Annotated in this window: 52 protein-coding genes and 1 pseudogene (1 of these 53 running past the window's edge); 32 read left to right on the top strand and 21 right to left on the bottom strand. The window is 36.6% G+C overall.

The features are described from left to right. Both HMPREF3129_RS05435 and HMPREF3129_RS05430 read left to right on the top strand, forming a co-directional pair. On the top strand, positions 1-20 hold the 3' portion of the coding sequence (locus HMPREF3129_RS05435; protein WP_012367925.1) for a TetR/AcrR family transcriptional regulator. The gene continues 577 nt to the left of window position 1, outside the view; 20 of the gene's 597 nt are visible here — the last part of the coding sequence; its start codon lies off the left edge, out of view; it ends in the stop codon at positions 18-20. Positions 21-453: 433 nt separating this feature from the next. Further along, positions 454-1,458, top strand: a complete 1,005-nt coding sequence (locus tag HMPREF3129_RS05430; protein WP_036918316.1) for a hypothetical protein — start codon at positions 454-456, stop codon at positions 1,456-1,458. A 133-nt stretch (positions 1,459-1,591) separates the two neighbouring features. Here the strand turns inward: HMPREF3129_RS05430 and HMPREF3129_RS05425 are convergent, their stop codons facing one another. Next, positions 1,592-3,190: an ABC-F family ATPase gene (locus HMPREF3129_RS05425; RefSeq protein WP_036918317.1), complete on the bottom strand. Its 1,599-nt coding sequence runs from the start codon at positions 3,188-3,190 to the stop codon at positions 1,592-1,594. A 251-nt stretch (positions 3,191-3,441) separates the two neighbouring features. Here HMPREF3129_RS05425 and HMPREF3129_RS05420 point away from each other — a divergent pair, with 251 nt between their 5' ends. Further along, the gene (locus HMPREF3129_RS05420; RefSeq protein ID WP_004251194.1) at positions 3,442-3,897 is read left to right on the top strand and encodes a YaiI/YqxD family protein; all 456 of its coding nucleotides are present in this window, start codon (positions 3,442-3,444) and stop codon (positions 3,895-3,897) included. 56 nt (positions 3,898-3,953) lie between these two features. Next, positions 3,954-5,354: an amidohydrolase gene (locus tag HMPREF3129_RS05415; protein ID WP_036918318.1), complete on the top strand. Its 1,401-nt coding sequence runs from the start codon at positions 3,954-3,956 to the stop codon at positions 5,352-5,354. A gap of 76 nt (positions 5,355-5,430) precedes the next feature. Here HMPREF3129_RS05415 and yidZ read toward each other — a convergent pair whose 3' ends face one another. The 3 genes from yidZ to HMPREF3129_RS05400 form a co-directional block, all read right to left on the bottom strand. Beyond that, on the bottom strand, positions 5,431-6,402 hold the full coding sequence (yidZ, locus tag HMPREF3129_RS05410) for an HTH-type transcriptional regulator YidZ (RefSeq protein ID WP_070486882.1): 972 nt from the start codon (positions 6,400-6,402) through the stop codon (positions 5,431-5,433). Beyond that, a complete protein-coding gene (locus HMPREF3129_RS05405; protein ID WP_020945656.1) occupies positions 6,395-7,579 on the bottom strand; it encodes an MFS transporter in 1,185 nt (394 codons plus the stop codon). The genes yidZ and HMPREF3129_RS05405 overlap by 8 nt, the downstream gene beginning before the upstream one ends. Positions 7,580-7,704: 125 nt before the next feature. After that, on the bottom strand, positions 7,705-8,496 hold the full coding sequence (locus tag HMPREF3129_RS05400; protein ID WP_036918319.1) for a helix-turn-helix transcriptional regulator: 792 nt from the start codon (positions 8,494-8,496) through the stop codon (positions 7,705-7,707). 92 nt (positions 8,497-8,588) lie between these two features. On the opposite strand from HMPREF3129_RS05400, the gene HMPREF3129_RS05395 reads away from it, so the two are divergent. Further along, positions 8,589-9,995: an MFS transporter gene (locus HMPREF3129_RS05395; RefSeq protein ID WP_004248074.1), complete on the top strand. Its 1,407-nt coding sequence runs from the start codon at positions 8,589-8,591 to the stop codon at positions 9,993-9,995. A gap of 201 nt (positions 9,996-10,196) precedes the next feature. Here HMPREF3129_RS05395 and mnmH read toward each other — a convergent pair whose 3' ends face one another. Continuing rightward, entirely contained in the window at positions 10,197-11,285 is a 1,089-nt protein-coding gene (gene mnmH / locus HMPREF3129_RS05390; protein ID WP_036918321.1) for a tRNA 2-selenouridine(34) synthase MnmH, read from the bottom strand. A gap of 303 nt (positions 11,286-11,588) precedes the next feature. On the opposite strand from mnmH, the gene HMPREF3129_RS05385 reads away from it, so the two are divergent. From HMPREF3129_RS05385 to HMPREF3129_RS05345, 9 genes are all read left to right on the top strand, one after another. Next, the gene (locus tag HMPREF3129_RS05385) at positions 11,589-11,870 is read left to right on the top strand and encodes a YtcA family lipoprotein (RefSeq protein ID WP_004242955.1); all 282 of its coding nucleotides are present in this window, start codon (positions 11,589-11,591) and stop codon (positions 11,868-11,870) included. Positions 11,871-11,873: 3 nt separating this feature from the next. After that, positions 11,874-12,914: a multidrug transporter subunit MdtN gene (gene mdtN / locus HMPREF3129_RS05380; RefSeq protein WP_070486879.1), complete on the top strand. Its 1,041-nt coding sequence runs from the start codon at positions 11,874-11,876 to the stop codon at positions 12,912-12,914. Next, on the top strand, positions 12,901-14,757 hold the full coding sequence (locus tag HMPREF3129_RS05375) for an FUSC family protein (protein WP_036918323.1): 1,857 nt from the start codon (positions 12,901-12,903) through the stop codon (positions 14,755-14,757). Before mdtN ends, HMPREF3129_RS05375 begins: the two co-directional genes overlap by 14 nt. Next, the gene (locus tag HMPREF3129_RS05370) at positions 14,754-16,229 is read left to right on the top strand and encodes a TolC family protein (RefSeq protein ID WP_036918325.1); all 1,476 of its coding nucleotides are present in this window, start codon (positions 14,754-14,756) and stop codon (positions 16,227-16,229) included. Before HMPREF3129_RS05375 ends, HMPREF3129_RS05370 begins: the two co-directional genes overlap by 4 nt. Positions 16,230-16,286: 57 nt before the next feature. Beyond that, on the top strand, positions 16,287-16,685 hold the full coding sequence (locus HMPREF3129_RS05365; RefSeq protein ID WP_036918327.1) for a DUF6122 family protein: 399 nt from the start codon (positions 16,287-16,289) through the stop codon (positions 16,683-16,685). A 91-nt stretch (positions 16,686-16,776) separates the two neighbouring features. Then, positions 16,777-18,129: a molecular chaperone gene (gene yegD, locus HMPREF3129_RS05360; protein WP_036918329.1), complete on the top strand. Its 1,353-nt coding sequence runs from the start codon at positions 16,777-16,779 to the stop codon at positions 18,127-18,129. Positions 18,130-18,266: 137 nt separating this feature from the next. Continuing rightward, positions 18,267-19,292, top strand: coding sequence for a threonine aldolase family protein (locus tag HMPREF3129_RS05355; RefSeq protein ID WP_017827709.1), 1,026 nt, complete (start codon positions 18,267-18,269; stop codon positions 19,290-19,292). Between the two features lie 172 nt (positions 19,293-19,464). Next, positions 19,465-19,728, top strand: a complete 264-nt coding sequence (locus tag HMPREF3129_RS05350; RefSeq protein WP_004242966.1) for a YjbD family protein — start codon at positions 19,465-19,467, stop codon at positions 19,726-19,728. Between the two features lie 359 nt (positions 19,729-20,087). After that, on the top strand, positions 20,088-20,687 hold the full coding sequence (locus HMPREF3129_RS05345) for a LysE family translocator (protein ID WP_036918333.1): 600 nt from the start codon (positions 20,088-20,090) through the stop codon (positions 20,685-20,687). Positions 20,688-20,748: 61 nt separating this feature from the next. Here HMPREF3129_RS05345 and xylB read toward each other — a convergent pair whose 3' ends face one another. From xylB to HMPREF3129_RS05325, 4 genes are all read right to left on the bottom strand, one after another. Further along, positions 20,749-22,203 (bottom strand): xylulokinase, encoded by a 1,455-nt coding sequence (gene xylB / locus HMPREF3129_RS05340; RefSeq protein WP_070486877.1) that lies wholly within the window; start codon positions 22,201-22,203, stop codon positions 20,749-20,751. 78 nt (positions 22,204-22,281) lie between these two features. Further along, on the bottom strand, positions 22,282-23,598 hold the full coding sequence (gene xylA / locus HMPREF3129_RS05335) for a xylose isomerase (RefSeq protein WP_012367934.1): 1,317 nt from the start codon (positions 23,596-23,598) through the stop codon (positions 22,282-22,284). A gap of 10 nt (positions 23,599-23,608) precedes the next feature. Further along, positions 23,609-25,084 carry a Na+/H+ antiporter NhaC gene (gene nhaC / locus HMPREF3129_RS05330; RefSeq protein WP_036918335.1) on the bottom strand — a complete coding sequence of 492 codons (1,476 nt, stop codon included), beginning with the start codon at positions 25,082-25,084 and terminating at the stop codon, positions 23,609-23,611. Positions 25,085-25,090: 6 nt separating this feature from the next. Next, positions 25,091-26,260 (bottom strand): MalY/PatB family protein, encoded by a 1,170-nt coding sequence (locus tag HMPREF3129_RS05325; protein ID WP_036918340.1) that lies wholly within the window; start codon positions 26,258-26,260, stop codon positions 25,091-25,093. A gap of 188 nt (positions 26,261-26,448) precedes the next feature. Between HMPREF3129_RS05325 and HMPREF3129_RS05320 the strand changes: the two genes are divergently transcribed. Then, positions 26,449-27,618, top strand: a complete 1,170-nt coding sequence (locus HMPREF3129_RS05320; RefSeq protein WP_017628106.1) for a XylR family transcriptional regulator — start codon at positions 26,449-26,451, stop codon at positions 27,616-27,618. Positions 27,619-27,630: 12 nt separating this feature from the next. On the opposite strand, the gene HMPREF3129_RS05315 is transcribed toward HMPREF3129_RS05320, so the two are convergent. Together HMPREF3129_RS05315 and HMPREF3129_RS05310 are read right to left on the bottom strand one after the other, a co-directional pair. Beyond that, complete coding sequence (locus tag HMPREF3129_RS05315; RefSeq protein ID WP_004242975.1) at positions 27,631-27,915, bottom strand: VF530 family protein; 285 nt, start codon at positions 27,913-27,915, stop codon at positions 27,631-27,633. A 104-nt stretch (positions 27,916-28,019) separates the two neighbouring features. Continuing rightward, positions 28,020-29,087, bottom strand: a complete 1,068-nt coding sequence (locus HMPREF3129_RS05310; protein ID WP_036918342.1) for an alpha/beta hydrolase family protein — start codon at positions 29,085-29,087, stop codon at positions 28,020-28,022. A gap of 235 nt (positions 29,088-29,322) precedes the next feature. Between HMPREF3129_RS05310 and HMPREF3129_RS05305 the strand changes: the two genes are divergently transcribed. The 3 genes and pseudogenes from HMPREF3129_RS05305 to HMPREF3129_RS05295 form a co-directional block, all read left to right on the top strand. Further along, entirely contained in the window at positions 29,323-29,637 is a 315-nt protein-coding gene (locus tag HMPREF3129_RS05305; RefSeq protein WP_036918345.1) for an antibiotic biosynthesis monooxygenase family protein, read from the top strand. A gap of 33 nt (positions 29,638-29,670) precedes the next feature. Next, positions 29,671-30,372 carry an ArsR family transcriptional regulator gene (locus HMPREF3129_RS05300; protein WP_036918348.1) on the top strand — a complete coding sequence of 234 codons (702 nt, stop codon included), beginning with the start codon at positions 29,671-29,673 and terminating at the stop codon, positions 30,370-30,372. A gap of 746 nt (positions 30,373-31,118) precedes the next feature. After that, positions 31,119-31,433: pseudogene (locus HMPREF3129_RS05295) on the top strand (oxidoreductase); the annotation flags it as partial. Positions 31,434-31,597: 164 nt separating this feature from the next. On the opposite strand, the gene HMPREF3129_RS05290 reads toward HMPREF3129_RS05295, so the two are convergent. Next, complete coding sequence (locus tag HMPREF3129_RS05290; protein WP_004248088.1) at positions 31,598-32,059, bottom strand: GNAT family N-acetyltransferase; 462 nt, start codon at positions 32,057-32,059, stop codon at positions 31,598-31,600. A 484-nt stretch (positions 32,060-32,543) separates the two neighbouring features. Next, positions 32,544-33,125 (bottom strand): hypothetical protein, encoded by a 582-nt coding sequence (locus tag HMPREF3129_RS05285; protein WP_070486875.1) that lies wholly within the window; start codon positions 33,123-33,125, stop codon positions 32,544-32,546. Between the two features lie 764 nt (positions 33,126-33,889). On the opposite strand from HMPREF3129_RS05285, the gene HMPREF3129_RS05280 reads away from it, so the two are divergent. Next, the gene (locus tag HMPREF3129_RS05280) at positions 33,890-35,017 is read left to right on the top strand and encodes a hypothetical protein (protein WP_036918353.1); all 1,128 of its coding nucleotides are present in this window, start codon (positions 33,890-33,892) and stop codon (positions 35,015-35,017) included. A 134-nt stretch (positions 35,018-35,151) separates the two neighbouring features. On the opposite strand, the gene HMPREF3129_RS05275 is transcribed toward HMPREF3129_RS05280, so the two are convergent. Beyond that, positions 35,152-35,661, bottom strand: a complete 510-nt coding sequence (locus HMPREF3129_RS05275) for a GNAT family N-acetyltransferase (protein ID WP_036918355.1) — start codon at positions 35,659-35,661, stop codon at positions 35,152-35,154. A 154-nt stretch (positions 35,662-35,815) separates the two neighbouring features. Here HMPREF3129_RS05275 and HMPREF3129_RS05270 point away from each other — a divergent pair, with 154 nt between their 5' ends. From HMPREF3129_RS05270 to HMPREF3129_RS05245, 5 genes are all read left to right on the top strand, one after another. Then, positions 35,816-36,307 carry a hypothetical protein gene (locus HMPREF3129_RS05270; RefSeq protein ID WP_036918356.1) on the top strand — a complete coding sequence of 164 codons (492 nt, stop codon included), beginning with the start codon at positions 35,816-35,818 and terminating at the stop codon, positions 36,305-36,307. A gap of 270 nt (positions 36,308-36,577) precedes the next feature. Next, positions 36,578-36,799 carry an osmotically-inducible lipoprotein OsmB gene (osmB, locus tag HMPREF3129_RS05265; RefSeq protein WP_004248092.1) on the top strand — a complete coding sequence of 74 codons (222 nt, stop codon included), beginning with the start codon at positions 36,578-36,580 and terminating at the stop codon, positions 36,797-36,799. 541 nt (positions 36,800-37,340) lie between these two features. Beyond that, on the top strand, positions 37,341-38,090 hold the full coding sequence (gene ydfG / locus HMPREF3129_RS05255) for a bifunctional NADP-dependent 3-hydroxy acid dehydrogenase/3-hydroxypropionate dehydrogenase YdfG (protein WP_004242991.1): 750 nt from the start codon (positions 37,341-37,343) through the stop codon (positions 38,088-38,090). A 97-nt stretch (positions 38,091-38,187) separates the two neighbouring features. After that, positions 38,188-38,544: a DUF1283 family protein gene (locus HMPREF3129_RS05250; RefSeq protein ID WP_004242992.1), complete on the top strand. Its 357-nt coding sequence runs from the start codon at positions 38,188-38,190 to the stop codon at positions 38,542-38,544. 49 nt (positions 38,545-38,593) lie between these two features. Next, positions 38,594-38,830: a DUF1161 domain-containing protein gene (locus HMPREF3129_RS05245; RefSeq protein ID WP_004242993.1), complete on the top strand. Its 237-nt coding sequence runs from the start codon at positions 38,594-38,596 to the stop codon at positions 38,828-38,830. Positions 38,831-39,062: 232 nt separating this feature from the next. Here the strand turns inward: HMPREF3129_RS05245 and bioD are convergent, their stop codons facing one another. The 3 genes from bioD to HMPREF3129_RS05230 all read right to left on the bottom strand — a co-directional run bounded on the left by bioD (position 39,063) and on the right by HMPREF3129_RS05230 (position 42,185). Continuing rightward, positions 39,063-39,734, bottom strand: coding sequence for a dethiobiotin synthase (gene bioD / locus HMPREF3129_RS05240; RefSeq protein ID WP_004242994.1), 672 nt, complete (start codon positions 39,732-39,734; stop codon positions 39,063-39,065). 195 nt (positions 39,735-39,929) lie between these two features. After that, positions 39,930-41,141, bottom strand: a complete 1,212-nt coding sequence (mlc, locus tag HMPREF3129_RS05235; RefSeq protein WP_036918361.1) for a sugar metabolism global transcriptional regulator Mlc — start codon at positions 41,139-41,141, stop codon at positions 39,930-39,932. Positions 41,142-41,270: 129 nt separating this feature from the next. Beyond that, positions 41,271-42,185 carry a LysR family transcriptional regulator gene (locus HMPREF3129_RS05230; RefSeq protein ID WP_070486872.1) on the bottom strand — a complete coding sequence of 305 codons (915 nt, stop codon included), beginning with the start codon at positions 42,183-42,185 and terminating at the stop codon, positions 41,271-41,273. A 138-nt stretch (positions 42,186-42,323) separates the two neighbouring features. Between HMPREF3129_RS05230 and HMPREF3129_RS05225 the strand changes: the two genes are divergently transcribed. Both HMPREF3129_RS05225 and tus read left to right on the top strand, forming a co-directional pair. Beyond that, positions 42,324-43,589: an MFS transporter gene (locus HMPREF3129_RS05225; protein ID WP_036918362.1), complete on the top strand. Its 1,266-nt coding sequence runs from the start codon at positions 42,324-42,326 to the stop codon at positions 43,587-43,589. A 472-nt stretch (positions 43,590-44,061) separates the two neighbouring features. Beyond that, positions 44,062-44,991, top strand: coding sequence for a DNA replication terminus site-binding protein (tus, locus tag HMPREF3129_RS05220; protein ID WP_036918364.1), 930 nt, complete (start codon positions 44,062-44,064; stop codon positions 44,989-44,991). A 74-nt stretch (positions 44,992-45,065) separates the two neighbouring features. On the opposite strand, the gene fumC is transcribed toward tus, so the two are convergent. Continuing rightward, complete coding sequence (fumC, locus tag HMPREF3129_RS05215; RefSeq protein ID WP_004243002.1) at positions 45,066-46,463, bottom strand: class II fumarate hydratase; 1,398 nt, start codon at positions 46,461-46,463, stop codon at positions 45,066-45,068. A gap of 574 nt (positions 46,464-47,037) precedes the next feature. Between fumC and HMPREF3129_RS05210 the strand changes: the two genes are divergently transcribed. Continuing rightward, on the top strand, positions 47,038-48,711 hold the full coding sequence (locus tag HMPREF3129_RS05210) for a YdgA family protein (RefSeq protein ID WP_023843567.1): 1,674 nt from the start codon (positions 47,038-47,040) through the stop codon (positions 48,709-48,711). Between the two features lie 87 nt (positions 48,712-48,798). Here HMPREF3129_RS05210 and HMPREF3129_RS05205 read toward each other — a convergent pair whose 3' ends face one another. Continuing rightward, the gene (locus HMPREF3129_RS05205; protein ID WP_070486870.1) at positions 48,799-49,758 is read right to left on the bottom strand and encodes a hypothetical protein; all 960 of its coding nucleotides are present in this window, start codon (positions 49,756-49,758) and stop codon (positions 48,799-48,801) included. A 559-nt stretch (positions 49,759-50,317) separates the two neighbouring features. Between HMPREF3129_RS05205 and add the strand changes: the two genes are divergently transcribed. After that, positions 50,318-51,319 (top strand): adenosine deaminase, encoded by a 1,002-nt coding sequence (gene add / locus HMPREF3129_RS05200; protein ID WP_004248098.1) that lies wholly within the window; start codon positions 50,318-50,320, stop codon positions 51,317-51,319. 68 nt (positions 51,320-51,387) lie between these two features. Here add and HMPREF3129_RS05195 read toward each other — a convergent pair whose 3' ends face one another. Both HMPREF3129_RS05195 and HMPREF3129_RS05190 read right to left on the bottom strand, forming a co-directional pair. Continuing rightward, complete coding sequence (locus tag HMPREF3129_RS05195; protein WP_004243014.1) at positions 51,388-52,374, bottom strand: bile acid:sodium symporter family protein; 987 nt, start codon at positions 52,372-52,374, stop codon at positions 51,388-51,390. Positions 52,375-52,396: 22 nt separating this feature from the next. Further along, positions 52,397-53,440 carry an oxidoreductase gene (locus HMPREF3129_RS05190; RefSeq protein WP_036918365.1) on the bottom strand — a complete coding sequence of 348 codons (1,044 nt, stop codon included), beginning with the start codon at positions 53,438-53,440 and terminating at the stop codon, positions 52,397-52,399. Positions 53,441-53,572: 132 nt separating this feature from the next. Between HMPREF3129_RS05190 and HMPREF3129_RS05185 the strand changes: the two genes are divergently transcribed. The 4 genes from HMPREF3129_RS05185 to rsxC form a co-directional block, all read left to right on the top strand. After that, the gene (locus HMPREF3129_RS05185) at positions 53,573-54,040 is read left to right on the top strand and encodes a DUF2569 family protein (RefSeq protein WP_012367953.1); all 468 of its coding nucleotides are present in this window, start codon (positions 53,573-53,575) and stop codon (positions 54,038-54,040) included. Between the two features lie 93 nt (positions 54,041-54,133). Further along, a complete protein-coding gene (gene rsxA / locus HMPREF3129_RS05180; RefSeq protein ID WP_004243017.1) occupies positions 54,134-54,715 on the top strand; it encodes an electron transport complex subunit RsxA in 582 nt (193 codons plus the stop codon). Next, positions 54,715-55,341, top strand: a complete 627-nt coding sequence (gene rsxB, locus HMPREF3129_RS05175) for an electron transport complex subunit RsxB (RefSeq protein ID WP_004243020.1) — start codon at positions 54,715-54,717, stop codon at positions 55,339-55,341. The genes rsxA and rsxB overlap by 1 nt, the downstream gene beginning before the upstream one ends. Further along, on the top strand, positions 55,334-57,671 hold a 2,338-nt coding region (gene rsxC / locus HMPREF3129_RS05170; RefSeq protein WP_070486867.1), incomplete at its 3' end, for an electron transport complex subunit RsxC. The genes rsxB and rsxC, both read left to right, overlap by 8 nt.

The following is a 57,671-nucleotide window of genomic DNA, read 5'->3' as shown; positions in this document are numbered from 1 at the left end:
TTACACAATTATTAAGTTAACCAGACTATTAAATAATGAATATTCGGGTTGTTGATATAAAATAAGCGTGACACTGTCACAAAAAAGAAAATTGGGCGCGATTAACAACCGAAATCATTTGTGGTGTTTCTAATATTGTTGCATCACTTTTATACGGTTGTCTGTTTCTTAGCAACATAACCATAAGGTAGGACTTCAAAAGAGCAACATGATAATTTCATCAAAAATGAAAGGGGATTATGATTGACTCGTGGTTGGTAACATACAACAACAGAATGTTAAATTTCAAACAAAAAAACATGTATTAATCTTTATATATTTAAATACCACATGAAATTAATATTACCTATATTTTTAATATAATGATGTAATTAAAAGATAAAATAAAATATTTTCCCAATATAAATAAAGAGAAGCATTTCAATTAATATGTAATTATCATTAAGGTGTTATATGAGTAAATTAACAATTGGTGGAGTAAATATATCAACTTCGCAAATAAACAAATTATCACACGCATCTAAAGCTAGAGATGCAATGTCTATTTGGGAAAAAATAAAAGATTGGTTTAATCATGGTCAAAAAGAACATGTGCTTAAATTACTTTATCATACCTATTTCAATCCTAAAAATTCAATATTTGATAAGGTTGATTGCTTTGCAGAATTATATTCTATGACAGGGGCGCAATATAAAGATAATTTTCATTTATATTTAAAAGATGGTTATGATTTAAAAATGAAATTTGTTATAAAAAACGTTTATAATGGTGAGGTATTATTAGATAATTTAATTAAAGACATGATGGATCGGATACATAATAAAAACCCAAGCATAGAAAAAGACATAGGAAATATAAGAAGTTATATAAGAAGAAGACTACATGAAATTCCTAATTATGTTAATTATGATATTAATCAATACAATTTCTATTTATCCCAAATAAAAAATGACTTACTACCAAATAATTATTTTAACGTAGAGCGTTATTTGGATGGTGTAACAGATTTTGTTCGTTTATATAATATAAATAATTATAGAATTAGTGTAGACGATAAAATTGAAGATCGTTGTAAATTACAAAAACTTATGAATATAATACAGCATATCGATATAGAATATAGAAAAAATATTCAAATAAAACTTTTGATGAATACTGTTTCTTTAAATATAAAAGATAAAAATTCAAAAGAGTTTTTGAATTTAATTAAAATCAAATTATTGTCATTCTGCAATCCTCATGTAGATATAGTAGAAGGATTTATAGAACATGGAATGGAAACTTTATTTAAAGATGAAAACAAAAAAGAAAAAGCCTGTGGATCATTAAGGAAAGCTATTATTGATTATAACTATCCATTTATTAGAACACTTGAATTCAATATTACTGATGAGACTATAAATAATATTTATATAAATAATATAGTACCAAGTGAATATATCTCCTTCCGCCAATAACAAACGCCCATAATTACAATGAATTAAGTGACAATAGCTACAGCTATAACTCTATCTTTAAATAAAATAAAGGCTTGGAACGTAAAATAACACCAAGCCTTTTATTTTTTATATTAATAAATAAGGGGGGGTACTAACCATCAATCCCTTTCTTAGCCAAGAACTCATCATAAGTGCCTTGGAAATTAGTCACTTTTTCAGGCGTAATTTCAATAATGCGGTTAGCCAATGAGCTGACAAACTCACGATCGTGAGAAACAAAAATTAACGTCCCTTGATAGAGTTCTAACGCCATATTCAGTGACTCAATAGATTCCATATCTAAGTGGTTGGTAGGTTCATCCATAATCAGAACGTTTGGTTTTTGCATCATTAATTTACCAAACAGCATTCTGCCTTTTTCACCACCAGATAATACTTTGACTGATTTTTTAATATCATCTTGTGAGAAAAGAAGGCGACCCAATACACTACGCACCGACTGTTCATCATCTTCTGGCTTCATCCATAAACTCATCCAATCGAAAACGGTCATATCAACTTCAAAATCAGTGGCATGATCTTGTGCATAATAACCTATAGTGGCATTTTCAGACCATTTAACGCGTCCATTATCAGGCGTTAATTCACCCACTAATGTTTTGATCATGGTTGATTTACCCACACCATTGGTGCCTAAAATCGCCACTTTTTCGCCCACTTCCAGCATCATATTTACGTCTTTAAATAAAGGCGTATTTGCTTCATAACCTTTAGCAATATTCTCTACTTCTAACGCATTACGAAATAATTTCTTCTCTTGCTCAAAACGAATAAAGGGATTTTGTCGGCTGGAAGCTTTAACTTCGGTTAATTGAATTTTTTCAATTTGTTTTGCACGCGAAGTGGCTTGACGAGACTTTGATGCATTAGCACTAAAGCGGCTAACAAAGGATTGTAATTCACTAATTTGTGCTTTTTTCTTTGCATTATCAGCGAGTAAACGTTCACGCGCTTGTGTTGCCGCTAACATATACTCATCATAATTACCTGGGTGAACTGTTAATCCACCATAGTCAAGATCGGCCATATGAGTACACACCATATTTAAAAAATGGCGGTCATGGGAAATGATGATCATAGTGCTATTACGTTCATTTAATGTTTGTTCTAGCCAGCGGATCGTATCAATATCTAAGTTATTCGTCGGTTCATCAAGTAATAAGATGTCAGGATCAGCGAATAGGGCTTGTGCAAGGAGCACACGTAGTTTCCATCCTGGCGCCACTTCACTCATTGGGCCATTATGTTGCTCAAGTGGAATACCAACGTTTAATAATAATTCACCGGCACGTGATTCAACGGTGTAACCGTCCATTTCACCGAATTTCACTTCAAGATCGGCAACACGTAAACCCTCTTCTTCACTCATTTCCGGTAAGCTATAAATACGTTCACGCTCTTGTTTAATTTCCCATAACTCAGCGTGCCCCATAATTACCGTATCAAGCACGGTAAACTCTTCATAAGCAAACTGATCTTGTTTTAGCTTACCCAAGCGCTCATTAGGATCAAGGAATACGTTACCGCTAGTAGGCGTGAGATCACCACCGAGAATTTTCATAAAGGTGGATTTACCGCTGCCGTTAGCACCGATTAAACCATAGCGATTACCGCCACCAAACTTAACAGAAATGTTTTCAAACAGTGGCTTCGAACCAAACTGCATAGTGATATTATTACTTATTAACAAGACGAATACTCATGATTAGTGAATGATAAAGATAATGGGGCGGCATTATGCCATAAACTTACCCCATTAAGACAGTAGAGTAAGGTTAGTCGATGACTTATTTTACGATATCATGCACTTTTACGCGTTAATCACTTAACACTTAACTCAAAAAGACTATGTGATTTATCTGCTTTAAATAACGATATGAGTGGGAATGTGTTATTTTAATAGGATTAATTTTCAAAAAGAAACAATCAAAGAGAGTTACTATGCCGATATGGGTTGATGCTGATGCCTGTCCTAAAGTTATTAAAGAGATACTTTATCGGGCAGCAGATAGAGAAAAAGTGGTGATCACTTTTGTGGCAAATCAGCGATTAAGTATACCCGCATCGCCTTATTTGCGCACATTGCAGGTTTCTGCAGGTTTTGATGTGGCTGATAATGAAATTGTACAACGTGCAAACCAAGATGATTTGGTGATCACTGCCGATATTCCTTTAGCGGCTGAAGTGATCGAAAAAGGGGCTATTGCGCTAAATCCTCGAGGTGAACGTTATACAGAGTCAACAATCCGCGAACGATTAAATATTCGTGATTTTATGGATACGATGAGAGCAAGTGGCATTCAAACAGGAGGACCGGCAAGTTTATCACAGCGCGACCGGCAACTTTTTGCTAATGAGTTGGATAAATGGTTACTACAGCAAAAACGTAAAAAATAATAAATTATCAATAAAATAATAAACTTTTGAATATTCTTACCATCCGAGAGGTAGTTATGTCATTTTCTAAATCAATGCTTGCACTCGCTGTTATGGCGGTTTCTTTTACTAGTCACGCAGCCAAACAGGCTGATTTAATGATTGTCGATGGCACAGTGTTAACAATGGACGCACAAAATCAGGTTATCGAACAAGGAACGGTTGTTGTAAAAGAAAATAAAATTATCGCCGTTGGGGGGCCTGAGTTAACACAAGAATACCAAGCCAACAAAGTGTTAGATGTGGATGGTGATATCGTGATGCCAGGATTAATTAATACCCACACACATGCATCAATGACGGTTTTTCGCTCTTTAGCCGATGACGTGCCAGACCGATTACATCGTTATATTTTCCCTTTAGAAAATAAAATGGTGTCTCGCGATATGGTTCGCGTGGGAGCAAACCTCGCCAATGTTGAAATGGTAAAAGGGGGAGTAACTACCTATGTTGATATGTATTATTTTGAAGATGAAGTTGCTAAAACGGTTGATAAGATGGGAAATAGAGCCATCTTAGGTGAATCAGTGATTAATTTTCCGGTGGCTGATGCACAAACCCCTGAAGAAGGCATTCAATATGCTGTCAATTTTATTAATGAATATAAAGATCACCCGCGTATTACTCCTGCCTTTGCACCTCATGCACCTTATACCAATACCACAGAGAACCTGCAAAAAATTGCTAAACTATCGGTAGAGCTTGATGCTCCTGTGATGATCCATTTAGCAGAAACCGATAGAGAGAAAGAAGAAATTGCAAAACGAACCGATGGTAAAAGCCCAGTTCAATATATGGCAGATATTGGCGCTTTAAATAATAAAGTCATTGCCGCTCATGCGATTATGGTTGATGAGCAAGATATTGATTTATTAAAGAAATATGATGTAGGTGTGGCTCATAATATTAGTGCTAATACCAAATCAGCCAAAGGTGTTTCGCCCGTTGTTGCCATGCTAGAAAAAGGTGTTCGTGTTGGTTTAGGGACTGACGGTCCTATGTCGAGCAATACACTCACAACGATGAATGAGTTAAATTTAGTAGGCAAAATTCATAAATTAGAGAATAAAGATCGCGCCGCAATGCCACCATTAACCGTCGTTGAAATGGCAACAATAGGCTCAGCCAAGGCATTACATATGGAAGATAAATTAGGCTCTTTAGAATCGGGAAAACTTGCTGATATTATTGTTGTTGATACTAAAGCACCTAATATGGTGCCTATGTATAGCCCATATGCAGCATTAGTTTATGGTGCGAATGGAAGTAATGTTCGTCATACCATTGTAGATGGTAAAATTTTGATGGAAGATCGTCAGCTGTTAACCGTAGATGAACAAGCGATTATCAGTGAAGCTCAAAATTTTGCGAATAAAGTACGTCAAACCGTTGTTGATAGTGGTGAAGTCGTTAAATAGATTATACTAATATAGCGTTAATAAGTTTATAAAAGGTGATTTGATATCAAATCACCTTTTTTATTATTTTAAACTATCAGATATCGGAGGTTTGTTGGTTAATACTTTTTCTTATTGTATTTCTTAGCCATATAATTTTTGTATTATGGCTATTACGCTTATGCCATAACAAAACAAAAGGTAGATGAAGCTGTTCTAAAAACACAGGGGGGAGAGGGATAGGTAATGTTACAATATCGGGAAAATGTGTTTTTACATAATAACGACAATATCCTGGTGCACAAGTAATTAATTGATGGTCAGGTTGAGATATCATAAAAAGAGATTGCTCAAAAGAAGTATAAGTAATTGCTATCTGACGACTTTTGTTCATTTCTTTTAAGATATTATCCAAAGCCCAATGACTTTGTTTGTCATATTCTGTACTCACCTGAGAAAACGATAAAAAATTATTAAGATCCCACTTCATTTTCATTAACGGATGATTTTTGTGTAGATAAACGAGTGGGATATCATCAAATAATATTTCATAATCAATCACATCAGGAAGTAGCTCTAATAACTCTTTTGAGCGTGAATAGTATTCACGTCCAACAAGCCCAATATCAACTTCTCCATCAATAATATTAGAAAGGGAATTATATTCCCAATTTTTTATCTGAAGTGTGGATTTTGGGTAATGAGATAATATTTGTTGTGGTAAAGAAGGTAACATGACCTGATGTAACGGTGTTTCTAAAACTAAATTAAATTTAAGTCCAACAGGAACTTCTGTATTACGTTTATTGGCTATATGGTGGCTAATATTAATAAAATCAGATAAAGAATCTTCAATACTTAACGATAATGGTGTTGGGATCAACCCTTGTGGACTACGGATAAAAAGAGGATCATCAAACCATATCCTTAATTTGGCTAATGCTTTACTCACAGCAGAAGGAGAAATGGATAACCACTTAGCGGCCAAGGTGACACTGCGCTCCTGTAAAAGAATTTGAAATATGACTAACAAATTCAAATCAATTCTATGTAATGGTTTGCTAGACATTATATTTAACCTTTTTTTGTTCTGTGAACCGAGGAAAGCATAGAAAAAGAGTACCTACAATACAACTGATAAATAAAATAACCACCAACATATTTATTGAGGATACTTCAATCCACCCCATTACCCAAATATAAAGTGAAGAAAAACTTAATTGTGAAATACCCAGCACAGAGCTCGCAACGCCGGCTCGTTGGCTAAAGGGAGAAAGTGCTTGGCTCATAATAATCCCAAATAATAACGCAAATCCTGAGCCGCATAATGCAAAGGTAATAAAAAACCAACGCATGTCACTCTTTTTCCCTATAAAAAGGAAAATAATACCTATTCCAAAACATATAAACCCTACTGATAAAATATGCTTATAGCGGTATTTCATTAATATTTTTGGCATTAAAAAAGAAATGGTCATACTTATCATTGCTAATGATGTCATTAATATTGAATACTCTCCTGTTGAATAATTCATTTGTTGCATCACTACAATAGGGGAAATATTGACATAAGTAAGAATAACGGCCATTCCTAAGCAGGAAATAAGTAAACGACTTAAAAAATAGCGAGTGAAAAAAGAGTCTGTTGTTGGTTTTATTACAGATAGATTTACTTTTTTATTTTTAATTTCTTTTTTATGGTAGGTCTCTTTTATCCCCAAAAAACAAAAGATAAAAACCAATAGGGAATAAGCCCCCATAAGATAGAACATCATTGACCATTCGCAATATAATAAAATAATAAAGCCTAGAACAGGAGCTAATACCGGAATAATGCAAGTAATACCATTTATCATAGAAAGTACTTTAGCACGTTGTTGTTCTGTTAATGTGTCTCTTAATATCGCAAAAGTAACAACGTAACAAAAACCTGAGCCACTACCTTGAAAAAATCGTGAAATCAAGAACTGTTTTTCCGTTATCGAAAGTCCAGCACTTAATGACGCGAAGAAAAAAATCAGAGTACCAAATAAAATAACAGGCTTACGACCTAAATTATCACTGCACCATCCAGCAATTAACATGGATGACACCATTCCCATCAAATAAATTGAAAATGCATGGTGCAATGTCACTTCAGAAGCATTTAAATCGCTAGCAATTGCTGTTAATCCAGTTAAGTATAGATCAACACCAAGAGGATAAATCAATACTAAAAAAAAACTAAAAATAACATATTTAGTCATAAACCACCTCGTTTTAGAAAGTGGCATTCTAGTAACTAAAAAAAATAAAACCTAATGATAAAAGAGCAATCGCTTATTTCCATAATGGAAATAAGCATGCTTTTAGTTTTTATATCCTTTATTTTCTACTTATCTTTAGGGATATACACTAAAATTCGATTATATTTTTCTAAATCAAATGCTAATGAGGTGTATTCATAACGCTCGTTTTTACCAGCAAAATTTAATGTTCTTACTCCATCACAGGGAGGGTAGATCTCATGTTTTTCCCACATATGCTTAAATTCTGGTGATGAACAGTTTAATTTAGCAATTAGCTTACGAATATTTGGATCATTTTTAGCTCTTGCATGGTCACGCCGGAAACTAGCAAGTAATCTATCCGCTGTATGCTCCCAATCATTGATGCGTGTTTTGTATCTAGGATCCATAAATAACAAATAGAGATAATTACGATTTTCAGTACAGTAGTCCGAAAAATGGAAGTATAGATCTGCTTTTTGATTATAAGCTAAAACATCCCAGTGTAGATTTAAAACATAGCAAATATATTCTGGAGGAAAGTCAGCTAAAATTTTTAAAATCGTATCAGGAACTTGGTATTCCACTATGCCGGTTTCTGTCGGCTCTCTCATATGTGATAATAAGTAAAGATGCTGCCTTTCTGCGCTATTTAAGTGTAAAGCTGTCGCTAAATTATCTAGAAATTGACTTGATACTCCAATATCCCGCCCTTGTTCAAGCCATGTATACCAAGTTAATCCGACACCAGAGAGTGCAGCTACTTCCTCTCGGCGTAAACCAGGAGTGCGTCGACGCCCTGTACCAGGTAAACCAACTGACTCAGGTGAAATACTTTGTCTTTTAGTACGTAAAAAATCAGCAAGATCGGGGCGTGTTCTTTTTCTTTCTGTCATAGGCTATTGCTTTTAGTAATAGTATAAATGGTTAAATTGTATCAGGATAAACAACTTATTATAGTCTTATTTTTTCATCATTGAGATAAGAAATGAGCAAACAACAACGTATCGCTTTATTTGTTTTATTATTAGCTGGATTCGTTACTATCTTTGATCTATTTGTCGTTAATGTCGCTATAGTTAATATTGAACAAACACTTAACGCCACACTCACCGAACTCACATTGATTATTGTCGGATACGAATTAGCATTTGGCTTGCTATTAATCACAGGTGGACGATTAGGTGATATTTATGGACGTCGAACACTCTATCGCTTTGGAATGTTTGGCTTTACGTTATCATCTGTATTATGTGCAATTTCTCCAAGTGCTGTTTTACTTGTTATTGCCCGTTGTTTTCAAGGACTAACTGCAGCCTTGTTATTCCCTCAAGTATATTCAAGTATTCGCCTTAATTTTGATAGCTCACAAGCCAAAAAAGTATTCGGCTTACTTGGTATGACGTTAGGTGCTGCCGCTATAGCAGGGCAAGCCTTAGGTGGATTATTAATATCATTAAATATATTTGGGTTAGCGTGGCGTACTATTTTTTTGATAAATCTTTTTATTGGTGTGATCGCATTATTTTTTTCGCGCTATCTTACCCAAAATGAATTATCCGATCATACCAAATTGGATATAGGAGGAGTCATTTTATCTACACTTAGTATATCATTTACGTTATTACCATTGTTGATGCTTCCTATCTGGCACTGGCAATGGTTTAGTTCATTATTTTTTCTTGTTGGAATAAGTCTATTAATACTATTTTTTTGTTATGAAAAAAAATTAAAATACCAAGGGAAGCAACCTCTATTTGATCTGATACTCTTTACTAATCATCAATATGTTATTGGGCTCATTATTGTTGTTTTTGTTTATTCAACATCATCTGCTTTTCCTATGATAATGTCGATATTATTACAAAGTGGGTTTAATCGTACGGTTTTTGATTCTGGCTTAATGTTTGTTCCTGCAAGTATCGGTTTTATACTTTCCTCTTTATTCACACCGAAGTGGATCAAAAATATTGGCGAACATGTTATCTATTGGGGCGCAGTCTGTTATGCCTTCAGCTATATTTTGCTTATTTTAGGCGTCTATTATTTGATTACCCCTAAGAACACTACATTAATTATTCCTTTCTTATTGTTAGTTGGCTTTACACAAGGCATGATTATGACTCCTATGCTGAATTTAGTGTTAGAAAAAGTGAAGCCTGAACTTGTAGGGATTGCTTCCGGATTAACGGCAACATTACAACAAATTGGGGCTGCTATAGGGGTAACATCTGTTTCCATCATTTTGCAATTTAGCCTCACACAGGTTATATCAAGGAATATAATTGAACATTATAAGATAGCGTTTAGTTTTAGTATGTTGTTTAATTTTATAATGGCTATATGTGCGGCTTTTTTCTTGAAAAAAATAACAAACCATAAGAATACGTTATAAAGTTAGTCATCTTGTTATACGTTTTAACAGAACTATTTGGTTATTTTACTGTTTGTGTAAAAGAAGTGAATAGTCGTAGAACTAAGAATATTAATTGTCAGTTAACTCTTTTGATTTAGAGAAAATAGTGCTTTTTTAACAAAAATAATTAACCCCCAATATCTATTGGGGGCTTTATTTTAGTACAGAAAATCTAGGGAGTTAATGGTTAGCAAACCATTGTTCAACTTCTTCATAGCTACCCGTATAGATAATTTTATCTTGTTTTTTACTTAACTGGTAACGATACATAGGATCGTAATATTCTTTTAGTAAAGGCGATAACCATGAAAAATGCACTTCTGTATTCGCACTTATTTTTTGTGCGGCTAAAGCATTATCAAGTAATTGAGTTAACTCCGCGGCTCTTTGAGCACCTAATCGACGTCGAATAGCATACAATCCATGATGCAAATAATCACTGTATTCTTGCCAACCTTTTTCTTCACCATACGCTTCAATAAAGTCATGAGTCATACGATCAAAATATTCTTCTTTGAGTCTTGCCATACGCCGCTCAAATGGATCATCCACCACAACCAAATGGGCTGTTGCCATTTGTATACGCAAACTTTCCGGTAAACCATTAGCACCTATAGCACGGCCTTCGTCTTCGAGTACCCAGCGCGAATGATAAGGGGATTTTTTTAACATATCGACAGCAAGGTAGTTTTCGAAAGTCGCTTGAGCAAACTGAGCCTCAATAGTGCGACCAAATGAGGAGCCTCGATGATGAGCGAATCCTTCTAAATCAATTCCCTCTGGTAAAGAGCGTACTAAGGTTGTTTTACCATTACCTGTACAACCACCAATTAAGATAATAGGGCGTTGTACTAGCTCATTGGTCATTTCGATCGTCGCTTGTCTTAACGCTTTATATCCACCTTCAATTAAAGGATAATCGATGCCTATTTCAGCTAACCATTTTTGAACAATGTGTGAACGCATACCGCCACGAGCACAGCAAATAAATCCGGAAGGAAAACGCTCGCAAGCCTCGCGCCAAGCAGCAACACGATGTGCTTTTATCTCGCCTTTAACTAATTGATGCCCCAACTCTACCGCTTTTTGAGAGCCATGTTGTTTGTAGCAAGTCCCTACAGCCGCACGCTCTTCATTATTCATTAAAGGTAGATTTATTGCGTTGGGCATCGCTCCTTGATTGAATTCTATTGGCGCACGAACATCAATAATCGGTGTTTCATTGGCAAGGAGTTGGCGTATATTTTGAGCAGAAAGCGTTGATTCCATAATAAAAACTATAATATCTAAACAGGCAGAAAGATTGTCTACTATACTCTTAAAATTACCTAATAGCACACACAGAGCATGTTTTTGTGAGTAATAAAATCAAACTCTATTTAACCAGCACTGCGGCATTATTTTGAAAAGTGTATTTAAAATAAAGAAAATTGAATTGATCATAAATAATTCAACTACAATAACCTTATGCTATTTTTAGCAAAATAATATAAGTCACTTTATTACAACTAAAAATATTATAGTATTGATAGCTATGAATGGATTTAATCATAAAATGATAGGTGCATTACCTTGAACTTAATAAAAAAACATCATCGAATTATCAGCTTAACTGTGATGACTGTATTGTTGACGGGCTGTTCACAAGGGCATTCTCCTTTTATTCCTATGCTAGGTGCTTATTTTCCCTATTGGATGTTATGTACATTTATTGGCCTATTAGGTGCTTTTTGTCTACGGGTTTTACTTATCTACTGGGGAATTGATGATAAATTGCCAGTACCTTTGTTATTTTATTTTGCGATTATGTTATCAATTTCTTTAACTATCTCCTTACTTTATTTTACTTATTAAACTATGGATAAAAAAATTAAAAAAAGCCTAGCACGCGTGATCACCATTATTGTTTTTTTGATAACGCTCATTTTATTATGGCAAAGTATTCATATATCGGCATTAAATCCTCTTAGTGAAGATGCCATCATTGATGCAAATAAAATTAATATCTCAGCCTCGGTGCCTGGACGCATTGCTGCTGTTTATGTCAAAGAAAATAGTAAAGTCAAAAAAGGCGATTTACTGTTTACACTTGATCCCACAATGTACGCACTCAGGGTAGAGCAAGCAAAAGAGCAACTACAGATTGCACAAGCGACATTAAGCAATAAGCAACGTATTATTATTGCGGAAACATCCAATTCAGAAGTGGCACAAGAGCAAATAAAACGTGCGCAGGTCAATTTATCATTAGCCACACAATCATTAAATCGATTAGAACCTTTATTAGCAAAAGGCTTTGTCACAGCACAACAAGTCGATGATGCTCGGACGTTAAAACATGATGCTGAAGTGACATTAAAACAAGCACAGAAACAGAATGAGGCATCTGAAGCACTTATTAATAATACCGATTCAGAAGAAGCATTAGTCAAGTCATTAAAAACATCGCTTGCCATGGCAGAGTGGGAGTTAAGTAATACTGAGGTAAGGGCGCCAAGTAATGGATATATCGCTGAGGTCGTTTTATCTCCCGGTGAATTTATTTTGTCAGGGCAATCTGTTTTTACTTTAATTGACTCTGATACTTGGTTTGCTTCGGCTTATTTTAAAGAGACAGATTTAAATAATATAAAAATTGGTAGCTGTGTGGTGATTTACTCCATGATTGATAATCAACACCCCATTAAAGGTAAAGTTGAAGGAATTAGTCGGGGAGTCATGTCGACCGATCTGATTAATATTCCAAGAGACTTACCTTATGTACCTAAATCATTAAATTGGGTTCGGGTTGAGCAGCGTTTTCCTGTCAAAGTCATTATTACTGAACCACCAGAAGCACTCATGCGCATCGGTGCCACTGCTACTGTAAATATTGTACCTAACGATGATGACTGTTAAATCTTCGCTGATAGCAAAACAAGTCAAACAAGATTTATTACCTTTTGACTATCGATTCGCCACTACGTGGCGCATAGCGTTACTGTGTGCCTTAATGGCCGTGATCGCTATGGTTTATGAAATTCCTGAATCAGCAATCAGCTGTTATTTAATTATCTATTTGATTAAAGCGGATGCGGTACAAAATATATTACTCTCCCTTGGGGTCATTATTTTATGCTCCATTGTGGTTGGTGTGGCGTTAGTACTGTTTAATCTCACTATTCAAAATATTATTTTACGCTTCTTTTTTATGGCTTTTTTCTCAGCCATTTTTATGTATTTAGCTTCAGCAAGTAGTCTTGGTGATATAGGCAATTTAGTTGCTTTGGTGATCGCCTTTTTAATGACGCTAATTGAAGATATCCCATTTGGTGATGCTGCAACCAGAGGATTGCTTTATGCGTTATTAATGGCCGTTTCGCCGATGCTATTGGTGATTGTATTCAATTATTTTTTTGGTATTAGCCCACGGAAATTACTGCTTAATAAAATTTCAACGCGCTTTATGGCAGCCCATGATTTTTTCTTAGGGAAAAAAACTAACCAGATAACGCTGAGTGAAATACTAGGAACACAAGCAGAATGCCAACGTTATTTGATGGTTATGAAAATCCTTTATCTATTAGGTAAAGAAGATATCCAATGGTTAGAAAACATGGTTGATAACTCCTATGCAATATTAGTTATGTCAATAACAATGGATGACAATACCTCAACATCGTTACGTTTTATGTTAGCGAAAAGATGTAAATATATTGCGGACTGTTTTGCCAATCACTCGTTAGATAACATTAAAGATAGTGTGCAACGTTTTCAGCCAATAAAGAGAATCGCTTTATTGGATAAATTTAATACTATTTTGCTAACAAAACGAACCACTAAACCCATTAAAAAAGCCACACCCTTTTTTGTAAGCGATGCATTTAGTAATCCTAATCATAAATACTTTGCTATTAAAACAACTCTTGCCGCTATTTTATGTTATTTGTTTTATGATTATTTTAAATGGCAAGGTATCCATACAGCGATGATCACTTGCTATGTGGTTGCACTTACTTCAGTGGGCGAAACGGTTCATAAACTTACACTAAGAATAATAGGGTGTCTGATTGGCGCATTAATTGGCATGATCTCACTGCTTTATATTATTCCTAATATTTCTGATATTTTTCAGTTGATGGTATTGATCTTCTTCTGTCTTTTACCTGCAGCCTGGGTTGCCGCCGGTAATGAACGTATCTCTTATGCTGGCGTACAAGTAGGGTTAGCCTTTTTGCTAACGACACTACATGGCTTTAAACCGAGTTTTGATATGGATGTGGTTTCCGACCGTATTTTGGGTATTTTATTAGGCAATATTGTTATGTATGTCATTTTTACTCGAGTCTGGCCCGCGAGTATCGTCAATACAATATACAAACAGCTCGCCACGATTTTAGATGACTATACAAAGTTAAGATGCTCTGCCAATAAAAGTGAGTGTTTAGATTTAGTCGCCTCTATTAATGAGACTATTGCACAATCTAAAGATAATATTGATTTACTGCTGTTTGAGAGAAAAGATAAAGAAAGAAACAAAGTATTCACCTTGTTTTTTAAACAGTCATTAAGCAAGATTTCTTACATCAGTCGCCATAGTTATGCTGATAGGTTTATTTTTGATGATAATGGTGAGTATTCCGATACACTGCCTTTATCTCCAGATGATTTTAAGAAAAATGTCTTAACTGAAGAAATAAAGATGTTGCCCATCAATGAAAGAGAACAAGTATTTAAACAGTTAATAAGAGAAAATAAATGATGATAAAATCGGCCATTAATCATAAAAAATATATTCTATCATCGTGGTTAAGTTTATTACTTGTTGGATGTATTGATACTAGCGATTATGGGAAATACTCAGCACAACAACCGATGCCTTATAATAATACAAACTATATGGCAGCCTCTGAGCAATACCTCGCCACACCTCAGCAAGAGCAAACCACTAAAACGAGCTATGGATTGGCCGAACTTATCGATCTTGGTCAGCAAAATAATCCTGAAACACGGATTGCTTGGTTATTAGCGAAAAAATCAGCCACCGATATTGGTATGGTAGAAAGTACTTATTTGCCGATTATTACCGCAACAGCATTGGCAGGCTATCAAAGAGGAAAAGTAGATTTACCCGCCAATCCAATTGTTGATGATATTAAAACATCAAACAGTGCTTTTATTCCAGCGTTAACCTTTAGATGGCTTATTTTTGACTTCGGTAAACGAGGAGCTTTAGCCGATGCCGCTAAACATGCTTCTTTGGCAACAAACCTTAATTTTAATCTGATGCATCAAAAAATAATTCATGATGTTTCTGTTGCCTATTTTAGTTATGGTGCGGCCCTTAAAAAAGTCACTCTTACCCAAGAGGCACTGCAAAGAAGCAACGATATTTTATATGCCATAGAGCAAAAACGTGCGCGGGGATTAGCAACCGTATTAGATGTTGCTTTAGCCAAACAACAAGTTGCCCAAGTAGAATTACAACATGTGTTAGCTAAAGGTCATGAAAAAGATCAATATCAGTTATTACTGTCTGCAATAGGTGTCTCTCCCTTTGAAAAGATAAAAGTGAATTATGATAATGACGCGCGCTTACCTGATGATATTTCCCCATTGACTCACGATGTGATAAAAAAAGCGTTATCACAACGCCCTGATATTTTAGCTCACTATGAATTAGAGCAAGCGGCATTAAAAACGGCACGCTCTGTTGAATCTGACTATTTTCCTAAAGTGTATCTCGCCGGTGCTCTTGCTGGTGGTTCGGGGCATTTTGATGTTCAGGGGTTACCTGAAATTAGCCAACGAACTTCATCGTCGAATATTTTAATTGGCGTGAGTATTCCCTTATATGAAGGGGGCATGCGTCAGTCGCGAATGAGCAATGCTCAATCAGATATCCAATTAGCACAAGAAAATCTGCGCAAAAGCCAAGATACGGCAATCAAAGAGATCTCTCTCAGTGAGAATGCGTTAAGATCGGCCCTTGAAGCAAACAAAGCGGCTAAAAATCTCGTTGATACCGCACAATTAAGTTATACCGCCAGTGTCGATTTTTTTAACAATGGACTAGGTACAGTAACGGAGATTAATACCGCAGAAATTGCACTATTAAATGCGCAACTCTCACATATAGATGCTTATACAGGTTCATTAATTGCCGCAGTAGATTTAGCCTTTGCTTTAGGGGATATTGATCAGGGCTTACCTAATATACACCTTGATAAATAGAGATAATCACCTTATAAAAAGGGCTGCCTATCAAATAATAAAGTAATAGAGACGTTTGTGATCTTTGAAATCGCCAGAACAATAATACATTATGGTTTACATTTTTTAGCGCCAATAGCTCTCGCTTATCTATTTTGGGGTAAAAACTGGCGGCTTGCTGCGCTTCTTATGATGAGTACGATGGCAATAGACATTGACCATTTGTTTGCAACGCCAATCTTTGATCCCAATCGTTGCAGTGTTGGTTTTCATCCATTGCATACTCTATGGGCTGCCATTGTCTATATCGTTTTATGGCTTATTCCTTCTTGGAAATGGAAAGCCATTGCCGTTGGGTGCTTATTTCATCTATTAACCGATTCTGTTGATTGTTATTTAGGTGGTTTAAAACCTGATATGGCTATAACAATAAGCTGTAATAAACTTTATTCGCCAGAAACGCCATTCGAATATTAAAAGACAAAACACCACAATCTGGTAGTAATTACAATAAGCTTGTTGTAGAGTGCTCAGTCTTTTTTTTAACGAAGTCTAGCTGGGAGGCGATATGTTTATTGGCTTTGACTATGGAACATCAAATTGTTCTGTGGCAATGATGAAAGAGGGGAAACCAACGCTATTACCTTTAGAAGGTGAGAATGTTTATATTCCATCTACTCTTTGTGCGCCAACCCGTGAATCTGTTTCCGAACATTTATTTCGCCACTTAAATATTAAACCTACCAACTCTATTGGCGAACAACTATTAAGAAAATCAATCGCGTTTAATCGTGATGAAGATATTGAATTAGTGCCTGAGGATATTGTTTTCGGTCAGGCGGCATTAAGTTTGTATCTAAAAGATCCCCGTGATGTTTATTACGTCAAATCGCCTAAATCTTTTCTTGGTGCCTCAGGCTTACATGAGATACAAATCAGCTTTTTTGAAGATTTAGTGTGCGCCATGATGGCCAATATAAAACAACAAGCGGAAAAAAGCACCCAAGCAACCATTACTGATGCCATGATTGGTAAACCTATTAACTTTAATGGGTTAGGGGGAGAGGCTGCCAATAAGCAAGCCGAGCATATTTTAATTAATGCAGCTAAACGAGCCGGCTTTAAACAGGTTTTATTTGAATTTGAACCGGTAGCCGCAGGTTTAGAATATGAATCCACATTAACCAAAGACCAAACAGTCTTGGTAGTTGATATTGGTGGCGGTACAACGGACTGCTCATTGATTCAAATGGGCCCTAGCTATCGGGGTAAAACCGATCGTGCCAGTACACTATTAGCGCATAGTGGACAACGTGTGGGTGGTAATGATCTTGATATCTACCTAGCTTTTAAACAGCTAATGCCTTTATTTGGCATGACAGGGCTAACTTCATCGGGCATAAAATTACCGTTAAAACAATTTTGGGATCCTATTGCCATCAATAATGTTGAAGCACAAAAAGATTTTTATTCTCAACAAAACTTAGCGGCATTAAATCAACTACGTCGTGATGCCCAAGAGCCAGAAAAGATAAAACGCTTAATTGAAGTCTATAATGAAACACTAGGATATGGCATTGTCCGCAAAGCGGAAGAGGCGAAAATGGCATTATCAGATTGCCATACCTATTTAGCCAGCATCGCGTTATTAAGTGAAACATTAGAAACCAATATCACTCGCCAGCAAATGGTTGAAGCCATTGGATCCCCTAAAGATAAAATGATTGATTTGGTCAATGATGCCGTACAACAAGGGGGCGTGGTACCTGATGTGGTGTTTATGACGGGAGGCTCTGCGCGTTCACCGATTTTATGTCAAGCTATCGAGCAACAGTTACCTAATGTGCCTATTGTAAAAGGTAATGATTTCGGCTCAGTAACCGCAGGGTTAGCCCGTTGGGGTGAAGTTTGTTTTAAATAGGCGGTTTTAAATCGCTCTATTTTTAAATATATTAGACTCAGCATGTGGTGTTTATTTGATAATTTGTCAATTAAAGGCCATATGCTTTTCTTTTATCTATAATAGACAGACCAAACACAACATAAATAGGAGTACACGTGTACCGCTTCCAAAATGATTATAATGAAATTGCACATCCTGCGGTCATGAAGGCAATTACAGATACAGTAGGTCAACGTTATGATGGTTATGGTATGGATACCCTTTGTCATCAAGCTAAAGAATTAATCAAACAGCGAATTAAACAACCCGAAGCGCAGATCCATTTTTTTAATGGTGGCACCATCACTAATTTAACCGCTATTTCTCACTTTTTACGCCCACATCAAGCAGTAATTTCTGTCAGCACCGGGCATATTGCGACTCATGAGACGGGAGCGATTGAGGCAACAGGCCATAAAGTGATCACCACTTTTTCTGCTGATGGTAAATTGACCCCAGATTTATTGAAGCCGATCCTCGCTGAACATAACGATGAACATTGGGTGCAACCTAAACTTGTTTATATAACCAATGCCACTGAAATTGGTACGGTATATCGTAAAGCCGAATTACAAGCGTTACGCGAATTTTGTGATGCACATAATTTATGGTTATATCTTGATGGCGCACGTTTAGCAACAGGGTTGATGTCTGATAACAGCGATCTAACGATTGAAGATATCGCACACTTAACTGATGCTTTCTATATTGGCGGCACGAAAATTGGTGCTATGTCAGCAGAAGCATTAGTGATTTGTCATCCTGCATTAAATTCTGATTTTCGCTTTAGCTTAAAACAAAAGGGCGGATTACAGGCAAAAGGTTGGTTATTAGGGGCACAATTTGCGGCGTTATTTAGCGACGATCTCTACTTTAAATTAGGTAAACATCTCAATGAGATGGCCTCACAATTAGCCGCATTCTTTATTGAGCATGGTTTTGATTTTTTAGCACCACCAGAATCTAACCAAGTGTTTGTCATTTTACCTAATGATATTGCAGAAAAGCTAACGCAGCAGTTTGTTTTTCATCGCATATTACTTGACGATCCACAGCTAAGCTGTTTGCGCCTTTGTACTTCTTGGGCAACAACACAACAAGATATTGATGATTTTAAAGTTAAATTTCTTAAACTTATTTAATCGGTCTATCTGTTAGTTTAATCCTTCACTCACTTTATGATATTACGCGTGTAATAAGCGCGTAATATCTATCTCGATCGCGTTTTACTATCAAAAAAGGCAATTGATTGATTGTGAGTCGTTGAAATGATGTTATATTAAAGACTCCTTTCTCAATACAGGGTGTGATTGTATGAAAAAGCTGACTCTTCAAGAGATGACAGATGCCCAACAGATGCGCGTTAGAACCAGAATCGGTCAAGAGAGAAAGAAATTGGGGCGTGAATTAACTAACGCCGAAATGAATAAAGTGAAAGATGCTATTATTACCGAAATCTCCCTCGAAGTAGAAAAAGCCAGCAAAAAAGCCCTTTCCCAGAAGAAAAAACAGAAATTAGTCTCTAGTGATGAAACCTATAGCTGGTCTGCCCAAAACCATCGTCGCGGGTATCGTTAGCAATAGCTATTATATTAGCCCTAATATATCAATATATTTATTAGGGCTAATAGTTATATTTTCTTGAAAGGTATCAGAATAATATATTTGTAGGGCAGGTTATATCTTCTAGTAATAAGTCACCTTCAATTACCTTATTATATAATATCGTTATTTTAACTTATCATACCGTAGAAAATTCCATATAATAGAATAAAAGCTGAAACTTATCCATATAGATAGACAAATTCCTAAAATAATGAATTTCTCTAGCGTTAAGTATTACCATTCCTATAAAATTAAGCACTAGTTGGTAAATAAAAAAAGAAAAGGCAATTTAATATCTCCTTATTCATTATTTATTGATTAGAATTTTATATATGACTTTCGACATTTTTTTATCATTAGCCATATTTTCATTTGTTACTTCAATTACACCAGGCCCGAATAATATTATGCTTCTAGCATCAGGTATTAACTTTGGCTTAAAGCGTACAATGCCTCATGCTATCGGTGTGTCTCTCGGTTTTTTTGTGATGTTATTGGCTGTGGGGATAGGCATAGGAACACTTATTAAATCATCGCCCATTATTTACAATATATTAAAATATCTCGGAGCACTGTATTTATTGTGGTTAGCTTGGAAAACGGCAATTAGTCATTCTGTTGAGCAAAATAGTAATAGACAAGGCTCACCGTTAACCTTGTTAGAGGCTGCATTATTTCAATGGATTAATCCTAAATCATGGATGATGGCGATTTCAGGGATAACATTATATACCTCACCACAATATCCTTATATTTCAATGTTGTTAGTTGCTATTATTTTCACATTAATTAATTTTCCTTGTGTTGCTATATGGGCCACTTTTGGTCATAGCTTACGAGAGCGATTAAAAAATCCCAAAATATTAAAACTATTTAATTTTATTATGGGTGGTTTATTAGCATTAAGTGCTATTTCTGTATTATTCCAATAAATAGAAAAGGGCAAGTATCATCTCGCCCTTTGTATAATCCTGATGTTAACGCAATATTGTTTTATATTTTCATTGTTTCAATAAGTGTGTAGAGCTTTTTAAAGGCATTATATTTATCTTGATATGCCTTATGTTTTTCTAAATTAGGAACATGACGTGTTTCAAGTTTTGGCTGAGAAAGAATAATTTGTGATAAATGAGCCGGATTTATCGTTAATTGCGCCAGTCTAGCAGCTCCCAGCGCAGGACCAACATCACCACCTTGACGATAATCCAAGGTTTTTCCTGTAATATCAGCTAGTAATTGTCGCCAATATTCACTTCTTGCCCCTCCACCAATTAACGTTATGTTGTCTGCGTGTTGTCCAGCCTTATCCGCCACTTCAATTCCTTGCCTCAACGCAAAACTGACACCTTCTAACACCGCTCGACATAAATCCGCACGCTGATGTTGGTGAGTTAACCCCCAAAATACACCTTTGGCATCCGCATTATTATAAGGTGTCCGTTCACCAGAAAGATAAGGCAAAAAGAGTAGGGAACTATCAGAATGTGCATGCTGTTCTATTTCTTTAAACATTGCACCAACATCACTGATCCCCGTTAATTGGCATACCCAATCTAGACAAGAAGCCGCACTTAATATTACCGACATTAAGTGCCAAGTTTGTGGCAATGCATGGCAAAAACTATGTACTGCATTGTCACTGTTTTGGAGAAACTTTTCACTGACAACAAAATAGACACCGGATGTGCCCAAAGAGAGCATTCCTTGACCCGGTTGATATACTCCTACACCAATTGCACCCGCTGCATTATCACCACCACCCGCTATAATCGGCACTTGTTTCATTTGCCATTTTTTAGCAATTTCTGGCAGTAAGTAACCCGTTATCTGGTTACCCTCAAATAAGGTCGGCATTTGACATCGAGAAAGCCCCGTTGCCGCTAATAATTCATCACTCCAATCGCGTTTTTGCATATCCAACCACAGTGTACCCGCCGCATCCGACATATCACTGGCAAAATTACCACTCATTTTCCAACGTAGAAAATCTTTTGGTAATAGCACATGAGCAATCTGACAAAAGATCTCCGCTTCGTTTTCTGCGACCCATTGCAATTTAGGCGCTGTAAACCCAGGCATAACTAAATTGCCCGTGATTTCTTTAAATTGAGGGTATTGCTTTGCCAGTCGTAAACATTGTTTCACACTGCGGCCGTCGTTCCATAAAATAGCAGGGCGTAATATATTTTGCTGCGCATCAAGTAATACCGCGCCATGCATTTGACCACTGAGACCAATGGCTTGGATCTGTTCCATAGGTTGAGTACGACTCAGTTGTTTTATCGCTTCATCAGTTGCCTGCCACCATGCTTGTGGATCTTGCTCTGACCATTGAGGATGAGGGCGTGAGAGGGTTAAAGGTATAGAATGACTGGCAACGACATCACCTTGCTCATTCATGATGATCGCTTTAACACTTGATGTGCCTAAGTCTAGCCCTAAATACATGACGTTTTACCCCATGATCTTATGTTAATTAAATCAATAAACACAGCGCTACTCTGCTGTGTTTATCTTTTTATACCCTTAACCAAAAATATAACGATTCACTAAACTCTCTAGCATCTCTTGACGCCCGCTTTGTAAGCGGGGCGCTAAGGTATTGCTTTGTGCATATTTTGCCACTTCTTCAAGACTTAATTTGCCTTGTAGGATATTTTGGCCAAGTTCAGCACTCCATCCCGCATAACGTTGAGCAATAAATTTATCAAGTCCACCGTCTTGGATCATTCTTGCTGCAATACGTAATGCCATTGCCATGGTGTCCATTCCGGATATATGCCCATAGAAAAGATCGTATTTATCATTACTTTGACGACGTACTTTGGCATCAAAGTTTAATCCACCAGTCGTAAAACCACCGGATTTGAGAATTTCATACATAACTAATGCATTTTCTTCTACACTATTGGGGAATTGGTCTGTGTCCCAACCTAATTGTGGATCACCTCGGTTAGCATCGACTGAGCCTAAAATACCTAATGCAATAGCTGTGGCGATTTCATGATGGAAACTATGACCCGCTAAAGTTGCATGGTTAGCTTCTATGTTCACTTTAACTTCTTTTTCTAAACCAAATTGTTTTAAGAAACCATAAACTGTCGCAGTATCATAATCATATTGATGCTTAGTTGGCTCTTGTGGCTTCGGCTCGATGAGCAGTGTACCTTGGAATCCAATTTTATGTTTATGCTCAACAACCATCTGCATAAAACGACCAATTTGTTCCCGCTCTTGGCGTAAATCTGTATTTAATAATGTTTCGTAACCTTCGCGGCCTCCCCATAACACATAGTTTTCGCCTCCCAGCGTTTTTGTTGCTTTCATCGCTTCACAAACTTGAGTTGCCGCCCAAGCAAATACTTCTGGATCAGGATTTGTTGCAGCACCAGCTCCGTAACGAGGATGAGTAAAACAATTTGCAGTTCCCCACAATAATTTAACGCCCGTTTCTTGCTGTTTTTGCGCTAATACCTCAGTTATTGCTGCCATATTGGTGATATATTCATTAATGCTATTTCCTTCAGAGATAACATCAACATCATGAAAACAGTAAAAAGGTACATTGAGTTTATGGAAAAATTCAAAAGCAACATCCGCTTTACGCTTTGCTTGTTCTAGTGCTTCTCCCGGTGTCTGCCAAGGTCTATCAAACGTACCAATACCAAACATATCCGAACCATTCCAGCAGAAGTTATGCCAATAGCAGGCAGCAAATCGCAGATGATCTTCCATTCTTTTCCCTAAAATAATTTCATCTGGATTATAGTAGCGAAAAGCGAGAGGGTTATCGCTGGTGGTACCTTCATATTGAATTTGTTCAATTTTATCAAAGTAAGACATGGAACCGTCCTTATTTAGTATCAAGTTGTAATTCTGAATGTGATCCAAGCTCAGCAGTCATTTCTTCCTGCTCTTCTGGTGTTAATTTAGCAATGCCAAAACCGGTGAAACCCCATAACATGGCAAAGAAGATGCCACTCCAGCACAATACAGCCCAAGGTAAATAACTTAGGGTTGCAACACCTAATGTGCCCGCCATATAAGCGCCGGCAGCAGTCCAAGGTAAGATAGGCTCAAAAATAGTGGCGGAATCTTCAACAGTACGAGCAAGGTTTTTAGGGTGTAAACCGCGTTCAATATACGCACCACGTAACATTTCGATAGGAATAAGAATAGAGATTTGTCCATTGCAAGTAACACCAATCATGGTCAGTCCACAGACAATAGTCGCTAAGATCATCGATCCCGTTGAATGCACCATTTTTAGCAGTGCATGAACGATCACTTCTAATGCACCGCTTAAAGATAGAGTTCCCGCAAAGGAGAGTGCGCAGAAACAGATAAGTAGGGTGCTCATCATGGAGTTCATACCACCACGATTTAATAAATTACCTAATAATTCAGGTACTTCTTTACCTTGGATCATGGAGACATTAAAGCCATCAACGGCACTTTTTACGATATCATGTAAGCCAAATCCTTGAATAAGATAAGCATTCAACATCGCAATAGCGGCAGAGGCCAGCATAACTGGAATAGTCGGTTTTTTCGTGACCGAACCATATAAAATGACTAATACAGGAATAAGCAGGATCAAGTTGAAGTGATAAATATTCTCCAATCCATTGGTAATTAAGGTGACTTTTTCAGGCACTCCTTGTCCTGCTAAATCGCCATTCATACCATAAACAGTCATGATAATCGCTGTGAGGATCAAGGAAGGTAATGTGGTATAAAGCAGGTGACAGATATGTTGATAAAGATCTATTCTGGCCGCCATTGCAGCGAGGTTAGTATCCCCTGATAGCGGTGAGAGTTTGTCACCAAAATAAGCACCAGCAACAACGGCACCCGCAGTTGCTGCCAGATTAGCCTCCATACCGACAGCAACGCCCATAAAAGCGACGCCAATAGTGCCCGCCGAGCCCCATGAAGTACCAGTACAAACTGATACTAATGATGTCACTAGCAGTGCTGTAACATATAGCATTTCAGGACTGATCATCTTTAATCCATAGTAGATCATCAGTGGAATGGTTCCTCCCACCATCCATGTCCCGATTAATAAACCAACGCTAATTAAGATCAGCAAAGCCGGCATCGTTTTGGCGATTTTTTGTGAGATAGCCGTTAATATTTCGTCGTAACGATAGCCTAATCGTTTAACTAATAATGCCGCGACGACGGTTGATAACACCATTAGTGGTTCAGGAGGTAAGTCAAAAGCGGCGTAACCTCCGCCTAATAGCACCACCATTGTAAATATAGGAAACAGTGACTCGAGAAGTGTAGGGGTTCTCGGATTATTTATCGTTTGCGTTTTCATTGTAATTTATTCCAAACTGGCGTGAGGTGAGGTACGAATAAGCCGAGTAAAAACGGTTTCTAATATTGAACGAGGTGTAGCAATATTAATGCGGAAAAAACCATCCCCAGCCGCACCAAAACCGCTTCCCCAACTCATTTCTACTTCGGCTAATGAAACAAACCAATGCTTTAATTGTTGTTCGGTTAACTGCATTTTTTGATAATTGATCCATAGCATGTAGGTGCCATGGCTTTGAGTGATAACCCAATCAGGAAAATAACGTGCACATTGCTCTTTTACCCACTGCCTGTTTTCAGCAAGGTAATGTTTAAGCTCCTTGATCCATTGTTGACCTTGTAAGGTATAAGCTTGTAAGAAAGCAGGGACAGAGAAGTAACCAGGATTATGAATACCTGCGGCAATTAAGCATTGTTTAAATTTCTCACGATATTCTGGATTAGCAATCACAATATTGGCTATTTCAAGCCCCGCTAAATTGAAGGTTTTAGCCGGTGATGTGCAAATAAAAGAGTGTTGTTCTACATAGCTACTTAAAGTTGATATAGGACGATAAATGGCATTATCAAAAACAAAATCAGCATGAACGTCATCAGAAATAATAAAAACTTTATATTTTTCAGCAAGTTTAGCAATTTTTAATAAATCAGCTTGTTGCCATACTGTTCCGGTTGGATTATGGGGAGAGAGCAATATAAAACAGACAGATTGTTTAAATTTATCTTCTAAATCGTCAAAATCTATTTCATAGCACCCATTATGATAAATTAATGGACTTTCTAGTAGCTGGCGATGATTTACACAAACTGTATTGCTAATAGGATGATAAGCAGGTGACAAGGTTGTCACTTTATCGCCAATTTGAGTAAAATTTTGAATATAGAGAGAGACGGCTTGGATAATGCGAGGGCAAAACACCACAGATTCAGGTGTAACATGCCAAGCATATTGAGATTTAAACCAATTTACCGCAACATTATTCCAATCAGAACTAAGATTGGTATAGCCATAAATACCGGTTAAATTAAACTGACTGAGTTTGTTAATAATAAAATCTGGTGCAGAAATATCCATATCGGCAACCGATAATGGAATAATATTGGCGTTACTGTTGCACCATTTAGCACTGTAGGTATTTTGCCTAGAAATTAATTTATTAAAGTTATTCTGATTCATGAAAATCCCCTCGGCAATGTGGTTTAACAACAAAATACTCGTTGTACTTACTCTTGGTTATTCCTATTTTTTACTTTGCTATTACGAAATCTGACTTGTGTGATAGTAATCACATAGCCACGAAGGAGAATGCTGGCAAATACAAAGCTGTGGTTTAATGGCCAACATGGAAGAGTGGGTGATCTAATATGAAAAAAGATAAATACTTTCGTATCGTGCTGTTATTCAACGCTAATAAAGTCTATGACCGACAAGTTGTTGAAGGGGTAGGTGAATACTTGCAGGCGTCACAGTGCCATTGGGATGTATTTATTGAAGAAGATTTCCGCACCCGTCTTGATAATATTAATCATTGGGTTTGTGACGGCATTATTGCAGACTTTGACGATCCCATTATTACTCAACATTTAAGCCAATCACCCTTATCTGTTATTGGTGTCGGTGGCTCTTATCATCAAGCAAAAGATTATCCTTCTGTGCCGTATATTGCTACTGATAATTACCAATTGATTCATCAAGCTTTTTTACATTTAAAGCAAAAAGGGCTTAAACATTTTGCTTTTTATGGATTACCGGCAAAAAACTACCCGCATTGGTCTAATGAGAGAGAATATGCATTCCGGCAATTAGTTACTCGCGAAAAATACCCTGGCATCATTTATAACGGTATGGATATCACACAAGAGAATTGGCAACATGCACAGAATCGTTTATCTGACTGGATACAAACGTTGCCACCACAAACTGGCATTATTGCCGTCACCGATGCCAGAGCGCGTCATTTACTGCAAGTCTGTGATAACTTAAATATTAATGTGCCTGAAGAAATCAGTATTATAGGCATTGATGATGAAGATATGACACGTTATTTATCACGTATAGCGTTATCTTCTGTAGTACAAGGTTCACGACAAATGGGATATTTAGCCGCGAAGCTTCTGCATCAAATATTAGAAGGGCATCTAACTGAACAACTACCAAGAATATTAGTTCCTCCAGTAAAAATCATTGAACGTCGTTCAACAGACTTTCATTCATTTAGTGATCCTACCGTTGTACAAGCAATGCACTATATTTATTACAATGCTTGTAAAGGAATAAAAACTGAGCAAGTGTTAGACGCTGTAAATATGTCGCGTTCTAATTTAGAACAGCGTTTTAAGAAAGAAGTAGGGAAGACTATCCATGCCGTGATTTATGAAGAGAAGCTGAAAAGGGCGAAAAACTTATTAGCCACAACAACATTATCAATACAAGAGATTTCTTTGATGTGTGGCTATCCGTCGTTACAATATTTTTACTCTATTTTTAAAAAAGAGTTTGGCATGACACCAAAGGATTTTAGAGATGAGAATTGATAAAAATAACAATTATTTTTTATAGCGACTATTTGCCCAAGGATCACTTTCAGAATAATTGATTGTATCATCAAGGTTTTCTTCAACAAGATTTAGATATAGTGCTTCTACCTCAGAGCGCGCCCAAGGAGTTCTGCGCAAAAATTTCAAACTCGACTTTACACTTGGCTCGTTTCTAAAACAGTTAATTTTGATTAGTTGGCTTAATTTAACCCAACCATATTTAGCCACTAACGCATTAACTTGCATTTCAAGCGTGATACCGTGTAGTGGATCTTTAGAACGAGCTTCTGTCATGGTTTACTCAAATAGGTTGATAATAAAGCGTAGCAGAGTACAAGAAAGTAACACAAGAGACAACCAAAGTATAAAGCCATCTATATTGTTATTATGGTTAAAAATCATAAATTACAATCCATATTATAGGGAGAGAAATCCGGATTTTTATTTTTTATCCAATCGATAATAAGTGGTAACGAACCTTCAGTGTAAGCTTTACGGCCAGCCCACAGAAATTGTAATTGACGGTATATTGACCAATCACTTTCTAATTGGTAATTAAATTCAGGCACACGGAGTAATCCATGACTAGCATGAGGGAAAACAACAATATCAGCTTGATGATGAGTATTTAATATTGCACGATAGCGACAAGCATTAAGCTGAGCATTAACGTTTAAGTCATTATTTCCCCATACCGCTAATATACGACCATTCATTTTTCTTAAATAACTTGATGAATCACTTAAGTAATTTTTAACAACAAAATTAAATCGATCTTCACTCATATCATTGCGACGAGAGCGATCTTTTGTACCATGTAGTCCAAAAATATCATCATTTTCTTTTTGTTCTTTTGCCAGCAATTGTATAATTTCATCCGGTGTTTTTCCTTGCTGTTCATAACGCAATTTTTGATAATATTGTCCTTGTTCTCGCCAATTGACAGCACCACCAATAATCACAGAAAAAGCTGGTTGTGATTGACTAGCGGCGATAGGAATAACCCATCCTGCTTGAGAAAACCCTAAAAAACCGACTTGAACTTCGGGATAACGAAGTTGCATTAATTTTAATGCTGCTACCGCTTCTTCAGCTCGAGCTTCCATTGATTGATGTAACCAGTTTCCTTGACTATCACCAATGCCTGCTTTATCCCACGAGAATATCGCGATATTTGCATCCAAAAATGTATTGAACAGAGGGTTGTAGCCACCATTTGAATAACGATCTTGAGGCCCATCACCATGAATAACAACGATAACCGCTGACGGAGTCTTATGTTGAGGAGTAAGAAGAGTTCCTGATAGCCGGTTTCCTTGAGATACAAAACTTAATTCTTCTTGATCTTTGTTTTCATAGTCAAAGTCTTGAATATGGCTTGTAAAAAATAATAGGGTGGTGATAACAAGCAGTAATAGAATAAATATAGCAATTATATATTTACCTACAGCATAATGAACTTTCATTATTTTTCTCTTACGTTATTTTTTTGTACATAAGAATATGATAATACTACATTTTTTGTTATAAATATAACAAGTAACAAGTAACAAGTAACAAGTGCTTTTAAAGATATCATTGCTTAATAAAGATACTAACATCATTTCTACTCTACATTCAGTACGGAGTAACATTTCAATAGGTATCGAAACGTTTATTATTTTCCTTGTTATCCTGCTTATTTTTAACAAGGAGAATAAAATGATCGCTGTTATTTTCGAAGTTCAAATAGCCACAAGTAAGCAGGGGCAATATTTATCTTTAGCATCGCAACTAAGACCATTACTAAACAACATTGATGGATTTATATCTATCGAGCGCTTTCAAAGCCTAGCGACGGAAGGAAAGCTATTATCGCTTTCTTGGTGGAAAAATGAAGATGCTATACTGCAATGGAAAAATAATATTTTGCACAGCAAAGCACAGCAGGAAGGTAAAAAGAGCATTTTTGATTTTTATAAAATAAGTATAGTTAAACTAGAACGTTGTTATGAGTTTACAAGTAGTCACACGTAATTGCACCGTACTGGACAATAGAGCCGTTATAAGATGAATAATTACAAAACAAAAACGGAATATGAGCATACTTTGGAGTCAGCAATAGCCGCGGTTGGAGCCGCTATTGCGGATATTTCCAGAGTAAAAATACTCTGTGCTTTGATGGATGGAAGGGCGTGGACAGCCACCGAGTTGAGCATTGTTGCGGATATCTCCGCATCTACCACAAGCAGCCATTTATCAAAATTACTCAGTAGCGGCCTTATTTCTGTGATCTCTCGTGGTAAATATCGCTATTTTCGATTAGCTAGTGATGATATAGCAAAAGTTATTGAAAATTTGATGAGCTTCTCAACAGTTCATGTATCACAAGCAAAAATTACCACCCCAGAACATTTAAGAAAAGCACGTACATGCTATAACCATTTAGCCGGTGAAATTGCCGTTAAAATTTATCAGGTACTTTGCCAAGAAGAATGGATAACAAAAGATGGAACAGAAATAACTGAATTCGGAGATAAACGCTTTAAATTGATGGGACTTAATTTCCAAGCAAAACATTCGCGTAATATTTGTTGTCCTTGTTTAGATTGGAGTGAAAGGCGTTTTCATCTAGGTGGACAAATTGGCAGTGCATTACTTAATCATGCACAGATACAAGGTTGGATAAAACGCCACCAAGGATATAGAGAAGTGACGATTAATGAAAAGGGCAATAAAGCTTTTGCCCAATATTTTAATATAACAATATGATCTAGATGTAGGGGATATCGTGCACAGATTAGTTATTAATAAAACCTGTATAGATATCGATAGAGTAATCGAATAAAAATCTCACACAAACATGCAATTAATGGGATTAAGAATGAACCGTATATGATATAGATAGTCACTGTTATGTAGCCAAATTCACCAAGTAATGTCCCACTTCCTAAGTTAGAATTTTTGGGTAAATCGAAGTAGATATGTGTATACCATGCAAATAGAGATAAAAAATAAGGAAAAACAAAATAAAACAAACACTTATATAGTGAATTCATTTTTCCATTTAAAAAAACAAACACAGGTGTTATAACAATCAGATAGACAAGGTAGTAGTGACTTATAATATTAATATGATCTAATAATGCTATGGCATTCGTCGCATGCGAAAATATATTAAAAAAAGCTGATGAGCCATTTCAGCATAATAAAAAAGCACACTGATAAATATTGATATATATGGTATTAGGGAGTTCTTATTAATACGCACCTGAAATAATTCCTCGTTCTACTTCAGAATATTTTCTCCAAAGTTTGCTGATAATTAAAGTCAGTCTATATTTCTTATCTATACGTAAATTTTGTATCGAGTATCCCATTAAAATTCTCAGATTGGCTAGAAGTGGAGTTATTAAATTCTTAACACGTATCTGAGTCAATAGGGCTTTGAAGCGCTAAATCATTAAAAGGAAGCATCCAGCGACCATTCATCGTTCGGCATGATGAGTTAATGCTTACGCCAAACGATAGCCTATATCCACATGTCTGAACCTGATTGGGCTGGAGGGCAACCTTACACAGAGGATTTTCGTCAAAAAGTTCGTGAGCGTTTCAGTGGAGTGATTATTGGCGCGGGAGCTTACACCACAGAAAAAGCAGCATCATTGATAGGAAAAGGCTTAATTGATGCAGTTGCATTTGGCCGCGATTTTATTGCGAATCCAGATTTAGTTGCTAGGCTTCAGCAGAACGCTGAGCTTAATCCACAACGCCCTGCAAGTTTCTACGGTGGAGGCGCAGAAGGTTATACTGACTATCCATTTCTTTTATAACAATTCGTTATTGATAAAATAATATATTAAATAAAAAATCCGATATTAATTCAATATCGGATTTTTTATTATTCAAACTACATTACACAGAAGTACAAGCATCGTTAATTTGCCTTTAGTAATTAGTGCAAGCCATCATTGGCTATGCAAACCTAACCAATTGATTATAATGTTATTTTCATTTTTGGTATAAATCGTCCAGGGATTGACTCTGAAGGTGTATTGTACATCGTTATTGCGCCCATTTTTTTATAAAAATTTTCAGCATTAGGATCTGCATCAAGTACTAGCTCTTTTACATTCATCTTTCGTGCATGTTCCACAGCTCGTTCATACAAGGTTTTACCAATCCCTTGGCCAATAAAAGAGGGGGCGACAAATAGCTTTTCTAGCTCCCCTTGTCCTGCGTTATCATTAAACTTGAGTTGAACAAAACCACAATATTTTTCATTATTTTTTGCGACCAAAATTAAAGAGTTAACAAAATCGGCTTCTTTCAATGTGAGTTCATCACGGCACATCTCAATAAAGTCAGAACTGTATCCCCAGTATTGCTTAGATTCCAGAGCGATTGTTGTAAGTTCTTTTGCTTCAGAGGCATTAGCTATATCAATACTAATCGACATATCATTAAGTTCTTGTTGGGGATCCGCGCAGAATTGAATAATTTATTCTAAAGATTATCTCAATACCTGAAGTGCAACAACAAATATAATAAGAAATGATGTGCATGCGGTGAAGATTGAAATCACATCACAAGATATTTGATAGAGGTTTGGTTGAGAATAAGTTGTTCGGTCAGTATCTGTTTTTATCTATACGTAAATGCGGTATCACTAAAACTATCAGGTTTGACTAGAAGTGAAGTTATTAGATTCTTAACACGTATCTGCTGAGTCAATAGGGCTTTGAAGCGCTAAATAATTGAAAGGATCCATCTTATGAAGTTATTGGTTATTACGTCCCATTTAACATAATATACATTATGCGAACCATAATAGCTAAATACGAATAGACCTCAAATCTTAAGGTTTTACTGTTCATAATGGCTCGCATAAGACACTCTATGTTAAAGACGAACCTTGAGCCTTTCAGCGTTATAGACGATATTTATAGTTTCGACCAGCTATACTTGTTTTTATGTGAAAACCCCCATACATCTTCAAATGAACTTAATGGAATGTCACATAGGATAGCACCTTCAATCTTTGGTATATATTTTCTGTACTCCTTACTATTATTGGCTATCGCTGAAACTTCCTCCCCAGATAGAAAACAGTCTTTTAATTTATCGAGGTTTATAGATATCCATATGATATCTTCATATTCAACACCTGAAACTAGTACCCAATTCCAATGGCTATAATGATCATTCAGATATTTTTCATCTACAATTCGAAAGTCAAAAATACTTATTCCCTTTAGTGTTCTTACCAATGGATATTTTTCTTTATTACCACAGCCTGTTCTATCTTGGTCAGGAATATTAGGATTTATTTTAATAAAACCATTTTTTTTAATTAACTTAAATCGGGTAGCTGTGGTTGCATGCCAAACATTTCCTAGGAGATGTTTGGGAAATTTATTAAAACTCATAGTCTGTCTCATAATTTTCGATTGTGTATGCATAACATTATTAATATATTCATATTTTTCAAGTGAATTAATTATCCGTGATGTTTTTATTATCATTTGTCTCCGACCGTCAAACTGACTCACTGTTATCCGTTATGAGGTCTTAGGCTTATCAGGGAGCTGGCGCAGTTTCTTGCTTCTCGATAAGTCCCCCCGTTTTATCGCCAAATCAACAGACGGTTATCCCTGAAACTATCGCGTGTTGGCTTCCATGCCTAACGGCATAAAAACTAGGGTGAGTTAACAATCGGTTTTGTATCGGCTGAACCTTTTTAACTTGAAGCGCGATTAAAATGTCCGTTTTACTTTTCTCGTCTGACTTCGATTTGAACATATCCGGTATCGCTCAGAACCCTTTTGTAACATAGCGTCATAGATTATGCGAACCATGGTAGGTAAATACGGATAGTCGCTGAAATCTCTGTTTTTGGCTGATTGATTATTCAATTGGGCTTGGTCACTACTTTAGTATTTCCAACCAACCGACTTTCTTTAATTTAAATGCTGATGCTACATTGCTAGCCGAGGTTTATTATAGGAAATGACGACATGTTCATAATATATAACACATCTCATATATGAGAGTGATTTTTGTATATTTTCTTGTTCGTCTTATTTCTATATTTAATACATCAGAATAGATAAAATTAAAGCTCCATTATAGTTAAAGTAAATTATTCCTATAGAGATACTCGCATAAAGATAATCATATTGGAATATAAATATTTTTATGAATATTCCTTTTTTATATGCTAGGCTAGTTTAATAAAAACCTTGTCTCTTAATAAGAAATAATTTCTAGTAAACTCCTAGGAACATTTATGAAAATGAAATACTTACCATTTTTTATATTACTCATGACAACAGGTACAACATTAAGCTATGCTACTGATGGTGAAATTAAAATAATGGCAGGGAAAACTGGCTATGTAGGCGAAGTTATTCCAGTGACAAAATTAGCTGAAACCTTTCCTAAAAGTTTCACTGCCCCTTCGAGCGCTAATTATTATGCTAGGCTTGGTTTTCTGAGCCTTACCAACCAGACGGGTTATTGTGGTAGTACCGATGGGCTACAAAAAATACCTGAAATTAATGAATGGGGATTTAAACTAATAAATAAAAACTATCCTACCTCTGGCTATTTACTATTGGCGATAAATGGAAACATTGGAGGACAATATAAAACTAATAATTCAGGTATCCAAAATATAAAAGGAGTATTAACTCGATCTAAGTTGACTCGTTCAAGTTTATATAATGTAAGCAAAAATGGTTCTTTTTGCTGGGGACCTTCGGCTTATGATCAAAAAAATTTTTATGATCCTTCTTTTCGATCTTATGTCTCTATCAGTATAAATAGTTATTCAGTTTATGCATATGGCGATATAAAACCTGGTATTTTTTCATTAGAAACTAGTTTTAAGTTGTCAAGAAATACAGCTAATAGCGTTGATGATAGTACTGCTTATTTTATCCGCCCTGGAGAAATTAAAGTTACGGCCTTAAGAAGCTGTAACGTGACAAGTAGTACTGAGACTAATATTAAATTTAAAGATCAATTTACATCAACATTTACTTCACCAACATTATTAGATACTTCACCAGTAAATTCCGTTAATGTTACATGTACTCAAGGTGGAAAAAACTATATTACAATAAAAGCTTATAATAGTCTTGTTAGTGGAAATATGTCTGGAATGCTTTTAAATGGAACAAAATCAAACAATCAATCAGAAGTTTATGTTGTTGCATCATTAAAAAATTTAACAAACCAAACATGTCAAGCGAATGATACAAGTGCCATTAGATTCTTTGATGGTCACTATATACCCAATATGGATAATATAAAATCCTTTAATCAAACTTTTCTATTTGGTCTATGTGCTAATGGCAAAGTTATAGCAGATAAATATTCAGGAGCTGTCGATGTTTCATTTATCGTTGAGTAATTATTCTGATTAAGCAGAAATCAGATATTAAAACCAATTTTAACTAAGTTTTTTATTAATATTTCTCTAAAGGTATAAATAGTAATTTTACACCTATTTATACTATTTACACCATTTGTTACACCACTTGTGAATTATACAACTTTCCCATTTAATTCTAATATATTTACATTCCAATTTTGACTACCTAATTCACACACCATACCACCGTCATATATAAATTCTTTCTTCTCATTATTCTCAATAAAACGGGTGAGATTTTTCATCGGAATATATCCAGAGGAGAGATAATAAGCATGAGAAACAGCAAATAAAATAGAAAAATTAACAGAATGCTCTTTCAGTATAGCATGAGCCATTTTTATTAATGATGCAGCAACGCCCTTTCCTCGGTATTTGTGAGCTACCACTACACAACTCAATATACCAATGGTTTCAGGAAATGAATCTAGGTAAACATCTCGTAAATAAACAGCTACATGTCCGATAATCTGATTATCATCAATTGCCAGTACCAACTTGTAAGGTATATCAACCTGATAAAAATTACCCTTCATATCCTCAAAAGCTGAATTCTGTAAGGCTATTGCTTGCTGCAGAATTTGTTCACTAACATCTGACCAGCTATAATATTCAATTCTCATTTGATTTCTCGCGCTTATAAAACCCTTTATTTATTAATGGAATAATGTTAAATAATATTAATTATTTATTCTATTGGTGACCTATTGTTTTTCATTTATACTCCCCACCATTATAAACATATTTTTATAAAACACCTGTACAAATAGAGGACCAATGGAATATTTAAATACAAAAATTATTATCGGTAGTTCAATCATCGCTTTAGCAACACTGTATTTTGCTATTTATTTAATACTATATCTTATTAAATGCGTTAGGACTCAAACGCCTTTTACTTTAAGAAAAATATGGAAACAATGGTTATTGAGTAGTGTTATTGGTCTAATTGGTGCTTATATTGTACAACTTGGTGATAATCAAAGAAGAAGCGAATTTACCAAAGAAGAGGTTAGCTTTATGAGTGAAAATAAAGCATATAGCCAATTTACCTCAGCAGACAAAGATCTCGCGTCAAAAATAACCCATAAATGTACTTACAATTCAGATGCTGTATTTGAACAATGTTTACCAAAAATACTGACTTGGGAAGCAAAAATTTATCAATCATATAATGCACATCGTAAAATTTCTGATAGTGAAGCAATAAAATATACAGAAGAAGAATTACGCGATAAGCATAATTACTGGATCAACAAAAAACGCTAACTACCCGTCTGATCCATTAGATTTAATAGGCTTAGAGTCTGTAAGTGATATTAAGCCTATTCTTAATATCTCTCATTTTGTAATACAATTTGTAATACAATGCTCATTTTATTAACTAACTTAATCAGATAGTTAGTTATTATTGCCTTTTTAGTGCTTTTTAATACGCATTTTAGGAGTATTGCACCCTATTCTTCCCGAATATTCTGATGCCAGTACGATTATGATAGCAGTAACTTTATAATGTTCTTTATACTGGAGCTTATAAAAATGAATATCACGTTTAAGAAAATTGGAACAATGTGTGTCGCTTCTGTTCTGCTTTTTTCACTTGCGGGTTGTTCAAGCATGACAAAACGCGATCGTAATACAGCAATTGGCGCCGGTGCTGGTGCCATAGGTGGTGCAATTTTAACAGATGGTAGTCCATTAGGAACTATTGGCGGCGGTGTATTAGGTGGTGTTATTGGCCATCAAGTTGGCAAAAAATAACTATTACCGTTATTTACTATGCTAAACTGAGCTTATAAATTTTTATAAGCTCAGATTCGAGCAATAACCTATATAGTAGTCATAGTTACGGGTAAATGATGGTAAGAACGGCTCTATTGAAAATTAAAAATTTGATTATTTGGCTTTATCATCAGTTTAGCGATCTGCTCCATATCGCGGTGACTTTTGTACTCTGTTATTTTTGCTTTCTTTTATCTCCCACACTTACCATCGCCGTTATAGGCGTCGTGATTATTATTGTAACCATGTTTTTATTAAGCCTATTTGTTTTACCTTAGCTTTTTTATGACACTTCTGTATTAAACCTTCTCTACTGTGACACGAAATAAAACCCCCCTTTCAACCCACTTTGATCAGTAGTGAAAAACGTATAACTCAGTGATGATTAAAGTTAAAAATCTTTTACATTGGCAAAGAACCTTATCTTTCCCCTGATTTATCTCAAAGCTGCATTTTTCAACTTGACTCTTGTTAACGTTCGCTTTTTACTTTCAAAGATTAAAACAATGAGGATAAGTAAATGATTATATTTATCACCGGTGCTTCTGCAGGTTTTGGAGAAGCTATTGCTCGTCACTTTATTAACCATGGACACAAAGTTATTGGTACTGCGAGACGTCTTGATAAACTACAAGCTCTTCATCAAGAACTGGGCGATCTATTCTATCCTTTACAATTAGATGTCACCGATAAAAAAGCAGTCAGTGAAATTTATCACCAATTACCAGAACAATGGCGCTCAATTGATGTATTAGTCAATAATGCAGGACTCGCTTTAGGATTAAGTACCGCTGATAAAGCCAATCTTGATGATTGGGATACTATGATCGAAACTAATAATAAAGGTTTAGTGCATGTCACTCGAGCATTACTACCCTCAATGGTTGAACGCAATGTCGGGCATATTATTAATATCAGCTCAACAGCGGCTTCTTGGCCTTATATGGGGGGAAATGTATATGGTGCAACCAAAGCCTTTGTTAAGCAATTTAGCCTAGGCTTACGTGCCGATCTTCAAGGTAAAAAAATACGTGTTACTGATATTGAACCCGGTCTTGTGGGGGGAACTGAGTTCTCATTAGTACGCTTTAAAGGTGATACCGATAAAGTAGAACAAACTTATGCAGGAGCAGATGCGCTTACCCCTGAAGATGTTGCACAGGCGGTTTTTTGGACGGCAACATTGCCTGCACATGTTAATATTAATACGCTTGAGATGATGCCTGTCAGTCAATCTTTTGCCGGATTAAGTGTGCACCGACAAAATTAAACGCACTGAAAACTCATTTTTTGTTAAGGGATCATATATACTTGTTGATATAAAATAGTCATTGTTCAGTGCTACATAATTTTAGAGGATAGCCATTATGATAAATACGTTAACTAAGAAACAAGCAACAAGGACTCTGCTATTTTCACTATTTCTTGGTTTATCCGTGTCTTCTTTTTCTTCTGTTGCAGCTTCAACAAATGTAACCATTAATGGCAATGGCTATGATAATGTTTTAGATAAAGAGCAAGCTCGACAAATGAAAGAAGATTGGGATCAAAAACGCGATCTCCGTAATAAAATCAACCAACGCGAAAAAACTGAGTTTAATAAAATAGATAAAGCTATTGATGAGCGTGATGCTTGTTTAAAAAGCGCCAATATCTATGCTTACTGGGAGCCAGAAACACGTCGCTGTTTAGACAGTAATACTGGTCGCCCAATTAACCCTTAATATAAATAAAACAATGATGTTTTAGAAATCAAGCAAGGAGAGAAATGTTATGAAAAAATATCTATTTGCAGTACTGGCTACATTGTTCGCATTTGCACCTTTAGCCGCAAATGCTGGATGTGATGAAGTCGTTCAAGATATTCAACAAAAAATTGAAAATAATGGTGTTCCTGCAGCTAACTTTACCCTAACAGTGGTTGAAAATGATCAAGTTGCACAGACCGAAGGTAAAGTTGTAGGTACTTGTGAAAATGATTCCAAAAAAATCATTTATACTCGCCATTAATCATTGATTAAATAGAATTAATAGCTAAAAGGGTACTTTGTGTACCCTTTTCTTTTTAACTAAAATAGTTTACCTGATTAGGCTATTAATATTTAGTATTCATTGTTAAATAAAAAACACCCAATGAGTTAACCCATTAGGCGTTGATAAGTAATAAGTAAAACTAAATATTAATAGGAAATAAGTTATTGAATAGAAATAACTTATTGTTATTCTCTTTGATTGACCTTAACTAAGCGGGTTGAGCGATTTCTAACTGGCTTAAGTCAAGATAACAAGAGAGATCACGTTCTTCAGGGCGCAATAAATACGGGATTTCACCAATCAATGGGGCTGGAATATGCTGAGATAACCTTTCTACAATTTTTGCATAGTGCGGTAACCCAGGATTAATTCTATTAGCCACCCAACCAACTAGTTCTAAACCATCATTAATAATAGATTGCGCGGTTAGAATTGAGTGATTGACACAACCAGGTTGGATCCCAACCACTAGAACAACAGGAATTTTTTCTTTAGCCACCCAATCTGAATAAAAAGTATTATCATCAAGTAAATAGCGCCAACCACCATTTCCCTCAATAACAACGCATTCAGCTTTTTGGCCCAAATTATTTAGTTCACTTGAAATTTGATGGAAGTCTATTGCATTTTCACTTACATAACAATTTTCTAGCAAAATAGGGTTAATTTCGTCGTAGCGAGCGTCAATAGGTGAGGAATTATGAATAATCTGAGCATCACGATTACGATTACCCTCAACCGTTTCATGTAATTCGGTTGCGATAGGCTTAAAGCCCACTGCTGTTGTCCCGCCACGATTTATTGACTGAAGAAGTGCTCGGGTGACAACAGTTTTACCTATGTTGGTATCTGTCCCCGTAACAAACAAGCGTGTTAACATATAATTTACTTCCGTTATGACAGATAAATCAGGTTTACGAAAAATGACAGAGATTAGAGTTTAGGGTAACACTGTTTATGGTGGCTTGAGTTAGCTCAATTTTTTAGTTAATTGAGTAAAAATAGGGTAATGTAAGTGATCAATTGGCCTACATCTCTATACAGAATACTTTAATTATACTTTATTGTATTATTATTAGCCTTGCATTAACTCAAGTAATAATGAGCCATTATATAAGGCTTCTTTTACTAGTGATGCCGCTGGCAATGTGCCTTTATTGCGCAATTCTGTTTCTTCAATAACCAAATTATGGGCATATCTAGGTAATACATGGTGTTGGATACTACTAAGGATCAGGGGGAAAAGTGCAGATTTTGCTCTACATAGAGGTGAACCTATTAATATTTTTTGAGGATTAAAAATGTTGACCATCACGGCTAAAATAAAACCAAGTCGTTGCGCCACTAAATTAATTATGTCTAATGCTTGTTTATCACCAATTAATACAGCATCACATAGCGTTTCTACCGTAATCGGATATTGATTAAGTATTGAGGTGGGATTTTCTTGCGCCAAGTGCTGTGCTTTTTTAATTAACTGAGGGATCGATATTTCCGTTTCTAAACACCCTTTTGCACCACAATAACATTGTGTCTGTGAATCAATAACTTTTGTATGCCCTATTTCGACGGCACTATGGCTGTTTGAATGTAATGTCTTTCCATTAGTCACAACCCCTGCACCAACAATATCATCAATAACAATTTGCAGAATATCGCTGTTATTTTTGGCTGCACCATAGAGTGATTCAGCCATCGTCCAAGCCGTTACACTGTGTTGTAAAAAAACAGCAACACCTGTTTTTTCCTGAATTTTATCAGCCAGCGGGATATCTTGGATAGCATAGTAAGGAGAGCTATAAATAACGCCACTAATCGGATCAACAATTGCATTCATGGTAATACTAATTGCAGTAAGGCGCTCTACTCTTGATTGATAACGTTGAAAGAATGTATCTATTGCAGCAAGAAAATGATGCAAAAAAGCATCACTATTTTGTTTAGGAAAGTCGAAGGTATCTTCAACTACTAATTGGTTATCTAGCTCTCTTAAACTAAAAAGTAGGCTACCATTATTTACTCGAATACATAAAAATTGCCACCCTTTGCTCTCTAACTTTAAACCAACAGCCGGCCGTCCTCGAAATCCCAAACCAGGAAATTCTGTTTCATGAATAAGGTGTGCTTCGACTAATTCTCGCGTAATTTTAGTAATACTGGCAGGCGCAAGTGTTGCTTTTTTAGATAATGAGATACGAGAAATAGGACCATGTTCATCAATTAATCGAAAAACAGTGCCAAGATTAAATTGTTTTACATGATCAATATGGCTAGGCGGGATCCCCATTTCATCTTATCCTTAATAAAAAAGCCGTAATTAATTCGAAGCTCTAAATAATTATTTTTCGATTATGTCGTCAGTTTGTGATAATTGTACAATAATTACATAAAAATCGTGATGGAAAGCACATATAAATCAAGATTTTTGATCTTCTAAGATATTTTTTAGCAATAATTGAGTCAACCTATTGGCCGCAGCGGGGATCGTTCGTTTGTTATGAGAAACTAACCATACTTCAGAGAAAGCATTCGAATTAGCAAAATGCAGATAATGCACACCATCAACTTTCATACGGGTAAATGATTTTGTCACAATAGAAATCCCTAATCCGGCAGCAACAAGCCCCAAGATGGTCATCGCCTCTCCGGCTTCCTGTGCTATCGTTGGTGTAATTCCCGCAAGGCTAAGCAATTGAATAATTTCATCATAAAGCGCCGTTCCTACATCTCGCTCAAAAAATACAAAAGGATATTGCCCAATATCTTGAATATTTACGCCTGTTTCTTTGTATTCAAGTAAAGGATGCCCTTCATAAACTGCCAAAATAAAAGGTTCACGAAATAGGAGCTGGTGGTGCAAATTATCAGGTAACACCGTATTACGCATAATTCCCAAATCGATGTGGCCAGTTAATAATGGTGATATCTGCTGTTTGGTATTCATTTGATGCATATGAATACCGACTTCAGGATAATTTTCCCTAAATTGACGCAAACTTAACGTAACCAAATGCATAAAAGGTGATGTTGAGGTAAAACCAATTGAAATTTCACCTAATTCTCCTTTTTCCATTCTTGATGCTCGTGTCGCTACCGCCTTAACTTGTGCCATAATTTGATAGGATCCTTTTAAAAACATTTGTCCTGCCGGGGTTAACGAAACAGAACGATTGGTTCTTTCAAGTAAACGAGCCCCTATCTCACTTTCTAAGGCTTGTATTTGCTGACTTAAAGGAGGTTGGGAAATATTTAATCTCTCAGCTGCCTTACCAAAATGTAATTCTTCAGCAACAGCAATAAAATAACGTAAATGGCGAAGTTCTATATTCATAATTTGTATTATTCGTTGATGTAAATGCCTATTGATACTTTAAAAGTCTTATTGCTAATGATTAATATATTAGACAAAAAAATCAAATGTTTCTAACATTGATATAAATCAAATTTAAGTATTGGATAGCCACTTTTTATGGACACTCATGAAATAAGCAGCAAAAACATGGCCCTAAAAGAAGATGTTTCTATCAACACCACTTCTAAACCAAACAGTCCGAAACACTATATCCAGCGTGATGACGCGCTTTATATAAAAGTGACAGTGTCATTTTTTATGGTTGGTTTAGCCACTTTTGCATTACTCTACTTTGTGCAACCTATCTTACCTATCCTATCAAAAGAATTTTCAGTCACCCCAGCAACCAGTAGTCTTGCTTTATCGCTTTCTACAGGTCTTATGGCTTGTGGTCTATTGATTACAGGGCCTCTTTCTGATGCGTTTGGTCGAAAAAATGTGATGGTTATTGCGCTATTTTGTGCGGCTTTTTTCACACTATTAAGTGCCATGATGAATAGCTGGACGGGAATTTTAATTACACGAGCACTCGTAGGGCTATCACTTAGTGGTGTTGCAGCCGTTGCGATGACCTACCTTAGCGAAGAGATCCATCCTGCTTATCTAGCCTTATCGATGGGGCTTTATATTAGCGGTAACTCTATTGGTGGTATGAGTGGCCGTGTTATTACTGGTGTTTTGAGTGATTATTACTCTTGGCGTGTGTCTGTGATTATTTTAGGTATTTTTGCCCTTATTGCTGCTATCATTTTTTGGCGAATATTGCCGACATCACAACATTTTAGGCCAGCAACCTTAAAACCACGTAATCTTCTTATCACAACTAAATTGCATTTTAGAGATAAAGGACTCCCTCTTCTTTTTATTGAAGGTGGCTTGTTAATGGGAGGATTTGTAACCTTATTTAATTATATTGGTTATCGCCTATTAGATGCACCTTATTCATTAACTCAAACAACCGTTGGTTTAATTTCAATTGTTTATTTGAGTGGAACTTATAGCGCATCGAAAGCAGGCTTATTAACCAATAAATATGGATTAGGTAAAGTGTTTATTGCCGGTGTTTCTATGATGCTAGCGGGTATATTAATTACACTATTTGACTCTCTAGCAATTATTTTTATAGGTATGCTTATTCTAACTACCGGTTTTTTTGCTGCCCATGCGGTAGCAAGTAGTTGGGTTGGACGTCGAGCTAAACGAGGACGTGCGCAGGCCTCTTCTCTTTATCTATTTACCTATTATGCAGGCTCGAGTATTGCGGGAACACTAGGTGGGATCTTCTGGGTCAATTTTGGTTGGCTTGGTGTTGGTTTGTTTATTGCTTTTTTAATGTTAACAGCACTATTAATCGCACTGCGCCTTAATCGAATAGCACAATAAAAAGTCATAATTTTCTGTCTGTTAATTTATAAAAACCTATTGATAATAAAGAAAATTGTGACTTTACTTTGCTTTTTTTAATATGGATTCTCTATTTTGAAAAGGACAACAACCATGACTTTAATAAAATTACCAATAATACTAGCAACACTATTATTTACATCTATATCTGTTGCCACAGTAGACAACTGTCCACCGACTAAGCCAGATTGTGTAGACGAATATACAGCTTTTCATTACCCTCCTGAAGAAGATTAAAAATAAAACCAAGCTAGCTTAAAAAAACCGCATATAACGATATTTAAGAAAAATATCATCAACAAAGTGCCCTTTTATCGCTATACTGTATAAATAAACAGTATAGCGTGATTTTTTAATTTTCACCCTACTAGACGATATACATTCCACTGAAGTTTATGTATTGTTTTTAATAACGGCTAATTGTATGTTGTAACTAAATAAGGTTATAGAGATGAGCAAATATGATGCAATACAGCGATTTAATCTCTGTTTTCAACAACTTGAAACAGAAATCAATGCTCTTACCGATTTTCTTCGTCAGTTAAAGCAACTTCCTTCTGCGGTTTTTGAATTACCTGAGGTAAGTAAAGAAGATGAACATGATGAGATAACAAATGTTACAGTGTCACCTAGTTATGATCTTGATGCTTTAGAACTCTCTTTAAAATTAATGACCAATCTCTTTATCTATGATAATGCCCCACATGTCAGTAGCAAGCGTGCGATACGTTTACCGGGGGTACTCTGTTTTAGTGTCAGCAATCCTGTATTTAAGAATGTAAAAACACAAGTAGAGAGCATTAATTCATTAAAAAAACAACTTTCAGATATTGTGACGAAAGAGTCTGGTATTTCGAAAGAAGAACGTTTTGATTTTGTCCATAATCAGCTAAAAGGCTTAATTACACTTAATGCTTATCGCACCCTCACCCTACTTTCTGATCCTGATACAGTACGTTTTGGCTGGGCCAATAAAAACATTATAAAAAACTTAACTCGTAATGATGTGTTAGCTCAGCTAGAAAAAAGTCGAGAGGCCAATCGCGCCGTACCTCCTTATACTAGTGAACAATGGGCTGAACGTATCGATAAAGAGATAATGACCCTTTCACAACTCCCGGAAAATGCCAAATTAAAAATTAAGCGTCCAGTGAAAGTCCAACCTATTGCCAGAGTTTGGTATTCGGAGCAACAAAAACAGGTACAATATGCTTGTCCCCTACCATTATTAGCTTTCTACATTGATAAAGAGTCAGACTTTAAGCCCATAATAGGTGAATTAGCTGATTATGATGTGAATAATATTCAAATTCGCCATCGTCCTAAAGCCAAAAAGTTACAATTACTTATTCCACGCTTACATTTATATCTTGAAAAATAAGCAATAGAAAAAAATCCCGCTATCTGGGATAGCGGGATCCAATATTGTACTAGATAAAATAAGCGTATAATTGCTTATTTTTTCATACTACCAACCATATCTTCTGGACGTACCCAGCTATCAAATTCTTCTGCTGTCAGGTAGTTCAGTTTCAGTGCAGATTCTTTCAGCGTTAAGCCCTCTTTATGAGCTTTCTTCGCGATCTCTGCAGCTTTGTCATAACCGATATGGGTATTTAATGCCGTAACCAGCATTAAAGACTCATGCAATAATTTATTAATACGCTCACGGTTTGGTTCAATACCAATAGCACAATGCTCGTTAAAGCTACGCATACCATCAGCCAATAAACGCACTGATTGTAGGAAGTTATCAATAATCATTGGGCGATATACGTTCAGTTCAAAGTTACCTGAAGCACCACCGATATTGATAGCAACATCATTACCCATAACTTGAGCGCACAGCATGGTCAACGCTTCACACTGAGTTGGGTTCACTTTACCTGGCATAATGGAGCTACCTGGCTCATTTTCTGGAATAGAAATTTCGCCAATACCGCAACGAGGGCCAGATGCTAACCAACGTACATCATTAGCTATTTTCATTAATGAGGCAGCTAAACCTTTTAACGCACCATGAGAATGAACCAGTGCATCACAGGTTGCTAATGCTTCAAATTTGTTAGGAGCCGTGACAAATGGCTGACCTGATAATTCAGCGATACGTTTAGCAACGCGAACTGCGTACTCAGGATGTGTGTTTAATCCTGTACCAACCGCCGTTCCTCCCAACGCAAGCTCACACACATGAGGAACTGAATCTTCGATATGTTTGATATTATGCTCAAGCATCGCCGCCCAACCGGAGATTTCTTGACCTAATGTAAGTGGTGTCGCATCTTGCAGGTGAGTACGACCAATCTTGACGATATCATGGAAAGCTTCTGCTTTCTCTTTAAATACTTTCAGTAATGATTTTAATTCCGGCAGTAAATCCTGACGTAATGCGATAACAGCAGCGACATGCATGGCCGTTGGGAACACATCATTTGAACTTTGACTTTTGTTAACATCATCATTCGGATGAATTTTGCGTTCCATGCCACGGATACCACCGAGTATCTCACTACCACGGTTAGCTAACACTTCATTCATATTCATATTTGATTGAGTGCCAGAACCGGTCTGCCAGATTGCTAATGGGAATTCAGTTGGGTGTTTACCTGCCAGCACTTCATCAGCAGCAGCAATAATTGCATCTGCACGTTCTTTAGGTAATAACCCGAGATCCATATTGACACCGGCGGCGGCTTTTTTGGTTAAAGCAAGCGCGTGGATCAGTGCAACAGGCATTTTTTCTACTGAAATACGGAAGTGTTCTAGAGAACGCTGCGTTTGAGCTCCCCATAACTGGTCAGCTGGTACTTCGATTTGTCCCATTGAGTCTTTTTCAATGCGAGTGGCTGCCATTTCAATCTCCTTAAGTACACAGAATAATTGATTAGTTCCGAATTACTTTCTAGTAAATAACTCGGATACAGCTATCATGCCATAAATAGAATAATAAATATGAGAGCTAAAGCGAGCTTATGAAATTTATAACAGAATGAAATTGGTTGATTTTTCTGATTAAATGAGGTTGGCTCACGATAATATTGGTGTTTTTGCTCTCTATTTATAACCATATTAATTACAAGCTTTTATTCTGTATCATAAATACAAATATGGCTTAAATAAATATACTTTTAATCCAAAAAAGACCAAAAAACGACATTTTTATCTTTAATTGCCTTATTTAAGTTATCTATAATTATTTCTCTTTAAACTCATTGTGTTAGCTTATAACTAAGTAAGTTCTGATTGCGTTCTTATTTCACTAAATCTATATTTACAGAGAATATAGATAGCAATTAATATACGCTAATTATCTATATTCATATTCAGAGTATTGATAACCAAAACCAATTTGTTGGATTGTTTAAGGGTAGCAAAACAATCTTAAGAACGTATGCTACGAAGCATACACAGAGGATGGACTAGAATTATGAAGAAATCGCTTGTCGCTGTTGGTGTTATTGTTGCACTAGGTGTTGTTTGGACCGGTGCATCATGGTACATGGGCAGTAAAATTGAAAGCCGCTTACAGGAAGAAACCAAACGCACTAACGTTCAATTAGCGCAACTTGCTAAAGAAAGCCAATTAGGTGCGGATATTAAACTTGAAATTCGTGACTATAAGAAAGGCGTCTTTACTTCTACTGCTGATCTTGCGGTTGTGATTTCAGAGCATGCCAAATCAGATGAAGATAAAAAAGTAGAAGAAGTGCTCTTTAAGACGGATATTGACCATGGGCCATTCCCTCTTTCTGATATTGCTCAATTTAATCTAGCTCCTAAGTTAGCAGCAATGAATAATACTTTAGTGAATAATGAGACCACTAAAGATCTATTTAAGTTGACCAAAGAGCCATCATTTATTGATATGCACTCTTCTTTATCGTTTGATGGCAGTGTATCGGGTAAAGTTAACATAAATCCTATTAATTACAGCAAAGAAGGTAGCCAGTTAACAACATCTGCGTTTCAGATTGATTTTTCTTCCGATAAAAATGCAACAAACATCTCAACAGCAGTAAAAGGTGATGAAGTCATTGTTAAGAAAGGTAATGATGAAACCTTTACGCTGAAAAATATTGCAGGCTCTGTCGAAGGAACTAAAGTTAAAGACGATCAATATCTATTTGATACACAAACACTGAACTTTGGCGATATTACCTTTACGAGCCAAGATAAGTCATCTAATTTCACTTTAAAAGATACTTCTCTTGCTACTAAGAGCCAAATTAAAGATAAATTATTCTTTATCACTCAAGATTATAGTTTTAAATCTCTTAATGTTGGTGGTTTTGATTTTGGTGCGGGTAAATTTGCTTACTCAATTGATAAAGCAGATCCAGATGCGATGTTGCTATTAACAAAAGTTTATAACAGCACCTTCTTACCTTGGAATCAAAATAAATACGATAATTCAGCGATGATTGAGCAAGCTGTACGTGATGTTTTGGAAAAAGGTTTAGTATTCCGTATCGATGAAGCATCGCTTACCAATAGCAGTGGCGCAAGCAAACTAAACTTTAAGTTAGATTTAAATGCGTTCAATGCTGATGCACTGAAAAAAGAAGACAAGGCGCCTTCAGTTCTGTTTAATGAATTGTTTAATAATATCGATTTTAATATCGATCTTTCTGTACCAATGCTAACGGAGTTCCGTAGTACCACACAATACCTTGATGTTATGCGTTATTCTGAAAAAGGCTTAACAGACGAAGATAAAGCTGAAATTCAGAAAACAACCGCTAACGACATGGCACAGTTAAAAACTGAATTACAGCAAAATATCAATCAAATTTCTCAAGACGAGAAAGATGCTCTGCCATTGATGCTGTTATCACAAGACGGTAATAAACTGTCTTTAAACCTGAACTATGCTGCTGATAAATTTACTATGAACGGTAAAACTTACAGCTTTGATGAGTTTATGGAAGTAACACAAGCCCCTCAAATGTTAGGTTTAGCGGCGATGTTATTCGGTGCGGGTGCTTCTTCTTATGATTATGATGACTCTGATTATCCTGAATATTCAGAAGAGCCAGATCAAAATGATGCAATAGAAGAGCCACAAGTTGAGATCCCAGCAGCACCTGCTGAAAACAATTAATTTTAGTCACTGATACCATACAGTCACAGTCACTAATCAATAAAGCCCCCTATCACCATTCTTATGATAAGGGGCTTTTTATTGTTATTAACAATCACAATTGGGCTTAAACACTTCGCGTGTGCCCCAATCATCTTTACAACATGAATCAATCGCTTTATGCATTATTTCTGCAAGGGTATTAACTGTTGATATAATAGTAGAGAGCTCTTCACAAACATGACGACACGTTGAATTATCTTTATTCAGATCAGGAAGTTTAGGTAATGTTAAACTGTCACATAGAATTTCTTGCAGAACTAAAGAAAAATTAGCGATACCTGTTGTGTATATATAAGAGCGTCCTCCCGTCATCTGCGCTAAGCGTACATACTCTTTCGTGATGTTATCTCTATCAGCAATAGTAGGAAAGCGATCCACATTAGAGGGATCATCATTAGGCGTTCCCTGATAAGTATATACTTTTACTTTTTCGCTTCTAGCAACCACTATTGCCTCATTGTTTTTAAGCACAGCGGCTTGTGTTAATACACCTCCGCCACCTTCCATACCTTCATCACCTAAGACAAAAATTGCTCGACGAGCGCCATCTCGCCAATCGAAATATTTACACACATCAATGACGGCTCGGCATAAATCTTCTTTATTTCCAGCATGATCTCGTCCATCAGCCTCTTTAAATGGCGCTCTTGCTTGTAGTTTGTGAGCAGATACACCTTGTGTCATTAAATAGTCAGTCACTGAGCGATCGAACTTAGTATTATCCCACGTACCTTCTATTCCTAAAAAAGTGACTCTTAAACTTGATGGGCAACGTCCTAATACCTTTTGAACAGCATCATCTATTTGTTGACTTAAATCAGAAGATTCATCAGCCATTGAGCCACTTGTATCTATTACCACAACTAAATCTAAAGCAACATTGCCATCTCCTGTCTCCATTTGTGAACTTAAAGTAGGGTTAGCAGATGGTGGCGGAATTATTGGTTTAGCTATTTGTTTATTACTATCATTATTTATTAAACTATTATTTGATTTTCCATTCATATTCTCGCTCCAATATATGCAATATTAAAAATAAAGTGATTAGCCTTTTTCTAGCAAGAATATATTATGATTTTATTTTGTTTGTTCACTTCCTTATTAAATATAATAGATTTGTTATTTTTTAATATCCCAATATTATTAACAATAATTAATAAAACAATCACTTTATTTATAATTAGATAATCAGCCCTTCCGCTAATAGACATTCTTAATTCTTACTAACACCTATCAGTATATCTGATAGCTTATATCAAAAAGTATGATATATTTGTTTTTAAAGGAAAAATTACATTTTCAGCCAAGTTGATAAGAAGCATCAACTATACTGAAAAATAAAGATAATAAATGTACAGTATTAATTTGAAAATAATTTTTATCATCGAAAAATACAAAAAAAACGCCTCTTTATGTATTAAAAATAAGCAACTTTAGTTTAATTTATAGTGAATCAATTGAAAATCATTCATAATAATAGGCAATTTATTACTTTATTCCCCTTAAAAGAAAGTCACCATAACAAGTGGATTTTCATTATTATTATTAAAAAGGAAAATAACACGTGATTGACACACAGTTGCCTTTAACCGATTTGCACCGCCATTTAGATGGAAACATCCGTCCGGAAACAATTTTAGATTTAGCGCAACAACATAATATTGCCCTACCTGCCTATGAGCTAGAAACATTGCGCCCACATGTGCAGATAACTAAAAATGAGCCTAGCTTAGTGAGCTTTTTACAAAAGCTAGATTGGGGCGTTGCTGTACTCGCCGATTTAGACGCTTGTCGCCGTGTTGCTTATGAGAACGTCGTCGATGTTGCTAATGCAGGTATTGATTACGCAGAATTACGCTTTTCACCTTACTATATGGCCATGAAGCATCAATTACCGATTGAAGGTGTTGTTGAAGCAATTATTGATGGTGTACAAAGTGCCTTACACACTTATGATGTTGAGATCCGTTTAATCGGCATCTTAAGCCGTACTTTTGGTGAAAATGCCTGCCAGCAAGAATTAAATGGTCTATTAAAACATCAAGATAAAATCACCGCACTTGATTTAGCTGGCGATGAATTAGGTTTCCCTGGGCATTTATTCCAACCTCACTTTAATCGTGCTCGTGATACTGGTTGGAAGATCACCGTTCATGCAGGTGAAGCGGCTGGTGCTGAAAGTATTTGGCACGCGATTAAAGAATTAGGGGCAAGTCGTATTGGTCACGGTGTTAAAGCCATTGAAGATCCCCGTTTGATGGATTATCTCGCAGAGCACCAAATTGGTATTGAATCTTGCTTAACCTCAAATATTCAAACCAGTACTATTGCCTCTTTAGCACAACATCCTCTTAAGAAGTTCTTAGAGCACGGTATTATCGCCTCACTCAATACTGACGATCCGGCCGTGGAAGGTATTGAGTTAAAACATGAGTATACTGTTGCTGCTCCTGCGGCGGGTTTAACCGCAGCACAAATTCGCCAAGCACAAATTAATGGTCTTACTATGGCTTTTATTAGCCAAGCTGAACGTGATGCATTAATTAAAAAAGTGAGTTTAGGTTAATATTAACGAAAAAATACCGCCTTATTGCTAAGGCGGTATTTTTATCTTTTGCTCTATTTTTACAGTGACTACTGATGGTGTTTTTTAGCTTGATTAGCATAACGCTGAGCTAATATGGCACAAACCATTAATTGAATTTGATGAAATAGCATCAGCGGTAATAGCATGATCCCCACCGTTGCTGCGGGAAATAGTACATTTGCCATGGGAACTCCATTCGCCAAGCTCTTTTTCGAGCCACAAAATACAATCGTGATTTCATCAGCTTTATTAAAGCCAAGCCATCTTGCACTATAAATATTAATAACAAGTACAATAGCCAGTAATACACAACTGACAATGGTGATAGTTAATAATGACCAACCGTCAATTTTATGCCAAATACCTTCAACGACGGCTTCACTAAATGCAACATAAACCACCAGCAAAATAGAAGAGCGATCGGTTCTATTCACTAACATCTTATGATTATCAACCCAACGGCCAATTAATGGACGAGATAAATGACCGATAATAAAAGGCACCATTAGTTGTAATAAAATAGATTGTATCGCCCCCGCAGTATCAAAATGCTCAGCAGAGCCTTGTGTTTCCATTAAAAAACCCACCAGCACAGGGGATAAAAATACCCCTAAAATGCTTGATGCTGATGCACTACAGATTGCCGCTGCTACATTACCACCAGCAACAGAAGTAAAGGCAATAGCGGATTGTACTGTCGCAGGTAAAGCACAAAGATATAAAAATCCCATATAAACGGTAGGTGACATCCAGTCAGGCACCATAAACTGTAGTCCCAACCCTAGTAATGGGAATAAAACAAAAGTACTGGCAAAAACCACTAAATGTAAGCGCCAATGACCAAGTCCTGACAATATCGCTTCTCTAGAAAGCTTTGCCCCATGCAAAAAAAACAATAAGGCAATCGCAGCCGTAGTGAGATGTTGAAAGATGACTTTTATCTCACCTTGCGCAGGTAATAATGTTGCGAGTATGACCACCAAGATCATAATCATTAAAAAAGAGTCAATTTTTAGCTTTTGCCACCAAGACATGGTTTTCGTCACTCCCTAATGTTTACAGCTTAATTGTGGTTTTTGATTGATTTGAAAGGCTACCGGCTTCAATTAAACGCATAACATTAATGGCTTGTGACACAGTAACAGGACTCTCTTCACCAAATGCAATCGCACGATAAATTTGCTGATAATAAGCGGGATAATTACCTGATAGAGTCGGTAACTTTGTTGTTACTAATTCACCACTCTCTGTCGATAATGTTAATTCACCCTCTTGAGGATCAGCCCCCCAGTTATACATTTCAGTCGGAAGATAACCCGCTTTTAATGCATCTTCTTGGGTATCTAAACCATATTTTACATAACTGCCTTTGGTCCCATGAATAGCAAAAATAGGCGTAGGTGAGGCAACCAACATAGAGGCATGTAAAATAACTTTCAGATGACCATAGTCTAATAGTGTATGAAAGTAGTCAGCATTTTTAGCATTAGGGCGCAACTGAGCAATATCAGCAGTGATTGCATAAGGTTGACCAAAAAGACATACCGCTTGGTCTAGTAAATGAGGGGCCAGATCGTACCAAAGTCCTCCACCAAGTCCGGCATCTTCACGCCAACGTTGGCGCACAGCGGGTCTAAAACGATCGAAATGCGCTTCATAGGCACTGACTTCACCTAATGTTTTATCGGCGAGTAATTTTTGAACGGTAAGAAAACCGGCATCCCAACGACGATTATGAAAAACTGAGAGTAATCTCTTAGCTTCTTTCGCTTGTTGTGCCAATTTTTCTGCTTCATCGAGTGTCAAAGTAAAAGGTTTATCGACAACAACATGTTTACCGTTTTTTAAGGCTTGTGAGGCGTAGGTATAGTGAGTGTTATTAGGTGTTGGAATAACAATTAAATCGATGTCTGGATCATCAATCAGTCGTTGTGGGTTGGCATACACCGTAATATTAGGAAAATCAGCGATAACTTTACTTTTATCAGAGCTTGAAATGGCTGATAGTGTTAACCCCTCAGTGGTACAGATCAGGGGAGCATGAAAGGTTTTACTTGCATAACCATAGCCTATAATCCCCACGTTTAAATTTTTTGTCATAACCCTATCCCGCTTTTATCTTTTTATTCTATAAATGAAAAATGACTTTCACTTCTACAGCTAAATAAATAATAACAAAGTTTGTGATAATATCTCGTTTAGAACTTAGTATAATAGTAGGATCTTTGATTAATGAAATTAAAACCTCAGACAAACGTTTTGCCCCAGCAATCCCCTAAAGCCCCTATTACGGGTTGGTTACTTGCCCCTTTGGCTTATTTGCTGTTGTCGATAGTGGGCTTAGGTTTAATGTCTGTTTTATATTTAATACGATATTTTTCAGATTTTTCGATTATCCACCAGCTACCTTTTCATGTGGTATCAAGCTGGTATCTTTCCGTGTTAACAACATGGGCGATGTTTGCATTTACCGCTTATTTATTAAGACAGTTCTTTTACCGCGCTAAAAATTTTCCTCGTTTATTTATTATTTGGTTATTAATTAACTTATTGTTGGCGATAAAAAGTTTCGGTTTCGCCCCTGTTGATGATCAAACCGCGGTTAAGTCACTATTATGGGCCGTTATGGCAACTGTCTGCTTTGTGCCTTATATCAAATATGCTAAGCGTGTCCGTGAAACTTTCACACAAGATCGATAACTTCATACATTTCAGCTTGATATTATACTCGCCCGTTTAGCCTCTTTATTTTATGAGGCTTTTTCTCCATTTTTTAACAATTTTGGCATAGCAATGACTGATTACTTGCTTTTATTCGTTGGTACCGTCTTGGTGAATAACTTTGTACTCGTCAAATTCCTCGGTTTATGCCCATTTATGGGTGTATCAAAAAAATTAGAAACCGCGATAGGAATGGGGTTTGCGACAACGTTTGTCATGACGATTGCCTCTATTAGCTCTTGGCTAATGGATACCTTTATTTTAGTTCCCTTAGACTTACTCTATTTACGTACACTCAGCTTTATTTTAGTGATTGCTGTTGTGGTGCAATTTACAGAAATGGTCGTAAGAAAGACGAGTCCAACGTTATATCGTCTATTGGGGATTTTCTTACCTTTAATTACCACCAACTGTGCCGTATTAGGGGTCGCATTACTGAATATCAATCAATCACATACCTTTATGCAATCAGCAGTATATGGTTTTGGTGCTGCGGTAGGATTCTCCTTAGTTATGGTGTTATTTGCAGCCATTAGAGAAAGACTGGCTGTCGCCAATATTCCTGCTCCTTTCAAAGGCTCTTCTATTGGCTTAATTACTGCGGGTTTAATGTCTCTTGCCTTTATGGGTTTTAGTGGTTTGGTGAAACTGTAATGAATTCTTTATGGATAGCAATTGGTGTACTGGGTGTGCTAGGGCTTCTATTCGGCCTGATTTTAGGTTATTCCGCTCGTCGCTTTAAAGTAGAAGAAGATCCTATTGTGGAAAAAATTGATGCCATATTACCACAGAGTCAGTGTGGTCAGTGTGGTCATCCTGGTTGTCGCCCTTATGCAGAAGCGGTAGCTAATAATGGAGAAATGATTAACCGTTGTGCACCGGGCGGTGAACAGGTTATGTTAAAAATTGCCGAACTGATGGGGGTTGATCCACAACCACTTGACGGTGATGAAGAAGCATTAAATCCGGTGAGAAAAGTGGCTTTAATTGATGAAGACAACTGCATCGGGTGCACAAAATGTATTCAAGCATGCCCAGTGGATGCCATCGTCGGCGCTACTCGTGCAATGCACACCATAATAGAAGATCTCTGCACAGGGTGTGATTTATGTGTTCCACCTTGCCCAACAGACTGTATTACTTTAGTTCCTGTGAAAATGACGACCTCTAATTGGAAATGGGATTTAAATACTATCCCTGTAAGAAATATTCCTGCAGAGCCAGAAGAAACACCCGAAGATGAACCGTCATTAAAGACGGAGGATAACGCTCATGTTTAATCTCTTTTCGTTATTTAAAAAAGATAAAATTTGGGATTTTAAAGGCGGTATTCATCCTCCCGAAATGAAATTACAATCAAGTCGCACGCCTATGCGTATTGCCCAGTTACCGGATGAGGTTACCATCCCTATTCATCAACACTTAGGTACTCCTGGGCAACTTTGCGTTAAAGTGGGTGATCATGTTTTAAAAGGCCAAGCCTTAACTCGTGGCGTAGGAAGAACATTACCTGTTCATGCTTCTATATCAGGTACGGTTACGGCAATAGAGCCATTTCCAAGCACTCACCCTTCTGGTCTGCCTGAAATTGCAGTGAAAATTGTCTCTGATGGTAAAGACGAATGGCGAGAAAAATCACCGCTAGTTGACTATCAATCACAAAGTAAAGAAGTATTGCTTACCCGTATTCATGAAGCAGGCATTGCTGGATTAGGGGGAGCGGGTTTTCCAACAGCCACAAAATTAAAAGGTGGTGGTGATTTAGTTAAAACGCTCATCATAAATGCCGCTGAATGTGAGCCTTATATCACAGCTGATGACAGACTTATGCAAGAGCACGCAGATGAAGTTATTGCGGGTTGTCAGATATTAATGCATATACTGTCACCGGATGAAGTGCTGATTGGTATTGAAGATAACAAACCTGAAGCTATTGCCGCCTTAAAACAAGCATTAGCAGCACTCACAAATGAAAAACGTATTTTTATTCGGGTGATCCCTACCAAATATCCATCTGGAGGCGCTAAACAGTTAACCAAAATATTAACGGGCAAAGAAGTTCCTTCTGGCGGTCGCTCCTCTGATATTGGCGTATTAATGCAAAATGTGGGGACGGTAGTGGCAATTAAACGTGCCATTATCGATGATGAACCTTTAATTGAACGTGTCGTCACCGTAACTGGACAAGGGGCTAAAACCCCAGGTAACTTTTGGGCACGTTTAGGTACTCCTATTTATGCACTTATAAAACAAGCAGGCTTTGTTGCTGGCTCTGAGCAGATGGTCATTATGGGGGGGCCTTTAATGGGCTTCACCTTACCTGACTTAAATGCCCCCGTTATAAAAATTACTAACTGCTTATTAATTCCCTCTCCAGAAGAGATGGATACAGATAATATTGAAGAAGCCTGTATCCGTTGTGGTCAATGTGTTGACGCCTGCCCTAGTGGTTTACTACCACAACAACTTTACTGGTTTAGTAAAGGGAAAGAGCATGAGAAAGCGCAACAACATAATTTATTTGACTGCATTGAGTGCGGGGCTTGTGCTTTTGTCTGCCCTAGTAATATTCCATTAGTGCAATATTACCGCCAAGAAAAAGCAGAAATACGAGAAATTGATGCGGAAGCTAAGCGAGCGGCTGAAGCTAAGGCACGCTTTGAAGCGAAAAAAATCCGTATGGAACGAGAAAAGCTTGAACGTGAGGCAAGACATCAACGTGCTGCAGTTAAGCTTGATGATCACCAACAAAATGAAGTGCAATCTGCACTTTCTCGTGTAAAAGAAAAACATAGCATTGGCAAAATTATTGCTGTTAAAGCAGGAGAACAACCTGACAACGCAGCGGCTATTGCTGCACGCAAAAAACGTAAAGAAGAAGCCCGAGCAAAACAAGCTGCTAAATTGGCACAACAGGTACCACAAAATACCCATACCACCGCCGATGCAGAAAGTGATCCGCGCAAAGCCGCTGTAGCGGCAGCATTAGCTCGCGTAAAAGCTAAAAAAGCCCAACAAGCGCAAGCAAACGCAGAAATAGACACACCTGCTGAAACTCCGGCTGATGCTGAGGTAGAAACCGATCCGCGCAAAGCTGCTGTGGCCGCTGCTATTGCTCGGGTAAAAGCTAAAAAAGCCCAACAAGCGCAAGCAAACGCAGAAATAGACACTCCTGCTGAGGCTCAGGCTGAAGTGGAAACCGATCCGCGCAAAGCCGCTGTGGCTGCTGCTATTGCTCGCGTAAAAGCTAAGAAAGCTCAACAAGCGCAGGCAACTGCAAAAGTAGACACACCGGCTGAAACTCCGGCAGAGGTGGAAACTGATCCTCGCAAAGCCGCTGTGGCTGCTGCTATTGCTCGGGTAAAAGCTAAAAAAGCCCAACAAGCGCAAGCAAACGCAGAAATAGACACTCCTGCTGAGGCTCAGGCTGAAGTGGAAACCGATCCGCGCAAAGCCGCTGTGGCTGCTGCTATTGCTCGGGTAAAAGCTAAAAAAGCCCAACAAGCGCAAGCAACTGCAGAAATAGACACTCCTGCTGAAACTCCGGCTGAGATGGAAACCGATCCACGTAAAGCTGCTGTGGCTGCTGCTATTGCTCGGGTAAAAGCTA

Origin of the sequence: Proteus sp. HMSC14B05 (assembly GCF_001808035.1) — a bacterium.
Taxonomy (GTDB): Bacteria; Pseudomonadota; Gammaproteobacteria; order Enterobacterales; family Enterobacteriaceae; genus Proteus; species Proteus mirabilis.
Note: the sequence above shows the minus strand (reverse complement) of the source record. Positions and strands in the feature narration are given on the sequence as shown.

Bases quoted from the DNA above. Each gene is read 5' to 3' on its own strand.
- HMPREF3129_RS05430 (WP_036918316.1), top strand. From the start codon at position 454: ATGAGTAAATTAACAATTGGTGGAGTAAATATATCAACTTCGCAAATA.
- HMPREF3129_RS05420 (WP_004251194.1), top strand. From the start codon at position 3,442: ATGCCGATATGGGTTGATGCTGATGCCTGTCCTAAAGTTATTAAAGAG.
- HMPREF3129_RS05415 (WP_036918318.1), top strand. From the start codon at position 3,954: ATGTCATTTTCTAAATCAATGCTTGCACTCGCTGTTATGGCGGTTTCT.
- yidZ (WP_070486882.1), bottom strand. From the start codon at position 6,402: ATGTCTAGCAAACCATTACATAGAATTGATTTGAATTTGTTAGTCATA.
- HMPREF3129_RS05405 (WP_020945656.1), bottom strand. From the start codon at position 7,579: ATGACTAAATATGTTATTTTTAGTTTTTTTTTAGTATTGATTTATCCT.
- HMPREF3129_RS05400 (WP_036918319.1), bottom strand. From the start codon at position 8,496: ATGACAGAAAGAAAAAGAACACGCCCCGATCTTGCTGATTTTTTACGT.
- HMPREF3129_RS05395 (WP_004248074.1), top strand. From the start codon at position 8,589: ATGAGCAAACAACAACGTATCGCTTTATTTGTTTTATTATTAGCTGGA.
- mnmH (WP_036918321.1), bottom strand. From the start codon at position 11,285: ATGGAATCAACGCTTTCTGCTCAAAATATACGCCAACTCCTTGCCAAT.
- mdtN (WP_070486879.1), top strand. From the start codon at position 11,874: ATGGATAAAAAAATTAAAAAAAGCCTAGCACGCGTGATCACCATTATT.
- HMPREF3129_RS05375 (WP_036918323.1), top strand. From the start codon at position 12,901: ATGATGACTGTTAAATCTTCGCTGATAGCAAAACAAGTCAAACAAGAT.
- HMPREF3129_RS05370 (WP_036918325.1), top strand. From the start codon at position 14,754: ATGATGATAAAATCGGCCATTAATCATAAAAAATATATTCTATCATCG.
- yegD (WP_036918329.1), top strand. From the start codon at position 16,777: ATGTTTATTGGCTTTGACTATGGAACATCAAATTGTTCTGTGGCAATG.
- HMPREF3129_RS05350 (WP_004242966.1), top strand. From the start codon at position 19,465: ATGAAAAAGCTGACTCTTCAAGAGATGACAGATGCCCAACAGATGCGC.
- HMPREF3129_RS05345 (WP_036918333.1), top strand. From the start codon at position 20,088: ATGACTTTCGACATTTTTTTATCATTAGCCATATTTTCATTTGTTACT.
- xylB (WP_070486877.1), bottom strand. From the start codon at position 22,203: ATGTATTTAGGGCTAGACTTAGGCACATCAAGTGTTAAAGCGATCATC.
- xylA (WP_012367934.1), bottom strand. From the start codon at position 23,598: ATGTCTTACTTTGATAAAATTGAACAAATTCAATATGAAGGTACCACC.
- nhaC (WP_036918335.1), bottom strand. From the start codon at position 25,084: ATGAAAACGCAAACGATAAATAATCCGAGAACCCCTACACTTCTCGAG.
- HMPREF3129_RS05325 (WP_036918340.1), bottom strand. From the start codon at position 26,260: ATGAATCAGAATAACTTTAATAAATTAATTTCTAGGCAAAATACCTAC.
- HMPREF3129_RS05320 (WP_017628106.1), top strand. From the start codon at position 26,449: ATGAAAAAAGATAAATACTTTCGTATCGTGCTGTTATTCAACGCTAAT.
- HMPREF3129_RS05315 (WP_004242975.1), bottom strand. From the start codon at position 27,915: ATGACAGAAGCTCGTTCTAAAGATCCACTACACGGTATCACGCTTGAA.
- HMPREF3129_RS05310 (WP_036918342.1), bottom strand. From the start codon at position 29,087: ATGAAAGTTCATTATGCTGTAGGTAAATATATAATTGCTATATTTATT.
- HMPREF3129_RS05305 (WP_036918345.1), top strand. From the start codon at position 29,323: ATGATCGCTGTTATTTTCGAAGTTCAAATAGCCACAAGTAAGCAGGGG.
- HMPREF3129_RS05300 (WP_036918348.1), top strand. From the start codon at position 29,671: ATGAATAATTACAAAACAAAAACGGAATATGAGCATACTTTGGAGTCA.
- HMPREF3129_RS05290 (WP_004248088.1), bottom strand. From the start codon at position 32,059: ATGTCGATTAGTATTGATATAGCTAATGCCTCTGAAGCAAAAGAACTT.
- HMPREF3129_RS05285 (WP_070486875.1), bottom strand. From the start codon at position 33,125: ATGATAATAAAAACATCACGGATAATTAATTCACTTGAAAAATATGAA.
- HMPREF3129_RS05280 (WP_036918353.1), top strand. From the start codon at position 33,890: ATGAAAATGAAATACTTACCATTTTTTATATTACTCATGACAACAGGT.
- HMPREF3129_RS05275 (WP_036918355.1), bottom strand. From the start codon at position 35,661: ATGAGAATTGAATATTATAGCTGGTCAGATGTTAGTGAACAAATTCTG.
- HMPREF3129_RS05270 (WP_036918356.1), top strand. From the start codon at position 35,816: ATGGAATATTTAAATACAAAAATTATTATCGGTAGTTCAATCATCGCT.
- osmB (WP_004248092.1), top strand. From the start codon at position 36,578: ATGAATATCACGTTTAAGAAAATTGGAACAATGTGTGTCGCTTCTGTT.
- ydfG (WP_004242991.1), top strand. From the start codon at position 37,341: ATGATTATATTTATCACCGGTGCTTCTGCAGGTTTTGGAGAAGCTATT.
- HMPREF3129_RS05250 (WP_004242992.1), top strand. From the start codon at position 38,188: ATGATAAATACGTTAACTAAGAAACAAGCAACAAGGACTCTGCTATTT.
- HMPREF3129_RS05245 (WP_004242993.1), top strand. From the start codon at position 38,594: ATGAAAAAATATCTATTTGCAGTACTGGCTACATTGTTCGCATTTGCA.
- bioD (WP_004242994.1), bottom strand. From the start codon at position 39,734: ATGTTAACACGCTTGTTTGTTACGGGGACAGATACCAACATAGGTAAA.
- mlc (WP_036918361.1), bottom strand. From the start codon at position 41,141: ATGGGGATCCCGCCTAGCCATATTGATCATGTAAAACAATTTAATCTT.
- HMPREF3129_RS05230 (WP_070486872.1), bottom strand. From the start codon at position 42,185: ATGAATATAGAACTTCGCCATTTACGTTATTTTATTGCTGTTGCTGAA.
- HMPREF3129_RS05225 (WP_036918362.1), top strand. From the start codon at position 42,324: ATGGACACTCATGAAATAAGCAGCAAAAACATGGCCCTAAAAGAAGAT.
- tus (WP_036918364.1), top strand. From the start codon at position 44,062: ATGAGCAAATATGATGCAATACAGCGATTTAATCTCTGTTTTCAACAA.
- fumC (WP_004243002.1), bottom strand. From the start codon at position 46,463: ATGGCAGCCACTCGCATTGAAAAAGACTCAATGGGACAAATCGAAGTA.
- HMPREF3129_RS05210 (WP_023843567.1), top strand. From the start codon at position 47,038: ATGAAGAAATCGCTTGTCGCTGTTGGTGTTATTGTTGCACTAGGTGTT.
- HMPREF3129_RS05205 (WP_070486870.1), bottom strand. From the start codon at position 49,758: ATGAATGGAAAATCAAATAATAGTTTAATAAATAATGATAGTAATAAA.
- HMPREF3129_RS05195 (WP_004243014.1), bottom strand. From the start codon at position 52,374: ATGTCTTGGTGGCAAAAGCTAAAAATTGACTCTTTTTTAATGATTATG.
- HMPREF3129_RS05190 (WP_036918365.1), bottom strand. From the start codon at position 53,440: ATGACAAAAAATTTAAACGTGGGGATTATAGGCTATGGTTATGCAAGT.
- HMPREF3129_RS05185 (WP_012367953.1), top strand. From the start codon at position 53,573: ATGAAATTAAAACCTCAGACAAACGTTTTGCCCCAGCAATCCCCTAAA.
- rsxA (WP_004243017.1), top strand. From the start codon at position 54,134: ATGACTGATTACTTGCTTTTATTCGTTGGTACCGTCTTGGTGAATAAC.
- rsxB (WP_004243020.1), top strand. From the start codon at position 54,715: ATGAATTCTTTATGGATAGCAATTGGTGTACTGGGTGTGCTAGGGCTT.